This window comes from Stenotrophomonas hibiscicola ATCC 19867, from assembly GCF_000382065.1.
Lineage (GTDB): Bacteria > Pseudomonadota > Gammaproteobacteria > Xanthomonadales > Xanthomonadaceae > Stenotrophomonas > Stenotrophomonas hibiscicola.
This window is the reverse complement of sequence record NZ_KB907507.1, coordinates 1-56091: the sequence shown is the minus strand read 5'-3', so window position 1 is coordinate 56091 and position 56091 is coordinate 1. Positions and strand designations below refer to the sequence as shown.

The 56091-nt window shown below is 67.0% G+C and carries 54 protein-coding genes (1 of these 54 only partly in view); 30 read left to right on the top strand and 24 right to left on the bottom strand.

The genetic code is table 11. From position 1 onward, the window contains the following. Positions 1-199: the 3' portion of a nicotinamide riboside transporter PnuC gene (gene pnuC / locus G370_RS0120330; RefSeq protein ID WP_019662228.1), read on the top strand. It extends 401 nt beyond the left edge of the window; 199 of the gene's 600 nt are visible here — the last part of the coding sequence; its start codon lies off the left edge, out of view; its stop codon occupies positions 197-199. Between the two features lie 118 nt (positions 200-317). On the opposite strand, the gene putA is transcribed toward pnuC, so the two are convergent. Further along, entirely contained in the window at positions 318-3536 is a 3219-nt protein-coding gene (gene putA / locus G370_RS0120325) for a bifunctional proline dehydrogenase/L-glutamate gamma-semialdehyde dehydrogenase PutA (protein WP_019662227.1), read from the bottom strand. Between the two features lie 274 nt (positions 3537-3810). Between putA and G370_RS0120320 the strand changes: the two genes are divergently transcribed. Genes G370_RS0120320 through G370_RS0120295 form a run of 6 tightly spaced genes read left to right on the top strand, consistent with a single transcriptional unit; the run spans position 3811 to position 8625 of the window. Next, positions 3811-4287: a DUF2244 domain-containing protein gene (locus tag G370_RS0120320; protein ID WP_019662226.1), complete on the top strand. Its 477-nt coding sequence runs from the start codon at positions 3811-3813 to the stop codon at positions 4285-4287. Between the two features lie 11 nt (positions 4288-4298). Next, complete coding sequence (gene coxB / locus G370_RS0120315) at positions 4299-5255, top strand: cytochrome c oxidase subunit II (protein WP_019662225.1); 957 nt, start codon at positions 4299-4301, stop codon at positions 5253-5255. 59 nt (positions 5256-5314) lie between these two features. Next, on the top strand, positions 5315-6922 hold the full coding sequence (ctaD, locus tag G370_RS0120310) for a cytochrome c oxidase subunit I (RefSeq protein WP_005407790.1): 1608 nt from the start codon (positions 5315-5317) through the stop codon (positions 6920-6922). An 8-nt stretch (positions 6923-6930) separates the two neighbouring features. Next, positions 6931-7149, top strand: a complete 219-nt coding sequence (locus tag G370_RS0120305; protein ID WP_019662224.1) for a hypothetical protein — start codon at positions 6931-6933, stop codon at positions 7147-7149. Next, positions 7146-7736: a cytochrome c oxidase assembly protein gene (locus G370_RS0120300; RefSeq protein ID WP_019662223.1), complete on the top strand. Its 591-nt coding sequence runs from the start codon at positions 7146-7148 to the stop codon at positions 7734-7736. Before G370_RS0120305 ends, G370_RS0120300 begins: the two co-directional genes overlap by 4 nt. Positions 7737-7749: 13 nt before the next feature. After that, positions 7750-8625, top strand: coding sequence for a cytochrome c oxidase subunit 3 (locus tag G370_RS0120295; protein WP_005412024.1), 876 nt, complete (start codon positions 7750-7752; stop codon positions 8623-8625). Between the two features lie 20 nt (positions 8626-8645). Here G370_RS0120295 and G370_RS0120290 read toward each other — a convergent pair whose 3' ends face one another. Then, a complete protein-coding gene (locus G370_RS0120290) occupies positions 8646-8864 on the bottom strand; it encodes a twin transmembrane helix small protein (RefSeq protein ID WP_010484233.1) in 219 nt (72 codons plus the stop codon). 57 nt (positions 8865-8921) lie between these two features. Between G370_RS0120290 and G370_RS0120285 the strand changes: the two genes are divergently transcribed. From G370_RS0120285 to G370_RS0120265, 5 genes are all read left to right on the top strand, one after another. Beyond that, positions 8922-9635 carry an SURF1 family protein gene (locus G370_RS0120285; RefSeq protein WP_019662222.1) on the top strand — a complete coding sequence of 238 codons (714 nt, stop codon included), beginning with the start codon at positions 8922-8924 and terminating at the stop codon, positions 9633-9635. 108 nt (positions 9636-9743) lie between these two features. After that, on the top strand, positions 9744-10313 hold the full coding sequence (locus G370_RS0120280; RefSeq protein WP_026347289.1) for a hypothetical protein: 570 nt from the start codon (positions 9744-9746) through the stop codon (positions 10311-10313). Positions 10314-10323: 10 nt separating this feature from the next. Then, positions 10324-11487 carry a COX15/CtaA family protein gene (locus tag G370_RS0120275; protein WP_019662221.1) on the top strand — a complete coding sequence of 388 codons (1164 nt, stop codon included), beginning with the start codon at positions 10324-10326 and terminating at the stop codon, positions 11485-11487. Between the two features lie 4 nt (positions 11488-11491). Further along, positions 11492-12385 carry a heme o synthase gene (gene cyoE, locus G370_RS0120270; protein WP_019662220.1) on the top strand — a complete coding sequence of 298 codons (894 nt, stop codon included), beginning with the start codon at positions 11492-11494 and terminating at the stop codon, positions 12383-12385. 140 nt (positions 12386-12525) lie between these two features. Then, entirely contained in the window at positions 12526-13332 is an 807-nt protein-coding gene (locus tag G370_RS0120265) for a hypothetical protein (protein WP_019662219.1), read from the top strand. Between the two features lie 115 nt (positions 13333-13447). Here the strand turns inward: G370_RS0120265 and G370_RS0120260 are convergent, their stop codons facing one another. The 6 genes from G370_RS0120260 to rpsU all read right to left on the bottom strand — a co-directional run bounded on the left by G370_RS0120260 (position 13448) and on the right by rpsU (position 18596). Beyond that, complete coding sequence (locus G370_RS0120260; protein WP_019662218.1) at positions 13448-14419, bottom strand: bile acid:sodium symporter family protein; 972 nt, start codon at positions 14417-14419, stop codon at positions 13448-13450. Between the two features lie 28 nt (positions 14420-14447). Next, the gene (locus tag G370_RS0120255; RefSeq protein WP_019662217.1) at positions 14448-14948 is read right to left on the bottom strand and encodes a protein tyrosine phosphatase family protein; all 501 of its coding nucleotides are present in this window, start codon (positions 14946-14948) and stop codon (positions 14448-14450) included. Positions 14949-14977: 29 nt separating this feature from the next. Continuing rightward, entirely contained in the window at positions 14978-16717 is a 1740-nt protein-coding gene (dnaG, locus tag G370_RS0120250) for a DNA primase (protein ID WP_019662216.1), read from the bottom strand. A 61-nt stretch (positions 16718-16778) separates the two neighbouring features. Next, a complete protein-coding gene (locus G370_RS0120245) occupies positions 16779-17699 on the bottom strand; it encodes a YihY/virulence factor BrkB family protein (protein ID WP_019662215.1) in 921 nt (306 codons plus the stop codon). Positions 17700-17803: 104 nt separating this feature from the next. Then, the gene (locus G370_RS0120240; RefSeq protein WP_005415013.1) at positions 17804-18247 is read right to left on the bottom strand and encodes a GatB/YqeY domain-containing protein; all 444 of its coding nucleotides are present in this window, start codon (positions 18245-18247) and stop codon (positions 17804-17806) included. 133 nt (positions 18248-18380) lie between these two features. Further along, the gene (rpsU, locus tag G370_RS0120235) at positions 18381-18596 is read right to left on the bottom strand and encodes a 30S ribosomal protein S21 (protein WP_002808376.1); all 216 of its coding nucleotides are present in this window, start codon (positions 18594-18596) and stop codon (positions 18381-18383) included. 166 nt (positions 18597-18762) lie between these two features. Here rpsU and tsaD point away from each other — a divergent pair, with 166 nt between their 5' ends. Beyond that, on the top strand, positions 18763-19788 hold the full coding sequence (gene tsaD / locus G370_RS0120230) for a tRNA (adenosine(37)-N6)-threonylcarbamoyltransferase complex transferase subunit TsaD (protein ID WP_019662214.1): 1026 nt from the start codon (positions 18763-18765) through the stop codon (positions 19786-19788). A 33-nt stretch (positions 19789-19821) separates the two neighbouring features. On the opposite strand, the gene G370_RS0120225 is transcribed toward tsaD, so the two are convergent. After that, the gene (locus tag G370_RS0120225; RefSeq protein ID WP_019662213.1) at positions 19822-20487 is read right to left on the bottom strand and encodes a hypothetical protein; all 666 of its coding nucleotides are present in this window, start codon (positions 20485-20487) and stop codon (positions 19822-19824) included. A 357-nt stretch (positions 20488-20844) separates the two neighbouring features. On the opposite strand from G370_RS0120225, the gene folB reads away from it, so the two are divergent. The 4 genes from folB (at position 20845) to G370_RS0120205 (ending at position 25552) form a co-directional block, all read left to right on the top strand. Continuing rightward, on the top strand, positions 20845-21198 hold the full coding sequence (gene folB, locus G370_RS0120220; protein WP_019662212.1) for a dihydroneopterin aldolase: 354 nt from the start codon (positions 20845-20847) through the stop codon (positions 21196-21198). Positions 21199-21289: 91 nt separating this feature from the next. After that, positions 21290-22561, top strand: coding sequence for a mechanosensitive ion channel family protein (locus G370_RS0120215; protein ID WP_019662211.1), 1272 nt, complete (start codon positions 21290-21292; stop codon positions 22559-22561). Positions 22562-22689: 128 nt separating this feature from the next. Continuing rightward, complete coding sequence (locus tag G370_RS0120210; protein WP_019662210.1) at positions 22690-24864, top strand: glycoside hydrolase family 3 N-terminal domain-containing protein; 2175 nt, start codon at positions 22690-22692, stop codon at positions 24862-24864. A gap of 130 nt (positions 24865-24994) precedes the next feature. After that, complete coding sequence (locus tag G370_RS0120205; RefSeq protein WP_019662209.1) at positions 24995-25552, top strand: hypothetical protein; 558 nt, start codon at positions 24995-24997, stop codon at positions 25550-25552. 115 nt (positions 25553-25667) lie between these two features. On the opposite strand, the gene G370_RS0120200 is transcribed toward G370_RS0120205, so the two are convergent. After that, positions 25668-26837, bottom strand: a complete 1170-nt coding sequence (locus G370_RS0120200; RefSeq protein WP_019662208.1) for a PQQ-dependent sugar dehydrogenase — start codon at positions 26835-26837, stop codon at positions 25668-25670. A gap of 168 nt (positions 26838-27005) precedes the next feature. On the opposite strand from G370_RS0120200, the gene yiaA reads away from it, so the two are divergent. Beyond that, positions 27006-27458 (top strand): inner membrane protein YiaA, encoded by a 453-nt coding sequence (gene yiaA / locus G370_RS0120195; protein WP_019662207.1) that lies wholly within the window; start codon positions 27006-27008, stop codon positions 27456-27458. A 107-nt stretch (positions 27459-27565) separates the two neighbouring features. Here the strand turns inward: yiaA and G370_RS0120190 are convergent, their stop codons facing one another. From G370_RS0120190 to G370_RS0120165, 6 genes are all read right to left on the bottom strand, one after another. Further along, a complete protein-coding gene (locus G370_RS0120190; RefSeq protein WP_019662206.1) occupies positions 27566-27889 on the bottom strand; it encodes a hypothetical protein in 324 nt (107 codons plus the stop codon). A 110-nt stretch (positions 27890-27999) separates the two neighbouring features. Beyond that, the gene (locus tag G370_RS0120185; protein WP_005407814.1) at positions 28000-29301 is read right to left on the bottom strand and encodes an APC family permease; all 1302 of its coding nucleotides are present in this window, start codon (positions 29299-29301) and stop codon (positions 28000-28002) included. Continuing rightward, positions 29298-30059 (bottom strand): L,D-transpeptidase family protein, encoded by a 762-nt coding sequence (locus G370_RS0120180; protein WP_019662205.1) that lies wholly within the window; start codon positions 30057-30059, stop codon positions 29298-29300. The genes G370_RS0120185 and G370_RS0120180 overlap by 4 nt, the downstream gene beginning before the upstream one ends. 15 nt (positions 30060-30074) lie before the next feature. After that, complete coding sequence (locus G370_RS0120175; protein ID WP_019662204.1) at positions 30075-30923, bottom strand: MurR/RpiR family transcriptional regulator; 849 nt, start codon at positions 30921-30923, stop codon at positions 30075-30077. Positions 30924-31281: 358 nt separating this feature from the next. Continuing rightward, on the bottom strand, positions 31282-32376 hold the full coding sequence (locus G370_RS0120170) for a dipeptide epimerase (protein ID WP_005415027.1): 1095 nt from the start codon (positions 32374-32376) through the stop codon (positions 31282-31284). Then, on the bottom strand, positions 32373-33812 hold the full coding sequence (locus G370_RS0120165; RefSeq protein ID WP_019662203.1) for a C40 family peptidase: 1440 nt from the start codon (positions 33810-33812) through the stop codon (positions 32373-32375). The genes G370_RS0120170 and G370_RS0120165 overlap by 4 nt, the downstream gene beginning before the upstream one ends. A gap of 132 nt (positions 33813-33944) precedes the next feature. On the opposite strand from G370_RS0120165, the gene G370_RS0120160 reads away from it, so the two are divergent. The 9 genes from G370_RS0120160 (at position 33945) to hglS (ending at position 44859) form a co-directional block, all read left to right on the top strand. After that, complete coding sequence (locus tag G370_RS0120160) at positions 33945-35417, top strand: transglutaminase-like domain-containing protein (RefSeq protein WP_019662202.1); 1473 nt, start codon at positions 33945-33947, stop codon at positions 35415-35417. A 51-nt stretch (positions 35418-35468) separates the two neighbouring features. After that, positions 35469-38492, top strand: coding sequence for a TonB-dependent receptor (locus G370_RS0120155; protein WP_019662201.1), 3024 nt, complete (start codon positions 35469-35471; stop codon positions 38490-38492). Between the two features lie 55 nt (positions 38493-38547). Beyond that, positions 38548-40101 (top strand): serine hydrolase domain-containing protein, encoded by a 1554-nt coding sequence (locus G370_RS0120150; RefSeq protein WP_019662200.1) that lies wholly within the window; start codon positions 38548-38550, stop codon positions 40099-40101. Next, positions 40034-40747 carry a M15 family metallopeptidase gene (locus G370_RS0120145; protein WP_019662199.1) on the top strand — a complete coding sequence of 238 codons (714 nt, stop codon included), beginning with the start codon at positions 40034-40036 and terminating at the stop codon, positions 40745-40747. The genes G370_RS0120150 and G370_RS0120145 overlap by 68 nt, the downstream gene beginning before the upstream one ends. Positions 40748-40958: 211 nt before the next feature. Further along, a complete protein-coding gene (locus G370_RS0120140; protein ID WP_019662198.1) occupies positions 40959-41330 on the top strand; it encodes a hypothetical protein in 372 nt (123 codons plus the stop codon). 232 nt (positions 41331-41562) lie between these two features. After that, entirely contained in the window at positions 41563-41979 is a 417-nt protein-coding gene (locus tag G370_RS0120135) for an EF-hand domain-containing protein (RefSeq protein WP_019662197.1), read from the top strand. 84 nt (positions 41980-42063) lie between these two features. Next, positions 42064-42813 carry an HAD family hydrolase gene (locus G370_RS0120130; protein WP_019662196.1) on the top strand — a complete coding sequence of 250 codons (750 nt, stop codon included), beginning with the start codon at positions 42064-42066 and terminating at the stop codon, positions 42811-42813. 31 nt (positions 42814-42844) lie between these two features. Continuing rightward, the gene (locus G370_RS0120125) at positions 42845-43333 is read left to right on the top strand and encodes a hypothetical protein (RefSeq protein ID WP_019662195.1); all 489 of its coding nucleotides are present in this window, start codon (positions 42845-42847) and stop codon (positions 43331-43333) included. Positions 43334-43497: 164 nt separating this feature from the next. After that, a complete protein-coding gene (gene hglS, locus G370_RS0120120; RefSeq protein WP_019662194.1) occupies positions 43498-44859 on the top strand; it encodes a 2-oxoadipate dioxygenase/decarboxylase HglS in 1362 nt (453 codons plus the stop codon). Between the two features lie 134 nt (positions 44860-44993). Here hglS and scpC read toward each other — a convergent pair whose 3' ends face one another. Further along, the gene (gene scpC, locus G370_RS0120115) at positions 44994-46508 is read right to left on the bottom strand and encodes a succinyl-CoA:acetate CoA-transferase ScpC (RefSeq protein ID WP_019662193.1); all 1515 of its coding nucleotides are present in this window, start codon (positions 46506-46508) and stop codon (positions 44994-44996) included. 385 nt (positions 46509-46893) lie between these two features. Here scpC and glnE point away from each other — a divergent pair, with 385 nt between their 5' ends. Further along, the gene (gene glnE / locus G370_RS0120110; RefSeq protein ID WP_019662192.1) at positions 46894-49689 is read left to right on the top strand and encodes a bifunctional [glutamate--ammonia ligase]-adenylyl-L-tyrosine phosphorylase/[glutamate--ammonia-ligase] adenylyltransferase; all 2796 of its coding nucleotides are present in this window, start codon (positions 46894-46896) and stop codon (positions 49687-49689) included. A gap of 175 nt (positions 49690-49864) precedes the next feature. Here glnE and G370_RS0120105 read toward each other — a convergent pair whose 3' ends face one another. From G370_RS0120105 to G370_RS0120080, 6 genes are all read right to left on the bottom strand, one after another. Beyond that, positions 49865-50425 (bottom strand): queuosine precursor transporter, encoded by a 561-nt coding sequence (locus tag G370_RS0120105; RefSeq protein WP_019662191.1) that lies wholly within the window; start codon positions 50423-50425, stop codon positions 49865-49867. Positions 50426-50500: 75 nt separating this feature from the next. Further along, a complete protein-coding gene (locus G370_RS0120100; RefSeq protein ID WP_019662190.1) occupies positions 50501-51013 on the bottom strand; it encodes a hypothetical protein in 513 nt (170 codons plus the stop codon). A gap of 32 nt (positions 51014-51045) precedes the next feature. Continuing rightward, positions 51046-51549, bottom strand: a complete 504-nt coding sequence (locus G370_RS0120095; RefSeq protein WP_019662189.1) for a hypothetical protein — start codon at positions 51547-51549, stop codon at positions 51046-51048. Positions 51550-51568: 19 nt separating this feature from the next. Next, positions 51569-52420: a DUF2145 domain-containing protein gene (locus tag G370_RS0120090; protein ID WP_019662188.1), complete on the bottom strand. Its 852-nt coding sequence runs from the start codon at positions 52418-52420 to the stop codon at positions 51569-51571. A gap of 48 nt (positions 52421-52468) precedes the next feature. Further along, entirely contained in the window at positions 52469-52699 is a 231-nt protein-coding gene (locus G370_RS0120085) for a hypothetical protein (RefSeq protein ID WP_005415044.1), read from the bottom strand. A 152-nt stretch (positions 52700-52851) separates the two neighbouring features. After that, positions 52852-53811 carry a mitochondrial fission ELM1 family protein gene (locus G370_RS0120080; protein WP_019662187.1) on the bottom strand — a complete coding sequence of 320 codons (960 nt, stop codon included), beginning with the start codon at positions 53809-53811 and terminating at the stop codon, positions 52852-52854. Positions 53812-53937: 126 nt separating this feature from the next. Here G370_RS0120080 and G370_RS0120075 point away from each other — a divergent pair, with 126 nt between their 5' ends. After that, positions 53938-54528 (top strand): malonic semialdehyde reductase, encoded by a 591-nt coding sequence (locus G370_RS0120075; protein ID WP_005415046.1) that lies wholly within the window; start codon positions 53938-53940, stop codon positions 54526-54528. An 86-nt stretch (positions 54529-54614) separates the two neighbouring features. Further along, a complete protein-coding gene (locus G370_RS01000000120980; protein WP_019662186.1) occupies positions 54615-55322 on the top strand; it encodes a YceI family protein in 708 nt (235 codons plus the stop codon). A 175-nt stretch (positions 55323-55497) separates the two neighbouring features. On the opposite strand, the gene G370_RS0120065 is transcribed toward G370_RS01000000120980, so the two are convergent. Next, positions 55498-55899 (bottom strand): hypothetical protein, encoded by a 402-nt coding sequence (locus G370_RS0120065; RefSeq protein ID WP_019662185.1) that lies wholly within the window; start codon positions 55897-55899, stop codon positions 55498-55500. Positions 55900-56091: the final 192 nt, after the last annotated feature.

Genomic DNA, 56091 nt, shown 5'->3' with positions numbered 1-56091 from the left:
CCTGATGATGCGGCGCAAGCTGGAGTCGTGGTGGGTCTGGCTGCTGGTAAACACCGTTGCAGTGCCGCTGTACTACAGCCGTGGCCTGCACCTGACCTCGATCCTGTACATCGGTTTCTGGGTCAATGCACTTGTTGCTCTCGGGCACTGGCGCAATCTGATGCGGGCCGAGGCCACGACGGCACCTGAATTCCTGTAGAGCCGAGCCCACGCTCGGCTGCGCCGGAAAAGCCGAGCATGGGCCCGGCGCTACAGGAAGCAAAACACAAGAAACCCCGCATTCGCGGGGTTTCTTGTTTACCGCACCAAGCAGGCGATCAGTCGCCCAGGGTCAGCAGCGAGGCGTTGCCGCCGGCGGCGGTGGTGTTCACCGTCACCGTCTTTTCGGTGGCAAAGCGCAGCAGGTAGTGCGGGCCGCCGGCCTTCGGGCCGGTGCCGGACAGGCCCTGGCCGCCGAACGGCTGCACGCCGACCACTGCACCGATCTGGTTGCGGTTGACGTACACGTTGCCGACGTGGACGCCGTTGCTGATGCGGTCAACGGTTTCGTCGATGCGCGAATGCACGCCCAGGGTCAGGCCGTAGCCGGTAGCGTTGATCTGGTCGATCACCGCGTCGAGCTGGTCGCCCTTCCAGCGGATCACGTGCAGGACCGGCCCGAACACTTCCTTCTGCAGCTGGCCCAGATCCTTCAGTTCGTATGCGCGCGGCGCGAAGAAGGTGCCGTGCGCCGTTTCGGCGGACAGCTCGGCGGCGGCGATCAGGCGTGCTTCGCGGTCCATGCGCTCAGCGTGGTCCTGCAGGATCTTCAGCGCATCTGCGTCGATCACCGGGCCGACGTCGGTGGACAGCAGGCCCGGGTTGCCGACCTTCAGCTCCTTCATCGCACCGGCCAGCATGGTCATCACCTTGTCAGCGATGTCGTCCTGCACGAACAGCACGCGCGCGGCCGAGCAGCGCTGGCCGGCGGAGGTGAAGGCCGAACCGATCGCGTCCTTGACCAGCTGTTCCGGCAGCGCCGACGAATCGGCGATGAAGGCGTTCTGGCCGCCGGTCTCGGCAATCAGCACACCGATGGCGGCGTCACGCGCGGCCATCGCGCGGTTGATCGCACGGGCGGTGTCGGTGGAGCCGGTGAAGGCCACGCCGGCCACGCGCGGGTCGGCGGTCAGCGCGGCACCGACGGTAGCACCGTCGCCCGGCAGGAACTGCACCACCTCGGCCGGCACGCCGGCGTCGTGCAGCAGCTTCACCGCGTAGTAGCCGATCAGGTTGGTCTGCTCGGCCGGCTTGGCGATGACGCTGTTGCCGGCGGCCAGGGCGGCAGCGACCTGGCCCAGGAAGATCGCCAGCGGGAAGTTCCACGGGCTGATGCAGACGAACACGCCCCGGCCGTGCAACTGCAGCTCGTTGGTTTCACCAGTTGGGCTCGGCAGCTTCTCGGCGTGGCTGAACTGCTCGCGCGCCTGCTTGGCGTAGTAGCGCAGGAAATCCACGGCTTCGCGCACTTCGGCGATGCTGTCGGGCAGGCTCTTGCCGGCTTCCTTCACGCACAGCGCCATGAACTCCGGCATGCGCGCTTCCAGCTGGTCGGCGGCGTGTTCGAGGATGGCGGCGCGGCTGGCGGCCGGGGTGCGGTTCCAGGCCGGCTGTGCGGCCACGGCGTTGGCCAGGGCCTTCTGCACGGTGGCGGCATCGGCGGCCAGCCACTGGCCGACCACTTCGCGGGTGTCGGCCGGGTTGGTCACCGGCAGCGTGGCGCCGGCCGGGTTGGCACCCGGTACCAGCGGCGAGGCCTGCCACGGCTTCACGGCGGCGTTGAGCTGCTCGGCCAGGGCGCGCAGTTCGTTGTCGTTGGCGAGGTTGGCGCCCATGGAGTTCTTCCTGTCGTGGTTCTGGCTGCGCAGCAGGTCAACCGGCAGCGGGATCTTGGGATGCGGAATCGATTCGAACGAGGCGACCATCTCGACCGGATCGCGGATCAGGTCGGCGATCGGCACGCGCTCGTCGGTGATGCGGTTGACGAAGCTGGAGTTGGCGCCGTTTTCCAGCAGGCGGCGCACCAGGTACGGCAGCAGGTCTTCATGCGAACCGACCGGGGCGTACACGCGGCAGGGCAGGCCCAGGCGGTCGGCCGGCACCACTTCGGCGTACAGGTCGTCGCCCATGCCATGCAGCTTCTGGTGCTCGTACACGCCGCCGTTGGCGATGCTGCGCACCGCCGCGATGGTGTGCGCGTTGTGCGTGGCGAACATCGGGTAGATCGCATCGGCATGGGTGAACAGCCGCTTGGCGCAGGCCAGGTAGGACACGTCGGTGTTCTGCTTGCGGGTGAACACCGGGTAGCCCGGATAGCCTTCGATCTGCGCGCGCTTGATCTCGGCGTCCCAGTAGGCGCCCTTGACCAGGCGCACCTGCAGGCGGCGACCGGCGCGGCGTGCCATGTCGGCCAGGTGTTCGATCGTGTACGGCGTGCGCTTCTGGTAGGCCTGCACGACCACGCCGAAGCCATCCCAGCCGGCCAGCGAGGCGTCGGAGAACACCTGCTCGATGATGTCCAGCGACAGTTCCAGGCGATCGGACTCTTCGGCGTCGACGGTGCAGCCGATGCCGTAGCTCTTGGCCAGCTGCGCCAGTTCCAGCACGCCCGGCACCAGGTCCTTCAGCACGCGCTCGCGCTTGGCGTGCTCGTAGCGCGGGTACAGCGCCGACAGCTTGATCGAGATGCCCGGCGCGTTGTTGACGTCGCCATCCGGACGGCCGCCGCGTGCCTTGTGATCGCCCCCAATGGCGTGGATCGCACGACGGTAGTCTTCCAGGTAGCGCAGCGCGTCCTTCATGGTCAGCGCGCCTTCGCCCAGCATGTCGAACGAGTAGCGGTAGCTGGCGTTGTCGCCCTTGTGCGAGCGCGCCAGCGCTTCGCTGATGGTGCGGCCCATGACGAACTGGTGGCCCATGATCTTCATGGCCTGGCGCACGGCCAGGCGCACCACCGGCTCACCGACGCGGCCGACCAGGCGCTTGAACGCGCTGGGGGCATCGGCGCGGGTGGCGTCGTTCATCTGCACCAGCTTGCCGGTCAGCATCAGGCCCCAGGTGGAGGCGTTGACCAGCACCGAGTCGCTGCCGCCCAGGTGCTTTTCCCAGTCGGCATCGGCCAGCTTGTCGCGGATCAGCTTGTCGGCGGTGTCCTGGTCCGGAATACGCAGCAGTGCCTCGGCCACGCACATCAGCAGCACGCCTTCCTCGCTGCCCAGGTCGTACTGGCGCATGAAGGCTTCGATCGCGCCCTGGTCCTTGGCGCGCACGCGCACGCGGCCGACCAGGTCGGCGGCCAGTGCCTGCACCCGGGCCTGCTCGTCGGCGGGCAGGCGGGCCTGCGCCAGCAGTTCACGCACGTGGCTCGCCTCGTCCTTCAACCAGGCATCGGTGATGGCCTGGCGGAACGGGTTGGGGGGCGCCGGCAGTTCCGGCGACAGCAGCGCGCCGGGACGCGGAGCGTCGTGGGCGGCAGGGGAGGAGGAAGGTGCGTTCATGCCGGTCCGGCCAGTGGAAAACTTGGCGATTTTAATCATTTTTGAGCCCATCGGAAGTGCCGCGGAGACACCTTCATGACGCGCTGATAGTCCCTAGCTGCGGTGCATTCAGCGTGTTCAGCAAGCTCGGCAATATTTGTGCTGAATTCGTCATCCGTGCCGCCGACCTCATGCTGTGTTGCAGCATCGGAAAATGTGTGAATGCACCCTTGCTACCGGCGAGAGGGCGGGGCTACCATCGAGACGTTTCCCGCGGCAGGAACGCGGTTGCGACATGATCGAGGTGCTTCCAGCTCCGGATGGGTCAGGTACGCAGCTGCGGCTGCGTCCCCCACGGGCGCTCGATGCCCGGCAGTTCGTCCTGTTGTTCACCGTGTTGTCGGGTGCGATGTGGCTGGTGTCCGCCCTCGGGTGGTTGGCCGGCAATGCGTTCGCCCCCCTGTTCGCGCTGCTGTACAGCCTGGTGCTGGCGGCGGCGCTGTGTGCCTTGTGGCGCAGCGGTGAACGGCAGGAGGAGATCCGGGTAGTGCCGGCGTACGTGGAGGTCATCCCCGTACCCGGTGGATCGCCGGTGTTCCGGGCCCACCCCCATTGGGTGCGCCTGCTCACCGACGATGAGAGGGTCCGGCTGGCGTCCAGCGGCCGGCAGGTGGAGGTGGGGAGTTTCCTCGCGCCGGCCGAACGTCAGACGCTTGCAGAGACACTTGAAAGCTTGCTCGCCGCCAGCGATGGCGGCAACCGACGACGCTAAGGGTCTAGGCAATGAAGCAAAGCAGCAGGTGGGGCACGAAGTGCGTGAACGCGGTTGCCGCAGTGCTGGCGACCGGGGGACTGATGCCGGCGTTGGCCTGGGCCCAGGCGGCCGATCCGAAGCCGTGGCAGCTGAACATGGGCAAGGGGGTGACCCAGACCTCGCGCCTGGCCTGGGAATCGAACAATCTCTCGTTGATCATCTGCACGGTGATCGGCGTCATCGTGTTCGGCGCGATGGCCTATGCCATCTTCAAGTTCCGCAAATCCAAGGGCGCGGTCGCCGCCACCTTCAGCCACAACACCAAGGCCGAAGTAATCTGGACGGTGATCCCGGTGATCATCCTGATCGTGATGGCCTGGCCGGCCACCGCCAACCTGATCAAGATGTACGACACCCGCGATGCCGAGATGACGGTGAAGGTCACCGGCTACCAGTGGATGTGGAAATACGAATACCTCGGCGAGAACGTCACCTTCACCAGCCGCCTGGACCGCGAGTCCGACCGCGTGCGGCAGAGTGGCATCGTGCCGACCCGCGAAAGCCATCCGCACTACCTGCTGGATGTCGACAACCGCCTGGTGCTGCCGGTCGATACCAAGGTGCGTTTCGTCATCACCTCCGACGACGTGATCCACGCCTGGTGGGTGCCGGCGCTGGGCTGGAAGCAGGACGCCATCCCCGGCTTCATCAACGAAGCCTGGACCCGCATCGAGCAGCCCGGTGTCTACCGCGGCCAGTGCGCCGAGCTGTGCGGCAAGGACCACGGCTTCATGCCGATCGTGGTCGAGGCGGTGTCCAAGGAGGACTTCAGGAAGTGGCTGGCGCAGCGCAAGCCGGCGCCGCCCGCCGAGCCCGCCACGCCTGCGGCACCTGCCGAACCGGCTGCACCGGCGGGCGAGGCACCGGCTGCGCCTGCTGCTGCCGAAGCGGGCAGCGCGCCTGCCAGCGCGGCCAGCGGAGCGTGATGTAAAGCCCGCGGCCGCTCGCGGCCGTGGTGACAACCGATTCTGAGAGGTGTTTTGCAATGGCGCACTCGGCAGTTGGGCACGACGATCACCATCACCACCAGAGCTTCTTCGAGCGTTGGTTCTTCTCGACCAACCACAAGGACATCGGCACGCTGTACCTCGGTTTCAGCTTCATCATGTTCATCATCGGCGCGGCGATGAGCGTGGTGATCCGCGCCGAGCTGGCGCAGCCGGGCCTGCAGTTCGTCAAGCCCGAGTTCTTCAACCAGATGACCACCGTGCATGCGCTGGTGATGATCTTCGGTGGCGTGATGCCGGCCTTCGTCGGCCTGGCCAACTGGATGATCCCGCTGCAGATCGGCGCGCCGGACATGGCGCTGCCGCGCATGAACAACTGGTCGTTCTGGTTGCTGCCGGTGGCTTTCAGCCTGCTGCTGCTGACCCTGTTCCTACCCGGTGGTGCGCCGGCGGGTGGCTGGACGCTGTATCCGCCGCTGTCGCTGCAGGGCGGCTACAACGTGGCCTTCAGCGTGTTCGCCATCCACGTGGCCGGCATCAGTTCGATCATGGGTGCGATCAACATCATCGCCACTGTGCTGAACATGCGCGCGCCGGGCATCGACCTGCTGAAGATGCCGATCTTCTGCTGGGCCTGGCTGATCACCGCCTTCCTGCTGATCGCGGTGATGCCGGTGCTGGCCGGTGCGGTGACCATGCTGCTGACCGACAAGTTCTTCGGCACCAGCTTCTTCAACGCCGCCGGTGGCGGTGACCCGGTGATGTACCAGCACATCTTCTGGTTCTTCGGGCACCCCGAGGTCTACATCATGATCCTGCCCGCCTTCGGCGTGGTCAGCGAGATCATCCCGACCTTCAGCCGCAAGCCGCTGTTCGGCTACCAGGCGATGGTGTACGCCACCGCCGCGATCGCGTTCCTGTCGTTCATCGTCTGGGCCCACCACATGTTCACCGTGGGCATGCCGCTGGGCGGCGAGATCTACTTCATGTTCGCCACCATGCTGATCTCGATCCCGACCGGCGTGAAGGTGTTCAACTGGGTCAGCACCATGTGGCGTGGCTCGCTGACGTTCGAGGCACCGATGCTGTGGTCGGTGGCCTTCGTCATCCTGTTCACCATCGGTGGCTTCTCCGGCCTGATGCTGGCGATCGTCGCCGCCGACTTCCAGTACCACGACACCTACTTCGTGGTCGCCCACTTCCACTACGTGCTGGTGACCGGTGCGGTGTTCGCGCTGATCGCCGCGGTGTACTACTGGTGGCCGAAGTGGACCGGGCGGATGTACAGCGAGAAGTGGGCCAAGGTGCACTTCTGGTGGTCGATCGTATTCGTCAACCTGTTGTTCTTCCCGCAGCATTTCCTCGGCCTGGCCGGCATGCCGCGGCGCATTCCCGACTACAGCGTGGCGTTTGCCGACTGGAACCTGATCAGCTCGATCGGTGCGTTCGGCATGTTCGTCACCCCGTTCATGATGGCCGCGATCCTGCTGTCGTCGCTGCGCAACGGCGAGAAGGCCGAGGCCCGTTCCTGGGAGGGTGCGCGCGGCCTGGAGTGGACGCTGCCGTCGCCGGCACCGGCGCACACCTTCACCACGCCGCCGACCATCCGCCCGGGGGATCTGGCGCATGACGACATCACGCATTGAGGTGGGGTATGCATAGCGAGAGCCCACTGCAGACCTGTAGAGCCGAGCCATGCTCGGCTGACGTGGAGCAGCCGAGCATGGCTCGGCTCTACAACAGCCCGGGCGACGCCCCGGAAAACGGCATCGAACAGCAGCGCCAGCGCGCCAGGCGCACGGCGATGTGGGTCGGCGCCATCGCGGTGCTGGTCTACGTCGGCTTCATCCTCAGCGGGGTGATCGGCCGATGAGCGAGGCGCCAGCCAGCACACCGTCTCGCAGTGCCGGGCTGCCGCGCCTGATCGGCGTGGCGGTGGCGGTGTTCCTGCTGACCTTCTCGCTGGTGCCGCTGTACCGCATTGCCTGCGAAAAGGTATTCGGCGTGCGCCTGGAACGCGGCCCGGGTGGTGAAGCCAGTACGGGTGCTGCAGCTGGCAAGCGCACCGTGCGGGTGGAGTTCGATGGCGGCGTCAATTCGCGCCTGCCGTGGTCGTTCCATCCCGAACAGCTGACCATGGACGTGGTGCCGGGCGAACTCAACGAAGCGCTGTACTTCGCCCGCAACGACAGCCAGCAGGCGGTGGTCGGCAGTGCGGTGCCTTCGGTGGCGCCGGCGCGTGCCTCGGGCTTCTTCAGCAAGACCGAATGTTTCTGTTTCACCGCGCAGACGCTGCAGGCCGGCGAGAAGCGCGACATGCCGGTGCGTTTCATCGTCGATCCGGACCTGCCGCCGGAGATCAAGACGATCACCTTGTCCTACACCTTCTACCGCAACGACGCGTTGTCCGATCGGCTGGCCCCGGCCGCCACCTCGGACGGCGCGCACGCCGCACCCTGACCCGGATACCGACATGGCCCAGACACCGACCGACGCCAACGTGTACTTCGTCCCGGCCCAGAGCAAATGGCCGTTCGTGGGCTCCATCGCGATGATGGTGACCATGGTGGGCGTGGCCAGCTGGCTCAACGATGCCAGCTGGGGGCGCTGGACGTTCTACATCGGTATCGCGATGCTGGTGCTGACGTTGTTCTGGTGGTTCAGCGACGTGGTGCGCGAATCGCAGGCGGGCAACTACAACCACCAGGTCGATGGCTCGTTCCGGATGGGGATGATCTGGTTCATCTTCTCCGAAGTGATGTTCTTCGGCGCCTTCTTTGGCGCGCTGTTCTACACCCGCAACCTGGGCCTGTCGTGGCTGAGCGGCGAAGGCCGCGGGGTGATGACCAACGAGCTGCTCTGGCAGGGTTATTCCGCCGGCTGGCCGACCAACGGGCCGGCGGCGATCGGCGGTGCGTTCCAGACCATCCCGGCCTGGGGCCTGCCGCTGATCAACACGCTGATCCTGCTCACCTCCGGCGTGACCCTGACCATCGCCCACCATGCACTGAAGGCCGGCAACCGCCGCCAGCTGCTGATCTGGCTGGGCCTGACCGTGGTGCTCGGCCTCGGCTTCCTGACCCTGCAGGCGGAAGAGTACATCCACGCCTACAAGGAACTGAACCTGACGCTCGGCTCGGGTATCTATGGTTCGACGTTCTTCATGCTGACCGGCTTCCACGGCGCGCACGTGCTGCTGGGCACGATCATGCTGATCGTGATGTGGCTGCGTTCGGCCAAGGGACACTTCACCCGCGACAACCATTTCGGTTTCGAAGCCGCCGCATGGTACTGGCACTTCGTCGACGTGGTGTGGCTGATGCTCTTCATGTTCGTCTACGTGCTTTGACCGCGCACGCATCGGTGGCCTCAGCCGCCGATGCCGTGCGGCTTGATCCAGCCCATGTAGATGCTCACGATCACCAGTACGATCAAGGCCACCGACACCCCGATGCGGCGTGTCAGTGCGTTGACCGTGCGCTTGGTCTGGCCGCGGTCGACCAGCAGGTAATACAGGCCGGCGCCCAGATTCCAGACGATGACGATCAGAAACGCGATTACCAGCAGGGTCTTCAGCGAATCACTCATGCGCGGCTCGAGGGCAGGGTGGATGTGCCTATCTGACCGCGTTTGCGCGGACTTGTCATGATGCGCCAGCACACGCGCGTGCTCGGATGGCTGCTGGCCGTGCTGGCAATGGCCGGTTTCACCGCATTGGGGCTGTGGCAGCTGCAGCGCATGCATGCCAAACAGGCAATGTTGGATGCACAGGGTCCAGCCGCAGCGCAGGTACTGTCGTTGGCGCAGGCGCTGGCAGCGCCCGGTGCGTTGCATGGCGTGGCCGACCACGGCCGCTTCCTGCCCGGCGTGGTGCTGCTGGACAACCAGACCCGGCACGGCCGTGCCGGCGTGAAGATCTACCGCCCGTTCCGCAGTGACGAGGGCAGTGTGTTGCTGGTCGATCTGGGATGGCGCGCGCTGCCGCCTGATCGCACCCTGCCGGATGTGCCGTCGCCACCTTCGCCGGTGGCCGTGCGCGGGCTGCTCGCGCCGCCACCGTCGGCGGGACTGGCCTTGGGCCCGGCGTTCTCCGCTACCGATGAGGCCGGGCGCTGGCTGGCCAGCCGCTTGCCCGCCGAGGGCCTGGCGGCGGCGCTTGGCCTGTCGGCATTGCCCGATCGCGTCCTGCGGCTGGACCCGGCGCTGCCCTTCGGCGACGAACGCGACCTGGACCTGCTGCCGAACACGCTGCCGCCGCAACGCCACCTGGGCTACGCCGTGCAGTGGTTCGGCCTGGCCCTGACCGTGCTGGTGGTGGCGCTGGTGCTGGAGTGGCGCAGGCGACGTGCTGCCCGGTAGTGCCGGCCGCTGGCCGGCAACCCCCGCATTCCTGGATGCCGGCCAGCGGCCGGCACTACCGCGGCGTCACACCCGCATCCCTCACCCAACCATGAGAAAATGCCCCGCATGAACACTGCTACGTCCCCGCAGGCGCGCGGCTCCGGCCGCCGGACCCTGGTGCTGCTGTTTGCCGTGTTCTTCGGGGCGATGGCGCTGGCCGCCGTGCTGCGCTTCTCTGGCTGGCAGCCCACCGGGCACCGCAATGCCGGCCAGCTGCTGAAGCCGCCGGTGGACCTGCGCCAGCAGGCGCCGACCCTGGCCAGCGGCCAGCCTTATCCGTGGAATCCCGAGGCCCGTACCTGGCGCCTGCTGGTGGCGCCGGCCGGAGTCTGCGACGCGCAGTGCGTCACTTTGTCGCAGGGACTGGGCAAGGTGTGGCAGCTGTTCGGCCATAACGCCGATAATGTCGAGATCCTGTGGCTGGGAACGCCACCGGCGTCGATCGCCTCGCTGCCCGCGCTGCGGCCGCTGGCTCCGTCGCCAGCCCTGCGCGCGGCGCTGCCCGGCGTCGATGATCCGGCTGGACTGCCGGTCTACGTGATCGATCCGAACGGCTTCGTGATCATGCGCCATGCCCCCGGTAGTGATCTGGGCGGCCTGCGCAAGGACATGGCCACGTTGCTGAAACTGAAGTGAGTCCCGTTTGATGAGCCTTTCCGCGCGTCCGGCGCTGCACCGCAATTTCCACCGCCTGGCGTGGTTCGCCATGATCATGACGGCGAGCACGATCATGTTCGGCGCCTTCGTGCGCCTGTCCGATGCCGGCCTGAGCTGCCCGGACTGGCCGACCTGCTATGGCCAGGCCACCTGGCCGCAGCACGTGGAAGAGACCATCGGCCACCCGGCGGCGGAGATCCGCCCGCTGGAGACCCACAAGGCCTGGCGTGAACAGGTGCACCGGTTCCTGGCCGGCGCACTGGGCATCGAGATCCTGACCCTGGCGCTGCTGGCCACGCGCAAGCGGCGATTCGGAAGCACGGCGGTGGTGACCGCCTGCGTGCTGGTGGCCGCCGGCATACCGCTGTACATGATGGGCTGGCATGGCACCGCCAGTACCTTGGCTCTGATCGGCGAGGCGATCCTGCTGATCGCCGCGCTGCGCTGGAGCAACATCGACCTGGCGCGCGCTGCACTGCTGACCCTGGCCGTGGTGATCTTCCAGGCCCTGCTGGGCATGTGGACGGTGACCCTGCTGCTCAAGCCCATCGTGGTGATGGGGCACCTGCTGGGCGGCATGCTGATGTTCGCGCTGCTGGCCTGGATGGCGTGGCGTGCCACGCACATGCCGATCACCCTGGCCGAGGCGCCGAAGCTGAAGTGGCTGCTGCGCATCGGCCTGGCCGTGCTGGTCACCCAGATCGCCCTGGGCGGCTGGGTCAGCGCCAACTACGCGGCGCTGGCCTGCGGCGGTGGCAGCGCCTCGCTGGACAACTTCCCGCGCTGCGCCAACCAGTGGTGGCCGCAGCACAACTTCGTCGAAGGCTTCACGCTGTGGCGTGGCATCGGCGTGGATTACGAAGGCGGCGTGCTCGATGGCGCCTCGCGTATCGCCATCCAGATGGCCCATCGCCTGTTCGCCGTGGTGGTGGCCGTCTACCTGCTGTGGCTGGGCGTGCGCCTGTTCCGTTTGCCGAGCATGCGCGGCTGGGCCAGCGCGCTGATCGCGCTGCTGGTGCTGCAGGTCACCCTCGGCATCCTCAATGTGAAGCTGGCGCTGCCGCTGGAAGTGGCGGTGGCCCACAACGGCGTGGCCGTTGCCCTGTTGTTCGTGCTGGTCAGCCTGCTGGCCCGCCTGCGCGCCCCGGACTGACTCCATGTTTTCCAATTACCGCCAGTACTGGGACCTGACCAAGCCCAAGGTCGTCGCGCTGATCGTCTTCACTGCCCTGGTCGGCATGGTCCTGGCCATCCCCGGCGTGCCCAGCTGGGAGCAGGTACGCGCCGGCGTGCTCGGTTTCCTCGGCATCTGGCTGGCCGCTTCGGCCGCCGCCGCGATCAACCAGCTGCTGGATGCGCACATCGATGCGCAGATGGCGCGCACTTCGTGGCGTCCGCTGGTGGTGGGCAAGGTCAAGCCGTGGCAGGTGCTGGTGTTCGCCGGCGTACTGATCGTGCTGTCGATGACCCTCCTGGTGCTGTGGGTGAACCTGATCACTGCGGTGCTGACCTTCGCCTCGCTGATCGGTTATGCGGTGATCTACACCGTGTACCTCAAGCGCGCGACCTCGCAGAACATCGTCATCGGCGGCCTGGCCGGCGCGATGCCACCGATGCTGGGCTGGGCCGCGGTGACCGGCATGCAGGGTTCGTCGGACTGGGCGTACTCGTCGCTACTGGTGCTGATCATCTTCATCTGGACCCCGCCGCACTTCTGGGCGCTGGCGATCTTCCGCCGCGAGGACTACGCCAAGGCGGAGATCCCGATGCTGCCAGTGACCCACGGCGTGGTGCACACCCGCAAGCAGATCATGGTGTATTCGGTGGTGCTGGCGCTGGTCTGCCTGTTGCCATACCTGGTGGGCATGAGCGGTGCGTTCTACCTGGGCGGCGCGATCGTGCTCAACGCCGTGTTCCTCTGGTACGCCTGGCGCATGCTCAACCCGCCGGATGAGCTGTTCTCGATGAAGATGTTCTATTACTCCATCGTCTACCTGATGGCGCTGTTCGCCTTCCTGCTGGTCGACCACTGGATCCTGCCCTGGTTGTGAAGCACCACCTGTAGAGCCGAGCCCATGCTCCGCTGAGGGGGATTGGAAGAGCAGCCGAGCGTGGGCTCGGCTCTGCACTTGATCTCTTCCAGCGGCGTCGCCATTGCTGTTCCTGACCCCAAGGAAAGGAGTGAGCAGGGATGCATACGATCGTCCGTTGGACCACCGCGCTGATTCTGGCGCTGGGCATGGCCGTGACCGCGCATGCCGACGACACCGCCGCGCAGATCCACCAGCACGCCGGTGATCACCGCCTGCTGGTGCTGGGCGAATTCCATGGAACCCGCGAGACGCCGCTGCTGGTGCGGCAGCTGGTGGACGGCTACAGCCGCACCGGGCCGGTCCTGCTGGCGCTGGAACTGCCACGCGGGGAAACCCCCACGCTGCGCGATTACCTGGCTTCCGATGGCGGGGAGAAGGCACGCCAGCATCTGCGCGGGCGTGCGTTCTGGACCCTGCGCGATGACCAGCATGACGGCCGTCGCAGCCGCGACATGCTGGCAATGATCGAAAGCCTGCGCGTGCTGAAGTCGCAGGGACGTGTGATCGACGTCGTTGGCTATGACGTCAACGCCAGCAAAGGCGGCAACCAGGTACGCGATGACCTCATGGCAGCCGAGTTGCGGCGGCTCTATCGAGGCCTACCGGCCAATGCGCGCATGCTGGTGCTGACTGGTAACGTGCACGCGATGCTGCAAAGGCCGCAAGGTATGCCGCCAGAAATGCAGATGCATCCGATGGCGTCGCAGCTGCGGGACCTGGATATCTACAGCGTACGGTTGGGCGCGCAACGTGGTCAGACGTGGGGATGCGCGGGCGGTTGCATGGCGCGGCCACTTCGAGAGCAGGTTGCCACGGGGCCGCGGGTCGCTGCCGGTGCGGAACGGCCGTACGACCTATGGGTATGGATGCCGGAACTGAGCGTCGGGACGCTGGTGGATCCGTAGCGTCAGGCAAACCATCCACGCATGGCGTGGATCTACTCCGGATCACAGGTGTTAGCCGAGCGCGGGCTCGGCTCTACAGCAGATCCACGCCATGCGTGGATGTCCTCCCGTCGGGTCAGGGCGCGCGCTTCGCGTACCGCTGCGCGATCACGCCGCAGACGATGAGCTGGATCTGGTGGTAGATCATCACCGGTAGCACGATCGCGCCGAGGCTGCCGCCGGCGAACAGCACCTTGGCGATTGGCACGCCGGTGGCCAGGCTCTTCTTCGAGCCGCAGAACACGATGGCGATCTCGTCCTCGCGGTTGAAACGCAGGCGACGCGCGATGAAGGTGATCAGCGGCATGGCGATGCCGAGCAGCACGGCAGCCACCACGGCCACGGCCAGCAACGAAAGCAGCGGCGTCTTGCTCCACAACCCTTCGGTCACCGCTTCGCCGAAGGCCGAGTACACCACCAGCAGGATCGTGCCCTGGTCGGTGTAACGCAGCAGCGCGCGCTGCTTTTCCACCCAGCCGGCAATCCACGGCCGCAGCAGGTGGCCGGCCACGAACGGCACCAGCAGCTGCAGCATGATGCCGCCGATCGCATGCAGCGGGTCGTGCACGCCACCGGAGGTGCCCGCCAGCGCGGTCAGCAGCAGTGGAGTCAGGAATACGCCGAGGATGCTCGACAGTGAGGCACTGCACACCGCTGCCGGTACATTGCCGCGCGCCATCGAGGTGAACGCGATGGACGACTGCACGGTGGAGGGCAGGGTGCACAGGAACAGCACGCCCAGGTATAGCTCCGGCGTCAGCAGCCAGCCCGACAGTGGCTTGAACATCAGCCCCAGCAGCGGGAACAGGAGGAAGGTGCAGGCGAGGATGGTCAGGTGCAGCCGCCAGTGCAGCATGCCGCCGATGATCGACTCGCGCGGCAGGCGTGCGCCATGCAGGAAGAACAACGCCGCGATGGCGACCGTGGTGACATCGTCGAGGACGATGGCGGCGGCGCCCTTCATCGGCAGCAGGGAGGCCAGGCCGACGGTGCACAGCAGGGCGAGGGTGAAGTTGTCCGGTCGCAGGCGCGACCACCAGCGGGTCATGGTGGGCAGAGTCCTTGGTGCGGTGGAGTCAGGGCGAAATGGATGGCGTGGCCAGGCGCTGGCGGGTGGCGGCTTCCAGCGACTTCAGGCCGGCACGCTGGCCGAGCTGCAGGGCCTGTTCCGGGCTGGCGTGTTCGTAACGTGCATTGACCAGGCCGAGCACGGCACCGGCACGGTTGCCGGAGGCGCAGTGCAGCAGCACCGGTCCCTGGCTTTGCCGCAGGGCCTGATGCACGGCGCGCACATTGGCCGCATCCAGCCCCTCTGCGCCGGCCACCGGAATGCGCACATAGCGCAGGCCCAGCGATTCGGCCACGTGGGTTTCATCGAAACCGCGGTCTTCGTCGGGCTGACGCAGGTCGATCACCGTGCGCACACCCTGTGCAGCCAGTTCGCGCAGTTGTGCGGCACTGGGCTGGCCGGCGGCATACAGGCCGGGGCGGACTTCATTGAGCGGGCCATCTGCGGCCAGGGCCGCCAGTGGCAGGCAGAGCGACAGCAACAGCAGGCAGGTCAGGCGCAGCAGCATGGTCCTCTCCGTGAAAGCGTCCTGCCCCTCTACAGGCGCAGCCCGGCGCGGGCCTTCAACAGCTCGCGCAGTTCGTATTTGTCAGTATCGTCCAGGCCCTGCTGGCGCTGCTTTGCCAACAACTCCTCCAGGCGTTGCACCAGCAGCTGTTTCTCCAACTGGGCCACAGCATCGTGCAGTTCCTGGGTCCAGCTGGCCTCGGTGCCGGGCAGCGTCTGAGCGGCCAGCGTATGCAGCGACGCCTGTTCCTCGCGGCCGTCGAAGTGTTCCAGCAGGGCGCCGGTGCTGATGTCCGGGCGCTGTTCGACCAGCCCCAGCAGTTCCAGCAGCAGTTCCACACCGGGCAGGCGAAGGCCCTGGAAGTGGTGCTGGCCGCCCAGGGTCAGCGCCAGTGAGGGCTGCTGCAGCAGCACAGCGATCGCGCCTCGCACCAGGCTGCGCCTGGCCACCGGCTGGATCGCCCGCTGTGGCTGGCGTTGCGGCATCGGTGCGCGCACAGACGGGGCGTTGCCGCCGAGCCCGGTCAGCTGCGCCAGCTGCTGCTTCATCAGGTCGCCGAAGGCACCGTCGGGAATCTGCGCCAGCATCGGCTTTGCGCGTTCGGCCAGGCGCGCCTTGCCGTCCAGCGTGCCCAGGTTGATCTCGCGGGTCAGTTCATCGAAGAAGAACTGCGACAGCGGCGTGGCCTGCTTCAGGCGCTCGTTGAAGGCCCCGGCGCCTTCCTTGCGCACGATGGTGTCGGGGTCTTCGCCATCGGGCAGGAACAGGAAGAAGGCCTGGCGGCCATCCTTCATGCGCGGCAGCACCGACTCCAGCGCCTTCCAGCCGGCGCGGCGGCCGGCGGCATCGCCGTCGAAGCAGAAGAACACGTCCGGTGCGTTGCGGAACAGCAGCTCGGCGTGGTCCGGCGTGGTCGCCGTACCCAGCGTGGCCACCGCCTGGGTGACCCCGAACTGGAACAGCGAGACCACGTCCATGTAGCCCTCGACCACGATCAACCGCTCGATCTTCTGGTTGGCCTGGCGCACCTGCCACAGGCCGTACAGTTCGCGGCCCTTGTGGAAGAGCGCGGTTTCGGGCGAGTTGAGGTACTTGGGGCCGTCGTCCTTCTCGAACACGCGCCCGCCGAAGGCGATCACCCGGCCACGACGGTCGAAGATCGGGAACATCACCCGGTCGCGGAACTTGTCGTAGACGTGGCCGCGATCATTCTTGGAGAACAGGCCTGCGCGGTCGAGCAGCTTCATGCGGCGCTCGTCCTTGCCCAGCGCATCGCGCAGGCCGCTGTAGCCATCCGGTGCGTAGCCGATCTGGAAGCGCGCGCGGTTCGCTTCGTCCACGCCACGGCTTTCCAGATACGCGCGTGCCTTCTCGCTGCCTTCCAGATTCTTCTGGAAGAACTTGGTGGCGGCGTCCAGCGCCGAGTACAGCTCGCGGCTGTCGTCCTGCTGCTGGGGGCTGCGCGGGTTTTCGTTGCGCGGTACTTCCATGCCGGCACGCTTGGCCAGCTCATCCACCGCGTCGAGGAACTCGAGGCGGTCGTAGTTCATCAGGAAGCTGATCGCGGTGCCGTGCGCGCCGCAGCCGAAGCAGTGATAGAACTGCTTGGTGGGCGAGACCGTGAACGAGGCCGAGCGCTCGTCATGGAACGGGCAGCGCGCGGCGTACTCCTTGCCCTGGCGCTTCAACGGCACGCGGCTGCCCACCACCTCGACGATGTCGGTGCGGGCGAGCAGGTCGTCGATGAAAGCGTCGGGGATACGGGCCATGGGCAACAGGGCAGGGCGCGGTGCAGGACCACGCGACGGAACCGGGGGCGGTCGGCCTAGTTTACCCCCTGTCGGGCACCTGGCTGGCGGTTGCCGGATCGATGCCGGCTGCGGCCAGGTGATGGCGCGCGCGCAGGCGCTCATCGATCACCGCCGTCATCAGGGCGCCAACGAAGAACACGACGGTGGCGTAGTAGATCCAGACCAGCGAGATCACCAGCGCACCCATCGAGCCGTAGGCACTGCCGGGGGCCACGGTGGCGATGTAGACGCCGATGCCGTAGCGGCCCAGTGCGAACAACGCCGAGGTGATGGCACCGCCGATGAAGGCCTGGCGCCAAGCCACGCGGCGGTCGGGCAGGTAGTGGTACATGAAAGCGAACCCCACCGCGTACAGCAGCAGGCTGGTGACGTAACCCAGCGCGGGGAGGATCGAGGGCAGTTGCGCGAAGGCCACCTGCAGTACCGTGGTGGCAGTCATCGACAGGATCAGCAGGAAGCCCAGGGCCAGCACCACGCCGAACGAGAACACGCGCTTGCGCAGCCAGGCCTTGAGGCCCTCCAGGCGCTCGCCGCTGGTGCGGAAGATGAGGTTCAGTGCGTTCTGCAGCTGCGCGAACACGGCGGTGGCGCCCACGAACAGCAGCAGCGTGCTCCACAGCCCTGCCAACGAGCCGACGTCGGGCTGGTTGTCGGCGTTCTTCAGGACGGTCTCGGCCACGATCGCAGCACTGCTGCCGGCCACCGAGCTGATCTGGTCGACCAGCGCCTGCTGTGCCGGCGGGTACAGCGAAGCGGTCAACCACAGCAGCAGCACCAGCAGCGGTGCCATCGACAGCAGGGCGTAGAACGAGACGGAGGCGGCCTGGGTCAGCACGTCGACGTCGATGAAGCGCTTGGCCACCGCCATCGGAAAGCTGTCCTGCAGGCGCTTGAGATACTTGTGCAGGGACACGGGAACGTTGAGCTCGGGTTCAACCATGTGTGCGGTTGTAGCAGGCGACCGACGAAGGTGCGGTGAAACGGGTACATCAATGGGGTCAGAGCCCTTTCGCGTTGCGAAAGGGATCCGACCCCGTTGCCGGATTACGCCAGCTGCTGCTTGACCAGCTTGGACACCAGGCCCATGTCGGCCTGGCCAGCGAGCTTGGGCTTCAGGGCGCCCATCAGCTTGCCCATGTCGGCCGGGCCGGAGGCGCCGGTCTCGGCGATGGCGGCCTGGATGGCGGCCACGATCTCGGCTTCGCCCATCTTGGCCGGCAGGTAGGCTTCGATGACCACGATCTCGGCGCGCTCGATCTCGGCGAGGTCTTCGCGGTTGGCGGCTTCGTACTGGCTGACCGAGTCCTTGCGCTGCTTGACCATCTTGTCGAGCACGGCGATCACGGCGGTGTCGTCCAGCTCGATGCGCTCGTCCACTTCGCGCTGCTTGATGGCGGCATTGATCAGGCGGATCACGCCCAGCTTGTGCTTCTCGCCCGCCTTCATGGCGGCCTTCATGTCTTCGGTGAGCTGCTGCTTCATGCTCATGAGGAACCTCGTGGTGGTAGGTGGGGCGGGGCGGATGCCCGAACCCGGAAACGCAAAAAGCCGGCGACGCTCGCGCGTGCCGGCTTCGGCTCCATCGCAACGGGCAGGCCCGCCGCAATGAAGATGCGTCCGATCAGTACAGGCGCTGACGCTTGGTGACGTCGCGCGACGAGCGGCGCAGCTGACGCTTCACAGCAGCGGCGGCCTTGCGCTTGCGCTCCTGGGTCGGCTTTTCGTAGAACTCGCGCTTGCGGGTTTCGGCCAGCACACCGGCCTTTTCGCAAGTGCGCTTGAAGCGGCGAAGAGCAAACTCGAAGGGCTCGTTCTCGCGGACTTTGACGCTGGGCATGGAATCTCCGGGACACAGTAGAACCGGGTCACGCCCGGCGAGCCGCACATTATAGCGGCGAATCGACAAACTGCAAGCGGCCAACCCTGAATACGGGCCGGCGGTTCGAAAGCAGTGAGATCTGCACGCTCCCCGAGGGGACGGCAGGGGCGTCATAATAGCAGGCATGCGAGTCCTTGGCATCGAATCTTCCTGTGATGAGACCGGCGTGGCGGTGTATGACACCGACCTGGCCGGCAGCGCAGCCCTGCGCGCCCATGCGGTCTACAGCCAGATCGCCCTGCACGCCGAATACGGTGGCGTGGTGCCCGAGCTGGCCAGCCGCGACCACGTCCGCAAGCTGCTGCCGCTGGTGCGCCAGACCTTGGCCGACGCCGGTCTGGGTGTAGGCGATATCGATGGCGTCGCCTATACGGCCGGTCCCGGCCTGGTCGGCGCGCTGCTGGTGGGTGCGGGCGTGGCCCGATCACTGGCTTGGGCGCTGGAGGTCCCGGCCGTCGGCGTACACCATATGGAGGGGCACCTGCTGGCACCGCTGATGGAAGACGACCCGCCGCAGGCCCCGTTCGTTGCGCTGCTGGTGTCCGGTGGCCATACCCAGCTGGTGGCGGTGGATGCGATCGGCCAGTACCGGCTGCTGGGCGAAACCCTGGACGATGCGGCTGGCGAGGCCTTCGACAAGACCGCCAAGCTGATGGGCCTGCCGTACCCGGGCGGCCCGCAGCTGGCCAGGCTGGCCGAGCAGGGCACGCCGGGCGCGTACCGCTTCGCGCGGCCGATGACCGACCGCCCGGGGCTGGATTTCAGCTTCTCCGGCCTGAAGACCCAGGTCCTGATGGCCTGGCGCGACAGCGACCAGAGCGACCAGACCCGCGCCGATATTGCCCGGGGCTTTGAGGACGCGGTGGTCGAGACCCTGTCGATCAAGTGCGAGCGCGCGCTGGAAGCGGCCGGGACGAACGTGATCGTGGTTGCCGGCGGTGTAGGTGCCAACAAGCGCCTGCGCGCCCGCCTGCAGCAGATGGCCGAGCGCCTCGGCGGCCGCGCCTGCTTCCCGCGGCCTGCACTGTGCACCGACAACGGCGCGATGATCGCCTTCGCTGGCGCGCTGCGGCTGCAGGCTGGCCAGCACAGCCCGCCGAAGGTGGATGTGACCCCGCGCTGGGACATGGCGACCCTGCCGGCGGTGTGAACCGATAGCGTCGGGCCATGCCCGGCGGACGCATTACCGATGCACTGCCAACGGCGACGCCGCCAGCACGGTTGTCGCCCGCTCATGGCGCTGCAGCCAGCCCAGGGTGTGTGGGCAGCGGGCATGGATCAGCCGCCCGATCGCGGCCAGGTCGGCGCCGATGTCGCGCTCGAGGATGGGCTCGTGATGGGCGATGCGGTTGCGCAGGTGGCGGATGCGGCCAATATCCGCGTGGATGACTTTCCGGATGACACTGGGGTGGGCGCAAGGCGCATGGCGCAGGACTCCGCTGAGTGCCGGTATCCACAGCGTGGAATCGAAGCGACATGTGAATAGCTGCTGCCAGAACACCATAGGCAGGTTGGCGACGATTTCAGGTGTATCGCTTGCGCGACTGGCAAGTTGTTCCAGTGCCGTGCGTGGAGAAGTACTGGACGAAGTTGGCAGCCTGCGTCTGAAGGCATCATTCCAGGGCCAACGTGGACCGTGCTGCCGAACAAGAACCATTGCCGCGGCGTTGCGGGTGACCACCTCGCACAGATGGACCGGCATCATCAGTGCACTGCACAGCCGCATGTTCCAGAGGTAGAGGGATTCGGCTGTGACGTCGGGGCCGCAGGTCGATGCGATTCTCTCGTAAGTAGACAGACGCTCCGCTGACAACGCGCGCCGCAGTACATCGTATGGAGCCATCGTCATGTGCGGTGGTGAAGGAGGGATCGATGTTCGCGAGAGTGGGCGGCGGCGACCATCAGGGAACGTCCTTGTCCGCGCGGCTGATTTTCTGCGTTTTGCCTCGGACGAATACCTGACCTGTCCTGTCGGATTTGGCCTTGACCGGCGATCTGGTCCTTGCCTAATCTGCGTGCCTGCGCCACCGGGACTCGCGGCTGGATTCCAGCTCCCCCTGGGGACAAACGGTAGTACCAAAGGGCCCCGCTAGCAGGGCCCTTTGTTTTTTCCGGGCCGCCCCACGCCGGTGGCCCACCGCCCGTTCCGGGCAGGCTCACCGCCGTGCCGTTACCATGGCCGCCTGTATTCGTGCCGGTAAGCGCAATGGACAAGGTTTTCATCGAAGGGCTGACGATCGACGCCCTGATCGGTATCTACGATTGGGAACGACGGATCCGCCAGGACCTGGTGTTCGACCTGGAAATGGGTTTCGACAACCGTCGCCCCGCAGCCACCGATGACATCGCCCACACCCTGAACTACAAGGCGGTGAGCAAGCGCCTGGAACAGTTCGTGCGCGAGTCGGAGTTCGGCCTGGTCGAGACGCTGGCCGAGCGCTGCGCGCAGATCGTGCTGGACGAATTCGACGTGAAGTGGCTGCGCCTGAAGCTGAGCAAGCCGGGCGCAGTGCGCGGCGCGCGTGCGGTGGGCGTGATCATCGAACGCATGCGGGACTGACCCGGTCGTGCCGGCCGTTGGCCGACGACCCCGGTAGTGCCGGCCGCTGGCCGGCAACCTTGGCAACAACGAAACAGACAGGAGACAACCGATGGTGGACGCGGTGGTGGCGGTACAGTGGCTGGAACGGCTGCAGAACACACTGGAACCCTATCCCGGCGCCTACCTGGCGTTGATGATCTCGGCGCTGCTGATCGCCGCTGGCCTGGCCAACTGGGTGACCAAACGCATCCTGTTACGTGGCCTGCGGCGCCTGCTCAGCCGCCTCCCCGGCGCTGACACCGGCCGCGGCAGCCACCTGATGCGGGTGATCTCGCGCCTGTCCAACGTGGTGCCCAGCCAGGTGATCGCCTCGGGCATCCGCATCGTGCCGGACCTGCCGCCGGGCCTGGTCAGCTTCATCATCGGCGCCTGCCAGGCGTGGGCGATCCTGACCGTGGTGCTGGCCATCTCGCATGCGCTGGATGCGGCCAACGATTTGTACGAGCGCCGCCCCGAGGCACGCAACAAGCCGATCAAGGGCTACCTGCAGGTCGCCAAGATCGTCCTCTTCGTGATCGCCGGCCTGTCGATCGTTGCCACCCTGGCGGGCGTCGACCTGCGCTATCTGGTCACCGGCCTGGGCGCAGCCACGGCGGTGCTGATGCTGATCTTCCAGGACACCATCCTGTCGCTGGTGGCCAGCGTGCAGATCAGTGGCGATGGCCGCGTGCGCATTGGCGACTGGATCGAGATGCCCAGCCAGAACGCCGACGGCGACGTCATCGACATCGCGCTGCACACCATCACCGTACAGAACTTCGACAAGACCATCACCACCATCCCGACCAAGAAGCTGGTGACCGAGTCGTTCAAGAACTGGCGCGGCATGCAGGAAGCCGGTGGCCGCCGGATCAAGCGCGCGCTGTACCTGGACCAGCACAGCGTCGGTTTCCTGGACCAGGGCGACCTGGCCTTCCTCGGCCAGTTCGCGCTGCTGCGCGACTACCTGCAGGAGAAGGAACAGGAACTGGGGCAGTGGAACGGGCGCCTGCGCGAGCAGGGCATGGCCGAGGTCAACAGCCGCCGGGTGACCAACCTGGGCACGTTCCGCGCGTATGTGGAGCGCTACCTGCGCAGCCATCCGGGCATCCATACCGACATGACCCTGCTGGTGCGGCAGCTGCAGCCGACCACCGAGGGCCTGCCGCTGGAGCTGTACTGCTTCACCCGCAGCACCGCCTGGGGCGAGTACGAGGCCGTGCAGTCGGACATCTTCGACCACCTGCTGGCGATCCTGCCAGCCTTCGGGCTGCGCGTGTTCCAGGCGTCCAGCGACGCCATGTTGATGGCCGGGCAGCGCCAGCTGGCCGGCTCGGAGTAAGCTGCGGTGGCCCCGACGGAGCCATACGGACCCCGCTGGTGGCTGAAACTGAATGAAGAAACCTCTCGCCAAATGGCTCGGGATCGCTAGAATGCCGGGCTTGTAAACGTTTTCATCAAGGACTGCCGGTGGCCTCCGAACGCATCGAATCCCTCATTGCCCAGATGACCGTCGAGGAAAAGGTCGGCCAGCTGGGTGTCTTCGCGGACATGGTCCGCCCGTTCGCCCCGGACGTGAACCCGGAAGCCAACGTGCGCAATGCCGACCAGGTGCTGCAGCAGGTGCGCGAGGGCAAGGTCGGCTCGCTGTTCAATGGCGTGGGCGCCGAGCTGGGCCGTCGCATCCAGCAGGTCGCCACCGAGGAGAGCCGCCTGGGCATCCCGGTGATCCTGGCCGCCGACGTCATCCACGGCATGCGCACCGTGTTCCCGATTCCGCTGGGCGAGGCCGCCAGCTTCGAGCCGGACCTGGCCGAGCGCACCGCGCGCGCCACCGCCATCGAGGCCACGGCCGCTGGCCTGCACTGGACCTACGCCCCGGCCGTGGATATCGCCCGCGACCAGCGCTGGGGCCGTGGCGCCGAAGGGGCCGGTGAGGACGTGGTGCTGGGCTGTGCGTTCGCCGCCGCCCGCGTGCGCGGCTTCCAGGGCAGCGACCTGCGCGCCGCCGATTCGCTGCTGGCCACGCCGAAGCACTTCGCCGCCTACGGCGCGGTGATGGCCGGCATGGAATACAACATGGTGGACATCTCGCCGCAGACCCTGCGCGACGTGCACCTGCCACCGTTCAAGGCCGCCTTCGATGCCGGCGCGATCACCGTGATGTCCTCGTTCAATGACATCAATGGTGTGCCGGCCAGTGCCAACGCTGAACTGCTGACCGACATCCTGCGCGGCGAATGGAAGTTCCCGGGCGTGGTGATCTCCGACTACACCGCCGACATGGAGCTGGTCGCCCACGGCTATGCCGCCGACGACCGCGATGCCACCGCCAAGGCGTTCACCGCCGGCCTGGACCTGAGCATGCAGAGCGGCTTCTATGCTGAGCACCTGCCGGGCCTGGTCGAGAGCGGCGAGGTGCCGATGGCGGTGCTGGATGAGGGCGTGCGGCGCATCCTGTGGCTGAAGGAAACCATCGGCTTGTTCGACGACCCGTACCGTTCGCTTGACCCGGCACGCGAAGCCGATACCTCGTACCTCGACGCGCATGACCAACTGTCGCGCGACGCCGCGCGGCGTTCGATCGTGCTGCTGAACAACCGCGACAACGTGCTGCCGTTGCAGAAGACCGGGCAGAAGATCGCGCTGATCGGCCCGTTCGTGCAGGACCGCGAGAACATCGAAGGCTGCTGGACGCTGTTCGGCGACAAGCAGCGTTACGTGGACCTGGAGACGGGCGTGCGTGCCGCCATCGGCGACGAAGCGCTGCTGGAAATCGTGCCGGGCTGCGAACTGGAAGCGGCCATTCCAGGCGGTACCGAAGCGGCGGTGGCTGCCGCGCTGCGAGCCGATGTGGTGGTGTTGGCGCTGGGCGAACCGCAGCGTTACAGCGGTGAAGCACAGTCGCGCGTGGAGATTACCCTGCCGCCGGCACAGCAGGCGCTGGCCGAGGCCGTGGCGATGACCGGCAAGCCGCTGGTGGTGCTGCTGCGCAATGGCCGCGCGCTGGCGCTGCAGGGCGCGGTGCGCAATGCACAGGCTGTGGCGGTGACCTGGTACCTGGGCACGCAGACCGGCCATGCCGTGGCCGATGTGCTGTTCGGCGACTACAGCCCGTCCGGCCGCCTGCCGGTCAGCTTCCCGCAGGTGTCCGGCCAGCAGCCGTACTTCTACAACCACCCGCGCACCGGTCGCCCGGAACTGCCGACGATGTCGGAGTTCAAGGCCCGCTGGCGCGAGATTCCGAACGAACCGCTGTACCCGTTCGGCCATGGCATCGGCTACACCACCTTCGCCTACGGCGTGCCGCAGCTGAGCACTGCACAGCTCGGCTGGGACGACACCCTGACCATCACCACCACGCTGACCAACACCGGCAGCGTTGCTGGCGAGGAAGTCGTGCAGCTGTACATCCACGACCGTGTGGCCAGCCGCGTGCGTCCGGTGCGCGAACTGAAGGACTTCCGCAAGGTGGCACTGCAGCCGGGCGAGTCGACCGACGTGGTGTTCACCCTGACCCGCGAGCAGCTGGCGTTTACCGGCCGCGACGGCGTGCTGCGTGCCGAGCCGGGCCTGTTCGACCTGTGGGTGTGCGCGTCCTCGGCGGCTGGCGAAGCGGTGCAGTTCGAACTGCTGAAGGCCTGATTGAAGAAAAAGGGGACGGAGGGGATTAAGTCGTTAGTGGCACAAACGACTTAATCCCCTCCGTCCCCTTTTTGTTGCCGTCACTGTGGCGGCGCTACCATCGGGCTTCCTGTTTCGATGGAGTGCGCGCATGCGCCGGATGGCCTACCTGATTCCCGCCCTGATGCTGGCCGCCTGTTCGCAGCCGGCGGCACCGCCGGCCGAGCCTGCGGCGGATGCGCCGCCGCCGATGGAGGCCAGCGCGGCAGCGACGCGTTCCGCTGAACCGACAGCGCCGGCTGCTGGACCCGCCGACTTAGCACCGCCCGCACCAGCAGCCGAGGCGCCCGCCGAGGATGCGCGTGCGCGCATCGAGTCGCTGCTTGGCGATGCCGCGCAGTTCGAGAAGGTCTTCAATGCGTTCAAGACCGCCGTAGTTGGCGGTGATCGCGCTGCGGTGGTCGAAGAAGTGCGATTCCCCTTGAACATCAGCGGCGGAAAGAAGATCTCCGGCCCCGGAGAGTTCCAGCGCAACTACGAGAAGATCATCACGCCGGAGGTGGTCAAGGCAGTGTCCGAGCAGGACTTCGGCAAGGTGTTCGTCAACCAGCAGGGCGTGATGATCGGCAGCGGCCAGGTGTGGTTGAGCGGCCAGTGCCTGGACCAGGCCTGCACGAAGACCGAGGTGAAGGTCATCACCATCCAGTAAACGCAGACGGCCCCGCGTGCGGGGCCGTTTGGCAGGGTAGTGCCGGCCGCTGGCCGGCAACCGCCGGGTGCCGGAAGGATCCAGGTGCCGGCCAGCGGCCGGCACTACCGGGGCATCAGGTCTTCGGGGTGAGCTTCAGCAGGCGCGCCTTGCTGCCGTCTTCCAGCAGCCACAGGGCGCCATCCGGACCCTGTTCCACTTCGCGGATGCGCTCGCCCATGCTGAAGCGCTCAGCTTCGCGCGCGCCGTCGCCATCAAAGGCCACACGCACCAGCGAGGTCGACGACAGGCCACCGATGAAGCCGCTGCCCTTCCACTGCGGGAACAGGTTGCCGCTGTAGATCACGAAGCCGGCCGGCGAGATCACCGGCGTCCAGGTCACCTTCGGCGCGGCGAATTCCGGGCGCGTGTCGTGGTCGGGAATCGGCCGGCCGTCGTAATGGTCACCATTGGAAACGATCGGGTAGCCGTAGTTGGCGCCGCGCACGATCAGGTTCAGTTCGTCGCCGCCGGCCGGGCCCATCTCGTGTGCCCACAGCTTGCCGTTCGCGTCGAAGGCCATGCCCAGAATGTTGCGGTGGCCCAGCGACCACACCTGCGCGGCAACGCCGCCCTGTGAGGCGAACGGGTTGTCGGCGGGCAGGCTGCCATCGTCGTTGAGGCGGATGATCTTGCCGAGGTTGCCGCCCATGTCCTGCGCCGGATCGAACTTCTGGCGCTCGCTGGAGCTGATCCACAGCTTGCCGTCCGGGCCGAAAGCAAGGCGATGGCCGTAGTGACCTTCACCACTCACCTTCGGGCTCTGTCGCCAGATCACCTTCAGGTCCTTCAGCTGGCCGGCACCGTTGGCGTCCAGCGCCAGCGTGGCACGGGCCACGGCAGCGCCGCGGGTGTCCAGCGTGCCTTCCTCGGCATAGCTGAGGTAGATCACGTGGTTGCTCGCGAATTGCGGGTGCAGGATCACGTCACCGAAGCCACCCTGGCCGCCGTAAGCGACCTTCGGAACGCCGGTGATCTCATGCTTCTGGCCGCTGGCCAGGTCCAGGTGCTGCAGCTTGCCGCGCTTTTCGGTGACCAGCAGGCCGCCGTCCGGCAGGAAGGTCATCGCCCACGGCTGGTCGAACCGGCTGATTTCGGTGGCGGTGAACGGGCGCTGGTCGGCAGTGGTGGAGGCAGCGGGCGCTGCGGTCTGGGCGCCGTTGGCGGCGGGGTCAGCGGCATTGCAGGCGGAGGTGGCAAGGATCGGCACAAGGCCGAGGGCGAGCAGCAGGGGCGTGCGGGTCATGGGTATCTCCAGTGCGGGGATGCGGATGGCCGGGCTGTCCCTTGTATACCACTGGCGCCGTGAGCGTCGTGGCCCGAAGGTCCTGCGACCCCTGTGCGAGCGCGGCGGGATCGTCTAGGGTGGGCACGCCCGGGCAAAGCGTGCCCGTCTGCCTGCCAAGGACCTGCAATGAACACTGCCATGCCCCACAAGCCCTCCACCGCCTTCATCGCCGCCTCATGGGTGGCGCTGCTGCTGGGTGCGGCGGCCTACCTGATCGGCCTGTTCAACGCCACGATGGCGCTCAACGAGAAGGGCTACTACCTGACCCTGCTGCTGTTCGGCCTGTTCGCGGCGGTGTCGCTGCAGAAGAGCGTGCGCGATCGCGTGGAAGGCATTCCGGTGAGTGGCCTGTACTACGCGCTGTGCTGGTTCGCGTTGCTGTCGGCGCTGATGCTGCTGCTGGTTGGCCTGTGGAATGCCACGCTGGCACCGAGCGAGAAGGGCTTCTACGGGATGGCGTATGCACTGTCGCTGTTCGGCGCGGTGGCCGTGCAGAAGAACACCCGCGACCTGATCGCCGCCGGTGGTGGCGGGAGCAAGCACAGCGCGATCGTGCCGCCGCTGCCGGAACAGGAGTGATCGATCCGGTGTAGAGCCGAGCCATGCTCGGCTCAGTCGAGCATGGCTCGACGTTACAGACGTGGTGCGAGAGCCGAGCGTAGGCTCGGCTCTACAGAAGCATGGCGCTATCGCTTCAACAGCGGGTCCGCCAGGTGCGCTTCGTCCCAGCCACGGCGCACGGCATTGCGTGCCTGCGCCCATTCCAGCCGGCTGCGGCCACGCTCGCTGGCCCAGCGCGACTCCAGTTCAGCTTCGACCTGTTCGTAGGCGCGGATCATGTCCTGCGCACGCGCGGCGTGGCCGATGCGGTAGGCCGGCTCGTAGTCCTCGAAGAACAGCTGGTCGTCGTAGTACGGCTCGGCCGTGTAGCGCTCGCGCCAGTAATTGCTGACCGCATCGCGCGGCGTGCTGTCGTCCGGTACGCGGCCGGGGATCTGGTACTCGGTCATGGAAGGCTCCGTTGTGGACGAAGCCTGATCCTGCCTGCGTGGCGGTTAACGGCCCGGTCCGGCAGCGTGATCACCAGATCAATCCGCCGGGCATGGCCCGGCGCTATCGGTCATCCGGCGTCGGCATCCTTGCGCGGCAGCTTGTAGATCACCGCGCCGATGGCGAACGCCACCAGCGCAGCAGCGATGTTCTGCCAGCTGGCACTGGCGAACAGGGCCAGGCACAGCAGCAGCGCCAGTACCGGAATCAGCGGGCCACCCGGCAGCTTCAACGCGCCCGGGCGGTCGGCGTAGCGCTTGGCCAGTACCAGGACTGCTGCTGCAGTGCCGATGTAGGCGAACAGGCGCGTGGTCATCGACAGCAGGGCCAGCTGCACGAACGAACCGGACAGGGCCAGGCCCAGCGCGATCAGGCCTTGGCACAGGATCGACGCGGCCGGCGTGTGGAAGCGCGGATGCACCTGCGCCAGGATCTTCGGCCCATAGCCATCGCGGGCCAGTGCGAACAGGAAGCGTGGGCCCATCATCATCGTGTTGCTGTTGGTGCCGAGGATGGAGATGGTGGCGCCGACCGTCAGGATCAGCGCCAGTGCTTCGCCGCCGAAGCCGGCAGCAGCATCGGCCAGCGGCGTGGCCGAGCTGGCCAGGCCGGCCAGCGTGCCCTGTGCCACCACCTGCACCGCGCCGTAGATGACGGTGACGGTGATGATCATGGTGATCAGCGCGAACGGAATATCGCGACGCGGATTGCGGTACTCGCCGGCGGCGGCCGGGATGTTCTCGAAGCCGGCATAGGCGTACAGCAGCAGCAAGGCGGCCTCGCCCATGCGCTGCAGGTCATGCGGGTCCGGACGCTGGCCGGAGAAGGCCAGCTGTGGGTCGATGTAGAACGCACCGATGGCCACGAACAGCAGCAGCGGCAGCATCTTGCCGATCACCAGCACCACGCCGGTACGCGCGGCCGAGCGCACGCCGATGATGTTGACGCCGGTCAGGAAGCCCAGTGACACCACGATCACCGCGATGCGCCCCATGCCGGCACCGGCCCACGGCCAGAAACGCGCGACGGCATCGGCCAGCGCGTTGCTGAGTGCGGCCGCCGAGCTGATGCGGGTCAGCCAGATCATCCAGCCGATCTCGAAACCGGCGAAGCGCCCGAACGCCTCGCGTGCATACAGGTAGCTGCCGCCGGGTTCATCGAAGTAGCTGGCGGCCTGCGCATAGCACAGCACCAGCAAGGCCACGACGATGCCGGCGGCGACCACGCCCCACAGGCTGAAGGGGCCGAGCAGGGCGACGGTGGCGGCCGGCAGCAGGTAGATGCCGCTGCCGATCACATCATTGATCGACAGGCCGACGATCTGCCAGCGGCTGACCGCGCGTTGCAGCTGCGGTTCGTCCTGTGCGCTCAATGGCCGTCTCCATTCAATGAAGGCAGCTCCCATTGCGCCTGCAGTCGCCTGTACTCGGCGCGCGGCAGCAGCACGAAACGCGGCGCGTCCTGCGGCCGCAGCCAGTCCAGCAGTGCCTGCATGCGTTCCTGCGGCATGGCCGTGCAGCCGGCGGTGGCCTCGCCGGGCTGGCGCCACAGATGGGCGAAGATGCAGCTGCCCTTGCCGGGCTGGTTGTCCGGGTTGTGGGTGATCACGAAGCCCTCCCGGTAGCGCACGTCGCCCTTGTTGTGCAGATCCAGCCGCATCGGCTCGGTGGAGCCCTTGACCGCTGCATTGCCGACCTTCTTTTCATCAACGATGCGGTTGTAGAACGGCGAACCGGGCACGTCCATGCAGTAGCTGCTGTCCAGCATCGGCTGGTAGGGCATGGCGGTGCCGCGGCGGGTGACGGCATAGCCGAACGCACTGCCGAGCGCGAATATGCCGGCCGGGCTGCGGCCATCGCCTTCCTGCTTCTGCGGGCCGTCGGCCTGCGCCGGGTGCAGGCCCAGGCCCCAGGCACTGCCGGTGCGGCCGAGCGCCACCGGGAACGCCTGTCCATGCGCGTGCCAGCCCTTGCCGTCGCGCACATAGGCCTGCAGTTGCCCCTGGGTGCTGTCCCAGCCTTCGCTGGTGACCACGATCAGCTGGCGCGCGCCATCCAGCGGCGCCGCGTGAACGGACACCGCCGTAGCAAGCAGCAGTGCAGCGGTAGCGAGACGGACCAGTGATTTCATCAACAGGTGCTCCGGTCAGGAATCCAGCAGGTGGTCGATCCGCTCCAGGTTCACCGCAAGCTGCTGCTGGCGGTCCGGATTGGTGTGGCAGAGCAGCACGAACAGGAAATCGAGCAGGGCGTGCATGGCGCTACGGTACAGCAGCTGCGCGACCTGCGGCGTGCGATCGTGCGCGCACACCACCAGCGCTGCGTCAGCATGCGCGCGCAGCGGGTTGGCGGTATGGCGGGTGATGGAAATCATCTTGCCACCCATGTCCTGGAACTGGCGCGACAGCTGCGATAGCTGCGGCAGGTTGCCGAATTCGGAGAACACCAGCAGCGCATCGCCCGGGCGCGCGGCCGAGAGGTTGGCCAGCATCAGGATCGGGTCGGTGTGGGGTACCACCAGCAGCCCGAGCAGCGACAGCCGCATGGCAAACTCGCGGGCGAACAGGCCGTCGTCTCCCAGGCCGTACACGAACAGCTTGGGCGCACCGTCGAGCAGCTGCACGATGCGCTCGATCTCCGCGCGTGGATTGGCCTGGCGTGTTTCCTCCTCGGCCTGCGCCTTGCTGCGGCGCAGCGCCTCGCCCAGGCGCAGGTAGTCATCGCCGCTGTCGGGTTCGTCGGGCGCCTGCTGCGGATCGGCACCGGCGCGGGCGACGTCCTGGCCGATGGAGTACTTCAGGTCCGGGTAGCCCTTGAAGCCGAGCTTCTGGCTGAACTTCACCACGCTGGACTGGCTGATGCCGAGCGCACTGGCCAGCTGCTGTGACGAGTAGTCGCGCAGCAGGTGGGCGTTGTCGAGGATGAAGTCGGCGATGCGGCGCTCGATGGCCGACATCTGCCCGCGCTCGGTGCGGATCTTCAGCAGGGGCGGCATGCGGGGTGTCCGGGCATGTGTGGGCGCGTTGCGGCTGGCAGCGTAGAGCGTGTCATGGAATGGGTCGAGCGGGTTCCAGCCTCGAAGAGGTTACGGAGCGCAGTTGTTGCTTTTGACGTTGAGTCCGCCTTCAAGCGAGCCGGGCACCGCAGGTCCGGCGAGGGCGAAGAGGCGCGGGTGTCTGAGCGTAGCGAGTTCCCGCGCCGTCCCTCGACGGGCCGAGGAGCGCAGGGAACCGGTGCGTAGCACCGGCTAGCGGCCGGCGGAGCGTTTCTCTTGGTTACTTTTCTTTTCGCGAAAAGAAAAGTAACGCGCGACCCAGCGCCAGTGGCACGCAACGTCAGCCGCAAGGCAGAAATCAACCCAGCATCTCCAGCCCACGCACTTCGGTGATGCCCAACCCCGGCACGTCGCTGATGCTGATCTCCGATTCGTTGAAATGCACGCCGCCGCTGACCGGGTCGAACTGGCCCAGCGAGGGACCGTCGAGGTCAACCTTGGTGATCACATCACTCTTGGCCACGGCCAGGTGCACGGCTGCGGCCACGCTGATGCTCGACTCGATCATGCAGCCGATCATGCACGGCACGCCGTAGATGCCGGCGATGTCGGCGATGCGGATCGCGTTGGACAGGCCGCCGGTCTTCATCAGCTTGATGTTGATGATGTCGGCCGCGCGCTGCTGGATCAGGTCCATCACCTGGCTGGGGCTGAACACGCTTTCGTCGGCCATCACCGGCGTGTTGACGCGGTCGGTGACGTACTTCAGGCCACTGATGTCCGCGGCCTTCACCGGCTGCTCCAGCAGCTCCAGCACCACGCCGGCTTCCTCCAGCGTGCGCATCGCATGCACCGCCTGCTTGGCGGTCCAGCCCTGGTTGGCATCCAGGCGCAGCAGGGCGCGGCCTTCCACGGCGGCATGGATCGCCTTGACCCGTTCGATGTCCAGCCCGATGTCCTTGCCGACCTTGATCTTCAACGACTCGAAGCCGCGTTCGATCGCCGACAACGAGTCGGCCACCATCTTGTCGATGTAGTCCACGCTGATGGTGATGTCGGTGGTGATCACCGGGTCACCGCCACCGAGCATCTGGTACAGCGGCGCACCGTGCAGCTGCGCCCACAGGTCGTACAGCGCGATCTCCACCGCCGCCTTGGCGCTGGTGTTGCGCTCCATGGCGGTCTGCACCAGCGTGCACAGATGGTTGAGGTTGACCACGTCCTGGCCGATCAGGCGCGGGGCGATGAAGTGGCGGATCGCTTCGATGATCGAGCCGTGCGTATCGCCGGTGATCACGGCGGTGGCCGGGGCTTCACCGTAACCGGTGTTACCGCTGTCGGTGCGGATCAGTACGACCACGTCTTCCACGGTTTCCACCGTGCGCAGCGCGGTCTTGAACGGTGTCTTCAACGGCACGCGCAGCATGCCCAGTTCGATGGCGGTGATCTTCATTCGGGAGTCTTGGCCCGCAGGCGCTGGATGTTGGTGATGCGGTCGATGTAGCGGACGGTGTCGCTGGCCATCATCGGCTCCAGCGGCGTGACCGAAACACCATTGAGATGGGCCTGCACGCGCGTGCCGTCGGCACCGAACCAGCTGCCGCCCGCCGTATCGTGGATCACCCAGGTGCGGCCGTCGACGTGGCCGATGGCCATCATCACGTGGCCGGGGATGTAGACCAGATCGCCGACCTTCAGGTCGGTGACGGCACGGTCGCGCAGTGCCTTGCCGACCTTGTCGGTGAACGGCAGGCGATCCAGTGCCGGGCTGACCGCCTGTGCACTGGTATTGCGCGGCAGCAGCACGCCGAAGCTGCGGTAGATCTCGGAAACGAAACCGCTGCAGTCGCGCGTGTCGTAGTCGTGGCCCCAACCGTAGCGCTCGCCGAGGAACTTGAAGGCCTGCTGCAGCAGCAGGCGCGGGGTCAGTGGCAGGTAGTCGGCGGCGGTGTCCTGCGAGCGCGGCAGCAGCGCTGGTACCAGCTTCAGGCGGCCATCGGCTTCGCGCACCGGCAACTGCACCACCCACGAGGCGTGCGCCTGCTGGCCGTTCACCGGTTCTGAAGCGGGCCAGTCGGCCAGCACCGGCAGGCGCACGCCCATGTCCAGCTGCAGGCGCGATACGCGCGGTTCCTCCGGGGTGTAGGCGGTTTGCGCGGTCGCGCCGGTGACGATGCGGTAAGGGCCCTTCGTGCCATAACCGAGCACCGTGGCCTTGTCGCCGCCGGCGATGGTGTCGGCTTCGATCCACGCGCTGTAGCGCTCGCTGTGCACGAACAGCCAACGGCCGTCGGCGCTGCGGTGGACCACGGCGACCTTGTCGCCGGGGAACAGTGCCGATTCCTGGAAGCGGTCGATGTCGGTGTCACCGGCAGTGCTGAAGACCCGCTCGCGGGTGGGGAAGGTACGCAGTGCCGCGCGCTTCACCACCAGCCCGTAGGCCGGTGCCACCTTGGCAGGGATCGCATCGAGACCGAGGGTGGCTTCGATCGCGCTGCGCAGCGCGGGTGCGATCGCCTGGCCCTTGTCGTTGTAGAGGGCGCGGGTGGGCCAGCTCGACAGCGCGGTGATGCTGGCGCGAACCGTCGCCGCATCAAGCTGGGCGGGCAGTGCGGCGATGTCCTGGATGTGGCTGTCCTGCGCCCGCATCCGCGCGTTCTGTGCTTCGATCTGCGCGCGATCCAGAATCGGCGCATCGGCGTTGTCCAGGCGCGCGGCCCAGTACTGCGGGGTCAGATAGGCCTCGTGCAGGCCGATCACATAGGGCAGCGGCGCACCCGGGTCGGGCGGTGGGGCCGCCTGTGCAAAGGCCGGAGCGGCCAGCAGGCACAGGGCCAGGGTCAAGCGGCGCGGCCAATGCCGGTGCCGTTCGCGGAAAGCCAGGCTCATGCGGTGCACACCCTCCTCGAATGCCTGTTGGAATATTTATTCCTTTTGGCCCCGAAAGCAAGAATAAATTATTGACCAACATCCCGGCCCGTGTTACACAGCCGTTACCACCCGCGCTGGGGAAGTGTCGCTGTGGATCCTGCCGTTCGCAAACCGCGTCTGACTGCCGCCGCCGGCCTGGGTGCCGTGTTGCTGCTGTGGGTGTCGGCCACGCAGGCGACCGATGGGCATAGCAGCCAGCAGCGGGCGCGCCAGACGCAGGTGATCGACCTGATCGACAGCGGTCGCTTCAGCGATGCCGAAGCGCTGCTGGCAACGGCAGGCGATACCACCGAGGGGACCTTCCAGCGCGAGCGCATGCGCCGCATCCGCCTGGATTTTTCCCTCGACGAGGCCGCGGCCAAGGCGGCCGTGCGCCGCTGGATTCCCGATCTGACCGACGAGGAATTCGCGCGCTGGGACCAACTCGGCCTGATCGAGCATCTCGATATCGATGGCGAGCGTTGGTACTTCAAGCGCGCACCGTCGAACCTGTTCCTGCTCAGCGACGAAGCACGCGCGCGCCGCCGCACGGATGCACCGATGCCGCCTCCGGGCCCCAACGAAGTGCTCAACGCCCACCACGCAGGCGTGGTTGCCGCGGCCGAACAGGGTGGCCAGGCGTCGGTACTGCCGCAGCGCTACGAATTCACCCAGTCGCTCACGGTGAAATCCGATGTGGTGCCCGCCGGTGAAACGATCCGCGCGTGGATTCCGTACCCGCGCGAGATCCCCGGGCAGCAGGAACAGGTGCAGTGGCTGGGCAGCACCCCGGGCAAGGCGCGGGTGGCACCGGCCAGTACCCTGCAGCGCACCGTGTACCTGGAAGCCAAGGCAGTGGCTGGGCAGCCGACGCGCTTCGAGATCCGCTACGCGGTCACGATCCTCGCCCGGCATACCGCGATCGACCCGGCCAAGGTACAGCCAACCCCGGCTGATCCGGCCTTGAAGCCCTATCTGGCCGAGCAGCTGCCGCATGTGCGCTTCACCCCGGCGCTGAAGCTGTTCTCCGACCAGGTACTGCAGGGCGAGACACGTCCGTATGAAGTGCTGCGCAAGCTGTTTGCTGCCGTGGATCGCATTCCCTGGGCCGGTGCGCGCGAATACTCCACGCTCAGCAACATCAGCGATTACGCGCTGCATGCCGGCCATGCCGACTGCGGCCAACAGACCCTGCTGCTGATCGCGCTGCTGCGCATGAACGGCATTCCCGCGCGCTGGCAGTCGGGCATGGTGTTCTCCGGCGATGGCAGCGGCTACAACAACCTGCATGACTGGGGGCAGGTCTACCTGGCGCCGTATGGCTGGCTGCCGATGGACGTGACCACCGGCGCGCTTGCCAGCGATGTGCCTGCACTGCGCGATTTCTACCTGGGTGGCCTCGACGGCTACCGCATCGCCTTCAACGACGATTTCGGCCAGCCCTTCGTGCCGGCCAAGCAGCACTTCCGCTCGGAAACGGTCGACTCGCAGCGCGGCGAGGCCGAGTGGGCAGGCGGCAACCTGTACTTCGACCAATGGAGCTACGACTTCCAGTGGCGGGTACTGCCAGCCAGGCAACGCTAGCGCGACACACCGCATTCCACACCATTCAATTCTTGCAGGAGAGAGCAGGGGATGAAGGCTTACAGCATCAAGCGGGCGGCGTTGTGCGTCGCCCTTGGGGCGTGTCTGGGCGTAGTGCTGCCCGGCATCGCGATGGCACAGAACGTGAGCGGCGCAGTTGCCGGCCGTGCAACCGCGGGCGACCAGGTGACCGTGGTCAGCAACAGTACGGGTCTGACCCGTACCGTCACCGTCGGCGCCGACGGCAGCTACCGCCTCGGCCAGCTGCCGGTAGGTGACTACCAGCTGCAGCTCAGCCGCGATGGCCAGAAGCTGGGCGATCAGATTGCTGTCAGTGTGGCAGTAGGCGGAACCACCACAGTCAACCTGGCCAGTGGCGGCGGCGTCACCAATCTCGATGCGCTGCAGGTGGTCGGCACCCGCGTGGTCAACCGCGTGGATGTCTACTCCACCGAGACATCCTTCAACATCAACCGCCAGGAGATCTCGCGGCTGCCGGTGGCGCAGGACCTGTCTGCGGTCGCGCTGATGGCGCCGGGCGTGGTCGGCGGCAACTCGTCATTCGGCGGCCTGTCATTCGCTGGTTCATCGGTGGCCGAGAATGCGGTCTTCATCAATGGCCTGAATGTCACCGACATGTATACCCGTCGCGGCTTCAGCACCGCGCCGTTCGCCTTCTTCAAGGAGTTCCAGGTCAAGACCGGTGGCTACTCGGTCGAGTTCGGCCGCTCCACCGGTGGCGTGATCAATGCGGTGACCCGTTCGGGCAGCAACGAATTCGAGGGCGGTGTTGAAGTCACCGCCGAGCCCAGTGCGTGGCGCGCCAGTGGCGGCGATCATTTCCACCGCGACGGCACCCCGCATTCCTATGGCAGCCGCGACAACAACTCCTTCCTGAAGACCAACGTGTGGGGCTCCGGCCCGATCGTCAAGGACAAGCTGTTCCTGTTCGCGATGTACGAAGACCGCAGCGACAAGGGACACAACACCTCGTCTGATGGCAGTACCTGGTTCAAGAACGACTCCGGCAACGGCTTCTGGGGCACCAAGCTGGACTGGAACATCAACGACAACCACAGCCTGGCGCTGCTGGCGTTCTCGGATGAGGGCGATGTCACCAATGCGTCGTACGGTTACAACTGGAACGCCGACCAGCTCGGCGCCTGGGGCGGCGATTCGGTCACCGAGACCGGCGGCCGCAACTGGTCGGCCACCTACACCGGCCACTTCGGACAGAACTTCACCGCGCGCGCCATGGTCGGCCAGAACAACCAGCGTGCGTTCACCAATTCATCGCTGGATCAGGCCTGCAGCCCCGTGTTCACCGACAGTACCTACGGCCCGCGCCTGGGCAAGCTGCGGGGCCTGCGCGCAGGCTGCCACCCCACGGGCACGGCAGTGGCCGAGCGTGACGATACCCGTGACGTGGCGCGACTGGATTTCGAATGGCAGCTGGGTGACCACCTGCTGCGCTTCGGTGTCGACCGTGAGCTGATGACCACAAAGCAGTCCACCCGCTACCCCGGCCCGACCGAACTGAGCTACACCGCCTACGTGGCGCGCCCCGGCGATGAAGTCTGGGACGGTGCCAATGCCTACGTACCGGCTGGCGTTACCGAAATGCTGCGTGCGCGCAACCGCAAGTCGGGCGGCACGTTCGAGACCGAAGCCAATGCGCTGTACGTGGAAGACATCTGGAACATCACCCCGAACCTGATGCTGAACCTGGGCGTGCGCTGGGACCGTTTCGAGAACCGTACCGCCGCCGGCAAGGCGTTCATCAAGATGGATGACCTGATCGCACCTCGCGTCGGCTTCTCGTGGGACATGCGCGGTGATGGCAGCACCAAGCTGTTCGGCAACGCCGGCCGCTACTACCTGCCTGTCACCAACAACATCAACGTGAATTTCGCAGGTGGCCTGACCGACGAGTACAGCTACTACGTGCTCAATGGCTGGGAGCGGAAAACCTCGCCGACCGGCTCACCGTACATGGCACCGGTCGTCGGCCAGCAGATCGGGCCGACCGACACCCGCATGAACACCGGCGGTGCCGACCTGCGCCAGAGTGTGGATCGCGACCTCAAGGCGGTCTACCAGGACGAGTACATCCTGGGCTTCCAGAACATGATCAACCAGGCATGGTCGTGGGGCGTCAACGCCACCTATCGACGCATGACCCGTGCGCTGGACGACATCCGCATCAATTACACCCCATGCGGCCCGACCCCCAGCACGCTGTGGCCGATCGCCAACCCGGGCGAGAGCCTGACGATCTGGGGCGACAAGAGCATCGGCTGCGCCAACGAAGGCTGGATCACCATTGATACCGCCAACAGCGGCTATCGGAAGGGCGGCAGCGGCGAGGTGATCGGTTACTCCAAGCCCAAGCGCACCTACAAGGCACTGGAGTTCCAGATCGACCGTGCCTGGGACGAGAAGTGGATGTTCAACGCGTCCTACCTGTGGTCGAAGAGCGAGGGCAATTTCGAAGGCCCGGTGAATTCCGATACCAACTACGGCGACACCGGCATGGTCCAGTTCTGGGACCATCCGGCCACCAACGAGCGCTATGGCGTGCTGTTCAACGACTTCCGCCACCAGTTCAAGCTGCGTGCCGCTTACGCGCTGAACAAGCAATGGTCGTTCGGTACCACGCTGCAGGTGCAGTCCGGTGGCCCGATCACTGCCTACGGCGTGATGTGGCCAAACGATTCCATCGCCGGTGGCAGTACTTCCAGCGAGGGAAGCGGCGGTGGTACCGGCTGGCTGTGCGTGGCCAACTGTTCCGGCCCGTACAACCAGCGGCAGTTCGAGTACAGCCCACGCGGTGCGTTCGGTCGCCTGCCGTGGACCTGGACCATGGGCGCCAACGTGACCTGGCGTTTGCCGGTGGAGGGCATCGATCTCAGTGCACGGCTGTCGGTGTACAACCTGTTCAACAACCAGAAGACCATCAACGTGCACCAGCGCTATGAAGCGCAGCCCGGCCAGTACCGCGAGGCGACGTTCGGCACCGGGACGCGCTGGCAGGCCCCTCGCTATACACAGCTGGTGGTGACCTGGAACTTCTGAGGCCACGATCCGCGCCGCCCACCGTGACGGCGCGGGCAATGGAGGGGCTGCTCGCATGTACCACCTGTTGATCGTCGCGGCGGCACTGGCCGCACCGTCCGCTTCGCCGACCGATATCGCCTCCCTCGATGCCGACGTCGCCGCCGTGGTCCAGCACGAGCACCTGCCCGGGCTGGCCATGGCGGTGGTCGACAACGGGCAGGTGGTCTATCGCCACGCCGAAGGCGCGCGTGGCGACGGCGGCCGCATCGACCAGGACACGCTGTTCAAGATCGCCTCCAACAGCAAGGCGATGACCGCCGCGCTGCTGGCGCGGCTGGTGCAGCAGGGCAAGCTGCGCTGGGAGGATCCGGTGCAGCAATATCTGCCGGGCTTCCGCATGCACGATGCGTGGGTGGGCGAGCAGATGCAGGTGCGCGACCTGCTGATCCACAACAGCGGCCTGGGCCTGGGCGCCGGTGACCTGATGCTGTGGCCGGAACCGAACGCGTTCACCCGTGCGGACATCATCGCGGGGCTGGCGCACCTGAAACCGGTCAGCAGCTTCCGCAGCCGCTACGCCTACGACAACCTGATGTACGTGGTGGCCGGGGAAGTGGCGGCGGCAGCGGGTGGCAAGCCGTACGACCAGCTGATGCGCGAGCAGGTGTTCGAACCACTGGGCATGACGCGCTGCCAGGTGGGGGCGTGGTCGGTGAAGCGCGTGGGCAACGTGGCGCAGCCGCATGCCTGGCGCGGTGATCGCAACGCGGTAGTGAACGCGGATGGAGCGATCAGCCCGGACCTGCCGTCGATGGCGGCCGGCGGCATCCGTTGTTCGCTGCGCGACATGACGCGCTGGATGCAGGTGCTGCTCGATCCCGCCCTGGCACCTGGCTGGTTGGACGCTGAGCAGCGCCGTACGCTGTGGACCCTGCACATGCCGATGGCGCTGGGTGAACGCCAGCGGCGTTGGGACAACGCGCATTTCTATGGCTACGGCTATGGCTGGCGGGTGTCGGACATGGATGGGCAGTGGAAGGTGGCGCACACCGGCACCCTGTCGGGCATGTACTCGTCGCTGGCGCTGTTGCCTGACCGCAAGGTGGGCGTGGTGATGCTGATCAACGGTGAAGGCGAGGATGCGCGCACCGCATTGATGCAGGCCGCACTGAAACGCTTCACCGCCCCCAATGATGCGCGCCCGGCGATGGAATACCTGGCCGAACTGAAGGCGGACCAGGCCGCTCGTGCGGCAACCGGGCACCAGCGGCCGCCGACGTCGGATGCGCGGCAGGCGTCGGCTTCCGATCTGCCGCGTTGGCAGGGACGCTACAGCGATCCCTGGCTGGGGCCCGCATCGCTGTGCCCAGGCAAGGACGGCCTGCGCTTCAGCGTGGACAAGTCGCCCCGCCTGCAGGGAGCCGTGCTGCAGCTGCAGGGGCGCTGGCTGCTGCGCTGGGATACGCTGGGTGACGATGCACAGGCGTGGCTGCGGCCGGGCGAGGGCCCGGCACCGACACTGGACCTGCGCGCCATCGATCCGGACATCGACTTCAGCTATGACTTCCAGGACCTGCATTTCACTCGTACTGGCGATTGCCCTGGCGGCGACCACCGGCGCCGCTGAGCCACCGCGCGTTTCACCGGCCACCGACGCGGCCAGCGCCGGACTGGTGGAGATCCGCACTTTGTCGCCGCGCATCGAGCTCGATATCCGCTATGCGAGTGCCAACAACTTCACCGGTGCGCGCGTGCCCGGCTACGAGGCGCCATCGTGCTATCTGCTGGCGCCGGTGGCAAAGGCACTGGCACAGGTGGAACAGGACCTGCGCGCCGATGGCTTCGGCCTGCGCCTCTACGACTGCTACCGGCCGGTGCGTTCGGTGCAGGCGTTCATGGCCTGGGTGAACGATCCGCGCGAGCTCTCGCGCAAGGCGCAGCAGTACCCGGATCTGGACAAGCCACGCCTGCTGGCTGACGGCTACATCGCCGAGCGCTCCGGCCACAGCCGCGGTGCCACGGTGGATCTGGGCCTGCTGGATTGCCGCAGCGGTGCATGTGCGCCGTTGGACATGGGCACTGACTTCGACTTCTTCGGGCCACGTGCGCATACGCAGACGAGCGGGCTGAGCACTGTGCAGCAGGCGAACCGCCAGCAGCTGGTGCAGGCGATGGCGCGCCGTGGCTTCGTCAACTATCCGCAGGAGTGGTGGCATTACACCCTGCAGCCCGAACCGGATTCCGGCACCGCGTACGACGTGCCAGTGCTTTAGGCGGTATCGGCAGGGCACCGCCCCGCCTCTGACAGTTTCCCGCGTGGTCCGTTGTAGAGCCGAGCCCATGCTCGGCTGCTCCTTGTTCAATCGTCGAGATATTCGATTTGGATGGAGATTCATCCACGCATGGCGTGGATCTACTGTGGCTACCGGATCGGGTCCGGGGCAGATCCCTTACACTGGCCGCCTCTTCATCCCTGCCCACCCGATGAACCTTCCTCTGCACTTCGGCCTGCTCGGTACCCTGGAAGCTGGCGCCATCGCCATGCTGGTCGGGCTGCTGGTGTACTTCCTGTGGTCGCAGCTGTGCCGGCTCCTGCACTGGACAGCGGGGCATGCGATCGGCTGGTCCTGCGTCATCGCCGTGATCATCTCCGCCGGCATCGATGCATGGAAGCTGTTCTACATGGGCATCGTGCGGCTGGAATCGCCGCTGTACGCGCGCATCTTCCTGGCCACCATCCACGATCCCAACGAGCTCGGCAGCCGTGTGGTGCTGGAAATCGCCGGTGCGCTCGCCGGTGTTGCTCTTGCATGGGTGTTGTTCAGTTCGCGGTCATCGGAAAAAACCGTCGACTGACGCAGGTTTTTCGTTGCCTGCCGGTTAAATGCAGAGGCGCTGAATGCGCATCTTATGAGCCACTCACTTCACCCTAACCACCGCGCTAAAGCATGCGTGGAGGCCAGTGGTTAATCGCGCGTGTGGGCGCCGATCGCGGCGCAAAATCGATTCAGAAACGCGGTGGCAGGGTAGGTGCCGTGCGGAATCAACACGCCGCGCAACACCACCCAATCGGTAGGAGACACCCCTGATGACTATTCGCAACCGCAAGCCCCTGATCGCCCTGATCGTCGCCGCCGGCAGCGTGCTGGCCATCCCGGCGATGGCCCAGTCGGCCAAGCAGCAGGCCGCGCAGGCACAGAACGAGGCCGCCCAGGCGCAGCAGGCAGCGGCACAGGCGGGCCAGGCGGCTGACCAGGCAACCAATGCGGCCGCAGCGGCCTCGGCCCAGGCCAACGGCGGTGGCCAGACCTGGGCCAGCATCGATACCGATGGCAACGGCACCATCAGCAAGACCGAGGCGCAGGTGAACGCCGGCCTGGCCCAGGTGTTCGACCAGGCCGATACCAACAAGGACGGTGAGCTGAGCGCCGATGAGTACAAGGCCTATGTGGCCGCCCAGCAGGCCGGCGCCGGCGGCGCAGCGCAGGGTGCGCAGGGCAGGTAAGACCTGTATCGGGGCGTATGGGAACCCGGGCGGCTTCGGCCGCCCGGGTTTTTTTCGTCACCACGGCCCCTGTATCCTTGCACGATGAACACCTCCACGCCTGCGCCGTCGCGCGCCATCGGCCTGGTCGGTTTTGACGGTGACGATACGCTGTGGAAGAGCGAGGACTACTACCGCAAGGCCGAGCAGGATTATCTTGACCTGCTGTCGCGCTACGTCGACGTGCATGACACCCAGACCGCGCGCCACCTGCTGGAAGTGCAGCAGCGCCACCTGGGCACCTTCGGCTACGGCGTCAAGAGCATGACCCTGTCGATGATCGAAGCGGCCATCGACATCACCGGCCAGCGCATCGAGGCCAAGGACATCCAGCGCATCCTGGAGATTGGCCACGACACCCTGCGCCACCCGGTCGAGCTGATCGACGGTGTGCGCGAAGCGGTGGCGGCCATCGCCGAGCACTACCCGGTGGTGCTGATCACCAAGGGCGACCTGTTCCACCAGGAATCGAAGATCAAGGTCGCCAACCTGGCCGAGCTCTTCCCGCGCATCGAGATCGTTTCCGAGAAGGACCCGGAGACCTACGCCCGCGTGCTGGCCGAATTCGACCTGCCGATGCAGCGCTTCGTGATGGTCGGCAACTCGCTGCGCTCGGACATCGAGCCGGTGGTCACCCTGGGTGGCTGGGGCGTGCATACCCCGTACGCAGTGACCTGGGCCCACGAGACCCAGCATGGCGTGGCCGACGACGAACCGCGCATGGTCACTGCCGATACCGCCCACGACTGGCCGGCCGCACTGGCGGCGATCGAGGCCAAGGCCGCTGCGGCCTGACAGGGCCCGTCGGCTGCGGCAGAATCGGGGCATGAACCACCGACTGCGCGCGCTGATGTTGTCCCTGCTGTTGGCGCCGGCCACCGTGCTGGCCCAGCAGACCGCCGAGCGCTCAAGCGCCTACGAAGTGGACACCGGCGACAGCTGGGTCGATGCCCAGCTGCGGGACATCAACCATTACGCCGAACGCTACCCCGACGCTTTCCTCGACGAAGTGTCGCGCTATGCCGACGTGCCGCGCGGCTACATCAGCGCGCTGTTCACCACCCACGGCTGGCAGGCCGGAGACATCTATTTCGCCTGCTTCTGGGCCAAGGCCAGTGGCCAGACCTGCCGCGACAGCGTGCGTGCCTTCAGCCAGGACCCGGAGGGCGGCTGGGAGGCGTTGGTCAAGCGCATGCCCACCAAGCCGGACAATCTGCACTACCGGGCTGTGCGCCATGCCATCGTGGCCAGCTACCAGCACTGGGACCGGCCGATCACGCTGGATGCCACCCTGAAGCGCCAGCTCAAGCGGTAGTGCCGGCCGCTGGCCGGCGCCTGCACCATTCCAGGCATCCGGAGGTTGCCGGCCAGCGGCCGGCACTACCGGTTTCCTTATGTTGCTCTGCGTATCGCCGCCGCCGGGCGCTCCGGCGACAATACGGTTCCGAGCTGTTCCCCGTTTCCGTAATCGAGTGACTGATGAGCGCCTCTTTCGTTTCGCCTGATGTGATCCGCCGCCTGTTTGCGCAGGCCATGTCCCGCATGTACCGCACCGAAGTTCCGCTGTATGGCACGCTGGTGGAACTGGTGGAGCGGATCAACGCGCAGGTGCTTGCCAATGACCCGGCGCTGGCCGCGCAGCTGCAGCGCAACGACGAGCGTGCGCGGCTGGATGAAGAGCGTCATGGCGCGATCCGCGTCGGCACCGCGCAGGAGCTGGCGACGCTGCGCCGCCTGTTCGCGGTGATGGGCATGTACCCCGTCGGCTACTACGACCTGTCGGTGGCCGGCGTGCCGGTGCACTCCACCGCGTTCCGCCCACTCACCGGCGCGGCGCTGGCACAGAATCCGTTCCGCGTGTTCACCTCGCTGCTGCGCCTGGAACTGATCGAGGATGAAGCGCTGCGTGCCGAGTCGGCGAAGATCCTGTCACGCCGCCGCATCTTTACCGACGGCGCACTGGCACTGATCGAGCAGGCCGAGCGTGACGGCGGCCTGTCGCAGGCCGATGCCGAGCGCTTCGTCGATGAAGCACTGGAAACCTTCCGCTGGCATGGTGACGCCACGGTCGACCTGCCGACCTACCGCGCGCTGCACAACGCGCACCGGCTGGTGGCCGACGTGGTCAGCTTCCGTGGCCCGCACATCAACCACCTGACCCCGCGAACGCTGGACATCGACGCGGCGCAGGCGGCAATGATCGAGCACGGCATGGCGGCCAAGGCGGTCATCGAAGGTCCGCCGCGCCGTGCCTGCCCGATCCTGCTGCGCCAGACCAGCTTCAAGGCCCTGGAAGAAGCCGTTCATTTCCCGGATGCCGAAGGTGGTGACGCCGGCACGCATACTGCGCGCTTCGGCGAGATCGAACAACGCGGCCTGGCGCTGACCCCGAAGGGCCGCGCGCTGTACGACCAACTGTTGTCGCAGGCCCGCGACGCCGGTGGCGAAGGCAGCACCGGCGGCGACTACGGCCAGCGCCTGCAGGCGGTGTTCGCCAGCTTCCCGGATGACCATGACACGCTGCGCCAGGAAGGCCTGGGGTATTACCGCTACCAGCTGACCGACGCCGGCCGCGCCGCGCCGGAGCGCGTGGCCGATCTGCCCGCTGAAGTGCTGGTGGCCGCCGGCCTGGCGACGGCTGACCCGATCGTCTACGAGGATTTCCTGCCGGTCAGCGCCGCGGGCATCTTCCAGTCGAACCTGGGTGGCGAAGAACAGCGCGCCTATGCCGCGCATGCCAACCGCGAGGCCTTCGAGCAGGCATTGGGCGTGGCGGTGAACGACGAGTTCGAGATCTACGAGCGGCTGCAGGCCGAATCGCTGGCGGCGCTGCGCGGGTAAACCGCTTGCCGTGGAGCCGAGCGTGGGCTCGGCTCTACAGGGATTCTGCGGAGCGGCCCCTTTGTAGAGCCGAGCCATGCTCGGCTGCACTGGGCTGTAGAGTCGAGCATGGCTCGACTCTACAGCCGCGGGCGTCAGCCCTTCATCGTGCCGGTATCCAGCCAGCGCTGGTGCCACGACAGCGCTTCCGGCAGCAGGTGCGGGGTGTGCTTGCCGTAGCTCTCGCGGCTGGCACGGTCGAAGTAATCCTGCAACTGCGGCCGGAAATCCGGGTGCGCGCAGTTGTCGATCAGTACCTGCGCGCGCTTGCGCGGGGTCAGCCCGCGCAGGTCGGCCAGGCCCTGTTCGGTGACGATCACCGACACATCGTGCTCGGTGTGATCGACATGGCTGGCCATCGGCACGATCGCCGAGATGGTGCCGTTCTTGGCGGTGGACGGGCTCAGGAACGCTGACAGGAAACCATTGCGGGCAAAGTCACCCGAACCGCCGATGCCGTTCATGATGCGCGTGCCCATCACGTGCGTCGAATTGACGTTGCCGTAGATGTCCACCTCGATCATGCCGTTCATGCCGATGCAGCCCAGGCGGCGCACCAGTTCCGGATGGTTGGAGATTTCCTGCGTACGCATGATGATGCGCTCGCGGTAGAAATCGATGTTCTCCTTGAACGTCTCGTTGGCCTGCGGGCTCAGCGCGAAGCCGGTGCACGAGGCGTAGCTCAGCACGCCATCGCGCAGCAGGTCGAGCATGCCGTCCTGGATCACTTCGGTGAACGCGGCCAGGTCGCGGAAACCACTCTTGGCCAGGCCGGCCAGCACGGCATTGGGGATGTTGCCCACGCCCGACTGCAGCGGCAGCAGGTTCGGCGGCAGGCGGCCCTTCTTCACCTCGTGCTGCAGGAACTCGATCAGGTGCGAGGCGATCTGCTCGCTGGTCGCATCGATCGGGCTGAACGGGCTGTTGCGGTCCGGGCCGTTGGTGCGCACCACCGCCACGATCTTGTCCGGGTCGCAGCGCAGCGCGGTGTCGCCGATGCGGTCGTTGGCGTTCACCAGCGGAATCGGCTTGCGGTGCGGCGGCAGCGCGGTGCCGTAGTAGATGTCATGCATGCCGTCGACGCCGGCCGGCTGCCATTCGTTGACCTCGACGATCACCTTCTTGGCCAGGTCCAGCCAGGTCTTGTTGTTGCCGACCGAAGTGGAGGGCACCAGCGAACCGTCCTCGCGGATGGCCGAGACTTCGATCACGGCGGTGTCGATCTCGCCGTAGAAACCGAACCACACGTGCTGGGCAACGTGGCTGAGGTGGATGTCGATGTAATCCAGCTTGCCCTCGTTGATGCGGTTGCGCGCGTCCGGGTCGCTCTGGAACGGCATGCGCATGGCGATGCCATCGGCCTTGGCCAGCGCGCCATCGAGTTCCGGCGCGGTCGACGCGCCGGTCATCAGCTTGATCTGGAAGGGATTGCCCTGGGCGTGCACCGCTTCGATGCGGCGGGCCAGTTCCACGGGAACGGCCTTGGGATACCCGGAGCCGGTAAAGCCGCTCATGGCCACGGTTTCACCGGGCTGGATCAGCGCGGCTGCGGCCTCGGCGGAGACCACGCGGTCACGGAGACGCGCGTTGGCGATGCGATCAACAGACATGACGACAGTGTTTCTGGGGGGAATCCCGATTATCGGCCATCCTCATCCGTACGGGGGGTTCTACCTTCGTGGAATGGCTTTTCCCCCAGGGGGCTCACCCATACCCGCCGGTTCTGTTTTGCAGTGCAGCGTGCAAAGTGCTTTCGCAGCCCGCACGATGGCCCTGCATCCCGACGTGGGGGAGGGAGCAGAGCCCGCTGGCAGTTCGCTGCAAGCGGGCTTTTTTATTGCCTGTCGCCCAGTATGAATGCGCGGCCTCCATTATCGGTAGTGCCGGCCGCTGGCCGGCAACTGCAGCAACCTTCGGCAGGATCATGGGATCTGCCGGCCAGCGGCCGGCCCTACCGGGTCCGTCGCGTCCCGACCGGGTCGATACAATCCGCCCATGACCCTCGCCCCCGCTGACCTGCCCGCCTCCCTGCAGCCCCTTGTCGACCGCGCCCTGGCGCGCCTGGCCCAGGTCCTGCCCGAGCCCGTTCCTGCCGAACTGCTGCCGCTGCTGACCCGACTGGCGGTGGCCAGCGACTTCGCGCTGGACACCCTGGTGCGGCAACCGGCGCTGCTGGCGCAGCTGGCTACCCCCGGCTGCCCGCCGATCCCACCACCGGTGCTCGATCCGCTGCAGCCCAGCGACTGGCCGGCGCAGATCCGGCGCTGGCGTACTGCCATGTCGACGCGGCTGATCTGGCGCGACCTGGCTGGGCTGGACGACGTGGCGCAGACGCTGGCTGGCGCCACCACCCTGGCCGAGGACTGCCTGCGGCTGGCGCTGGACGCGCTGCAGCAGGAATTCGCCCAACGCCACGGTGTGGTCCGCGATGGCGAAGGCGCCGCGCAGCAGCTGGTGGTGTTCGGCCTCGGCAAGCTCGGCGGCGGCGAGCTCAACTTCAGTTCCGATATCGACCTGGTCTACGCCTACCCGCACGGCGGCGAATCTGATGGCGCGCGCGCGTTGGCCGCGGAGGAGTACTTCGCCCGCCTCGGCCAGCGCCTGGCCAAGCTGCTGGACGAAACCACCGTCGATGGCTTCAGCCACCGCGTTGACCTGCGCCTGCGGCCGTTCGGCAGCGCCGGCCGCGTCGCGCTGTCGTTCGCGGCGATGGACCAGTATTTCCAGCGCGAAGGCCGCGACTGGGAGCGCTACGCATGGCTGAAGGCGCGCGCGGTAGCCGGCGACATCGCCGCCGGTGAGGCGTGGCTGCAGACCCTGCGCCCGTTCGTGTACCGCCGCTACCTCGATTTCACCGCGCTCGACGGCCTGCGCGAGATGAAGGCGGCGATCACCGCCGAAGTCGCGCGCCGCGAGCTGCACGAAGACATCAAGCGCGGCGCCGGTGGCATCCGCGAGATCGAGTTCCTGTGCCAGGCGCTGCAGCTGATCCGCGGTGGCCGCGAACCTGCGCTGCGCGAGCGCCGCCTGCTGGTGGCGCTGGACGCGCTGGTGGCTGCGGGGCAGATCGCGCCCGAGGACGGCAGTGCGCTGCGCGAGGCCTACCTGTTCCTGCGCCGGCTTGAGAACCGCCTGCAGATGCTGCGCGATGCGCAGACCCACGTGCTGCCCAGCGATGCACTGGACCGCGAGCGCATCGCCGTCGGCCTCGGCTACCCGGACTGGGACGTGCTGCGCGCGGCATTGGCCGAACAGCAGCAGCGGGTCAGTACTGAATTCGCCGCGCTGCTGGCGCCGCGCAAGGGCCAGGCTGCGCCCGACGCGCTGGCCAACTACTGGCGCAGCCTGCCCGAGGGCAGCGACGCGCCGTTGCTGGCGGAAGCCGGTTTCCTCGATGCCAATGGCGCCGATCAGTCGCTGCGCGATTTCGCCCAGGGCACCGGCGTGAAGTCCCTGTCCGACGCCGCACGTGCACGGCTGGATCGCGTACTGCCGGCGCTGCTGCATGCGGCCACGCGCTCGCCGCAACCCGATGCCGCGCTCAAGCGCGTGCTTGGCCTGCTGCAGGCGGTGCTGCGCCGGACCAGCTATCTCGCGCTGCTGGACGAACAACCGAGCGCGTTGGCGCGGCTGGTGGATGTGCTGGCGCGCAGCGCGCTGCTGGCCGAGCGGCTGGCCGCGTACCCGCTGCTGCTGGACGAACTGCTGGACGTGCGCGTGTCCGGGCCGATGCCCGATGCGGCCGGCATGCTGGCCGAGTGCCAGCAGGTGCTGGCGGTGGAAGACCCCGAATTCGCACTGCGCTGGCTCAACGAGACGCGGCTGGCGCTCAGCTTCCGCATGGCGATGGCCACGCTGGACGGTCGCCAGGGCGCAGTGGACAGCACGCGGCAACTGGCCGAGCTGGCCCAGGCGGTGGTCACCACCGTGCTGGCGATGGCCGAAGCGGACATGCGCGCGGCACACGGCGTGATTCCTGGTGGGCGCTTCGCGATCATCGGCTACGGCAGCCTCGGAGGGCTTGAGCTGGGCTTCGGTTCCGACCTGGACCTGGTATTCCTGCACGACAATCCGGCCGGCGTGGAGGCCAGCGATGGCGCACGTCCGCTGGAACCGGGGCGCTGGTATGCGCGGCTGGCGCAGAAGGTGATGGCGCTGCTCGGTGCGGTCACCGCCGCCGGCCGTCTGTACGACATCGACGTGCGCCTGCGCCCGGATGGCGGCAAGGGTTCACTGGTGTCTTCGTTGGCCAGCTACACCGAATACCAGCGCGAACGCGCGTGGACATGGGAACACCAGGCCTTGGTACGTGCACGCGGCGTGGCCGGTGATGCCAGCCTGCTGGCCGATTTCGAACAGGTGCGTGCGCAGACGCTGGGCCGCGAACGCGATCCGGCCACGCTGTATGCCGATGTGTTGAAGATGCGTGGCCGCATGCGCACCGAACTGGACCGCAGCGATGCTGCGCGACTGGACCTGAAGCAGGGTGCCGGTGGCGTGGTGGACCTGGAGTTCCTGCTGCAGACCGGCGTGCTGGCGCGTAGTGCGCAGCATCCCGCGCTGCTGCAGCCGCGCGATACACCGTCGTTGATAGATGCGCTGGCGGTTGCGGGCTTCCTGCCCGGTGCCACCGCGCAGGCACTGCATACCGCGCATGCCACGCTGCTCGACGTAGGCCTGGCCTGCACGCTGGACCGGCGCCCGCGACTGGCACCGACCACGCCCGCGATTGAAGACGCGTGTGCGGCGATTACGGCGGCGTGCAGAGCGGCGGCATTGCCGTTCGGGTGAGTGGGTGCACCCATTAGAGCAATTGCCCGGGGATGATCCGCTGTTGGTAGGTGCCGACCGTTGGTCGGCACAATCTGTCAGCGGTGATGAACTCTGATGGAGCGTGCCGACCAACGGTCGGCACCTACCGTGCTCATGTGCCATCCAAGGTTGGCACCTACCAGGGCAATGGCGGTCAGCTGGTGGCGCGCAGCGGCGCCATCTTCCACAGCAGCGCGCGGAACGGGGCCAGCAGGCACACGCCGATCGCCAGCTTCACTGCCAGGTCGCCGGCGGCCCAGCTCACCCACGGTAGCGCGGAGCCGGCAAACGCGATCGACCAGAAAATGGTGGTATCCACCGTCGCACTGCAGGTCGTGGCCACCATCGGTGCGCGCCACCAGCTGCCGCGGCGCAGGCGGTCGAACACGGTGATGTCCAGCAGCTGGGCCACGATGAAGGCCGAGCAGGAGGCAATGGCGATGCGCGGGGTGGCCACCCAGATCGACAACAACACCGCCACCGCGAAGCCGATCCACGCCACGCGGCGCGCCGGGCCCGGGCCGAAGCGGCGGTTGATCAGGTTGCTGACCAGGAACGCGACCGGATAGCTGAAGGCACCCCAGGTCAGCCAATCGTTGATCGGGTACTGCACCAGCACGTTGGACAGCAGCACCACCGCGCCCATCGCCAGTACCGCCAGCACCAGGGCGCGCGGGGTCAGCGGGGCAAACAGAGGGGCAGGACGCACGGACATGGCGAGCCAGGGGGAGAAAGGGGATCACCCATTATCCGCCCGGGCCGTGGCAAAACCAAAAACGGTCGTTCAGCTTTACAGCGCTTCACTCATCACGTCACCGGCGGCGTAGGCGGTGGGGACGTAAGCCAGGGCCTGGCCCTGCGCGCTCTTCACGGTCCAGCCGGCACCGGCCTCGGTGGGCTCGAAATGCACCCGCTGGCCGACCACGAAGGCCGCCGTCTGGTCTTCATGTACGCGCGCCGGCCAGCGCAGGGTGGCGGTCTGATCGGCCTTGTCGGGCACCTGCAGCTGTACCTGGCGCTCGCCCTCCGGCGTGGTCTCCACCTTCTTCACCTCCATCGGCGGCAGCGGCACTGCCTTGGTGCGCGTGGCCCGGCCGTTGCGTTCGCTGGCCTTGAACGGCGCCTTGGACAGTTCGGACAGGCCCGCCGATGCAGCGAGCGGCACCGAGACCACGATCAGCGAGGTGATCAGCACGCTGGCCTCGCTGCTGTTCAACTGCGGCGCGGCGCCGGCATGGACGGTGGGCACCAGCAGCGCGGAGAGCAGCAATGCAGAAGCGGGAACGCGCAGGCAACGGAACATGGAGACCTCCTGGTCAGGGGGGAGACGGCGGCTCAGCGCCGGGTATCGAAGATATCGCGCGGGCCGGTGGCCTCGGGCAGGTACTCCAGCGGGCGGCCCTGGTTGTCCGTCAGCTGCCAGCCCTGGTCGTTGCCGGTTGGCTCGAAATTCACGGTCTGGCCCACGGTGAACTGCACGGCCGGGTCGCCGACGCCGCGCGGATACTGCATCGATGCGGTGTTCTGCGGATCGTTGGCATCACGCAGCAGCACTTCGCGGCGGCCATCCACGGTAGTGGAGATGGCACTCACCTCCATCTGCGGCAGCTTGATCTGCTGCGGGCGGGCCAGCGGCTGGCCGGCGTCGGCGGCATCCTGGGCTTCCTTGGCCGCTGCAGCGCGGGCCGAGGCCACCATCTGCGTGGACATTTCCAGGCTTGGTCCCTGCGGGCCCGGGTCGTGGATGATCACGATGCGGCGTTCGGCGTGGGCGGCCGTGGACCAGGCCAGGCCGGTGACGATCACCATCGACAACACAGAGGCAAGCAGCGGACGCATATCGTTCTCCTAGCGGAATTCAGGGGGCGGCGGCAGTGGCACCGGCCACCGGCACGTGGGGGATCACCAGTTCCTGCTGCAGCTGGCTGCGCTGGTGCAGGAAGTCGAACACCGATTCCACCGTCACCACCGAATAGTTGCCGGAGATGCGTTCGCCGGCTGGATGGTCGGTGGTGGTGGCGTTGGCTACGAACAGGCGCGCACCCACGCGCTTGCCGAGGCCGATATGCAGCACGCTGGGCTGGTACTTCTGCTGGCGCAGCCACTGCTGTGCCTGTTCGCGCTTGACGATGGCCGGCGCGCCTTCGGCCTGCGCCATCGCCGCCGCCAGCACTTCCAGCACCCACTGGTTGGAGTTCTGGTAGTCGGTGGCGAACGGGTAGGCGACCACGTTGTACCTGGTTTCGTGCAGCGCCTTGGGCTGGATCGAGGGCGGCACCAGCATCGCGCGCAGCGCTGCACGCAACGGTGCCGACGGCACGCCGATGCGCAGGTCGGTATGGCCGCCGCTCTCGCCGACGAAGTTGCCCAGCCCTTCGTGGTACAGCTGCGAGCGGTCGGTCTTGCAGCGGTTGAGCAGGTGCATCGCGCGCCAGCGGCCGTCGTCCTCGCGCAGCAGGAAGGCCAGGTGGCTGTGGCGCAGGCCGTAGCGGCTCAGATCCTGGCCACCGCGTGCGGCGACCACCACGTCCACATCGGGCAGCGCATCCAGGCGCTCGGCGGTGGTCCAGGCCACGTCCAGCATCGCCGCCTGCGACGCCACGCTCGGGTAGCGCTCGCGGCAGGCGGTGCTGTCGGCCCAGGCCGGTGCGGTCGCCAGCAGGCTGGCGATCAGCAGCGCGGCCCGGGGCAGGCGGGCAAAACGATCCATGTCGGTACCTTCAGCGGCGGGCAGGCCCGCGCGCCGATCATACGCTGCTCAGCGCAGCGGGCGATCCACGCCCTTGCGCTGGAGTTCCCTGTCGCAGGCATCGCTGATCGGGGCGATCGGCAGCGGCGGGCGCTCGCCCGTCTTCGGATCGCGCAGCGCCGGCTGCTCGCGGTACGCGTCCAGCTGCTGCTGGCACTGATAGGAGATCGGGTCCAGCTCGGTGGGCGCGGTCGAACACGCGGCGAGCAGGGCCAGGGGCAGCAGGAGCAGGGTGCGCATGAAGGCATTCGGTCCGGTGGGGGGCACCGGACTCTAACGGTATGGGCAGATTGAAATGTTCAGAAATCGCTGTGCATCCCGGTAGTGCCGGCCACTGGCCGGCATCGGCGGTGTTCGGTAATGCGCACAGCGTTGCCGGCCAGCGGCCGGCACTACCCCAATGCCAGGCGCTGCTTCACTTCCGCCGCTACCCGAGCGGTCTCGCGCAGTGGCTCGATGCGGTCGTACTGCCAGTCCAGCCAGTGCGGCTGCAGGCGCCCGCGCTCGCGCAGCTGCTGCTGGAAGCGGGCCAGCCGGCCCTGCGCGGTCTCGGCCAGCGCCACCATCACCGGCATGCGCGTGGCGCAGGCCTCAGAGAGCAGGTTCACCGAATCGGGCGAGACCACCACGCGGTTGGCCCAGCCGAGCAGGCCACCATAGGGATTGGTACCGTCGCCACCATCGCCCCAGATCACGTGCGGCAGGTCGGCGAACTTCGCGCGCAGGATCTCGGCCAATGCCGGCGGCGTGCGTCGCGAGGTGGTCGCCAGCAGGCTGCCGCCTTCGCTGCGGATCTGCTCGGCCAGCGCCTGGAATACGCCGACCATCGCCGTCTCGTCCCACGGCGCCAGCGGCGTCGGCCCGCCGACCAGCAGTGCGGTGCGCGGGCCGGGCAGGGTGCTGAAGCCGGCGAACGCGGCGCGGCCCCAGGCCAGCCAGTCGTCGTCCACCGGGTTGAGGCTGCCGAGCAGGGTGAGCACGTTGCTGCCACGCAGGGCATCGTGTTCGGGCACCACCACCACGTCCCAATGGCGGGCGCTGATGCGGGGGTCGAGGATCTGCACCACCTGGCTGCCGCGTGCGCGTAGCACGCGCAGCGCGCCTGCGGCCTGGCGCCCGCAGCCGATGGCCAGCGCCGGCGCCTCGTTGGCCAGTGACGCAAAGGCCTCGCCGTAGCCGTTGACATCGCCGGGCAGGCGCCGCGGCGCCAGCCAGCGCCAGGGCGCGCGCGGTTGCAGGAGCAGCGGTCGGTGGGTGCCCTGGCGCAGTGCCGAGGCCAGCGCGACCGCTTGGCGGACATTGCCCGCACGGCCGTCGGTGACCGTCCATGGCGCGCTCGATCGTTTCACCATTGGCATTAATTCGTTTCAGCCCTGCTGGGTGTTGCAACAGTCGCGACACTCTACACTGCGGCTCGTCGTTTCGCCCCGCGCCGCCCGCGGGCACTGACTTCCTTTCGCCGCCCTGGAGATCCACCGATGTCCCACGCGCTCGACGCTGCTGCCCTCGATCAGCTGTTCCGTACTGCCCGTACCCAGAACGCCTTCCTCGACAAGCCGGTTCCTGAGAGCCTGTTGAAGGAACTGTACGACTTGGTGAAGTGGGGCCCGACCGCCGCCAACACCACGCCGGCCCGCTTCGTCTTCGTCACCTCGAAGGAGGCCAAGGACAAGCTGGCCCCGGCGCTGTCCGAAGGCAACTTGGCCAAGACCATGGCTGCGCCGGTCACCGTCATCATCGGTTTCGACCTGGACTTCCACGAGAAGCTGCCGTACCTGTTCCCGCACACCGATGCCAAGGCCTGGTTCGATGGCCCGCAGGAAGGCCGCCACGAAGCCGCCATCCGCAACGGCAGCCTGCAGGGTGCCTACCTGATCCTGGCTGCGCGCGCGCTGGGCCTGGATGCCGGCCCGATGTCCGGCTTCGACCCGGCCAAGGTCGACGAAGCCTTCTTCGCCGGCACCTCCATCAAGTCGAATTTCCTGGTCAACCTGGGTTACGGTGATCCGGCGGGCCTGTTCCCGCGCCTGCCGCGCCTGTCGTTCGACGAAGCGGCGCGCATCGCGTAAGTCGCTGTATCGGTTTCGGGCCCGCTGTTCCGCGGCGGGCCATTGCTGCACCGTGTACCCACCCTACGATCCGGAGAGTTCCTCAGATGAGCGCCACCCGTAAACTGCTGCTGCCGCTGGCCCTGACCCTGGCCATCGTCGCCTGCTCCAAGCCGGCCGATACCGCTGCCCCGGCGGCCGATGCCGCCGCCCCGGCGACCACCGAGCAGGCTGCCACCCCGGCCGCCGATGCCGCTGCTGCCGCGCCGGCTGCCGAAGCGATCAAGATCGCCTCGGGCACCTACAAGCTGGACCCGAGCCACACCGATGTGCTGGCGCAGTGGAGCCACTTCGGCTTCTCCAACCCCAGCGCGCACTTCGGCAACGTCGAAGGCACCCTGGTGTACAACGCCGAAGACGTGACCAAGTCCACCGTGGAAGTGAAGCTGCCGCTGAGCGGCCTGAACAGCTTCACCGCCAAGTTCGACGAGCACCTGAAGAGCGCCGACTTCTTCGACGCCGCCAAGTTCGCCGATGCCACCTTCAAGAGCACCAAGGTGGAAGCGGCCGGCACCAACAAGCTGACCGTCACCGGCGACCTGACCATCAAGGGCATCACCAAGCCGGTCACCCTGGACGTCACCGTCAACGGCGGCGGCGAGCACCCGATGGCCAAGGTTCCGGCGGCTGGCTTCGATGCCACCACCACCCTGAAGCGCAGCGATTTCGGCGTCGGCGCCTACGCCCCGAACGTCAGCGATGAAGTGAAGATCCGCATCACCACCGAAGCCACCGGCGAAAAGCCGGCGGCCTGATGCACCCCACTCACTCGTCGTGAGAAGGCAGAAGGCCCGCTGAAAAGCGGGCCTTCTTTTTGGGCTCTGCATGCGAGGTGCCCGATGCCGATGGGGTTGCCGGCCAGCGGCCGGCACTACCCGGTAGGTGCCAACCGGCATCTGGTGGGTGCGGACCGTTGGTCCGCACGATCCCTCAGCGCAACGCGCCCAACCATGCCACGCACGCTTCGCTCGGGCTCTGCTTGGCCTTCACCGCCAGCCCGCTCACCCGCACGAACGTCTGCGCGGCCTGCGCCACCACCTGGCGGGCGATCAACGCCGCCTGCTTGGTGGCAGCCTGCTGCTTGCGCAGCTGCACGATGTGCACCGAAGGCCGGCCCACCGGTGCGTACTTCTGGTCGCGGCGCAGCACGTCGGCCACCTGCGCCACTTCGAATTCGGCCTGCAGGTAGCGGTGCTGTGCTTCCACCAGTTCGCGCAGCGGCGTGCGCAGTGCAGCGGTATCGGCGAAGGCGGCCAGGGCCGCATCGCAGGCAGCGTCATCAGCGAAGCGGGCACGCAGCGCATCCACGCTGGCCAGGGTCAGTTTGGCCATGTGGGCCTCGTTGCTGCAGGAAAGGAGCGCGATTGTCGCATTGCTTGGCGGCTGATGCGTTGAACCGGGCGGCGGATTACCTGTAGAGCCGAGCCCACGCTCGGCTCATCGCGCGCAGCTCGAGGGTTCGCCGATCGCGGAACGAAGAGCAGCCGAGCATGGGCTCGGCTCTACACAGTCAAAGGCGTGCGG

Coding starts and splice junctions, on each gene's coding strand:
- putA (WP_019662227.1), bottom strand. CDS start 3,536: ATGAACGCACCTTCCTCCTCCCCTGCCGCCCACGACGCTCCGCGTCCC.
- G370_RS0120320 (WP_019662226.1), top strand. CDS start 3,811: ATGATCGAGGTGCTTCCAGCTCCGGATGGGTCAGGTACGCAGCTGCGG.
- coxB (WP_019662225.1), top strand. CDS start 4,299: ATGAAGCAAAGCAGCAGGTGGGGCACGAAGTGCGTGAACGCGGTTGCC.
- ctaD (WP_005407790.1), top strand. CDS start 5,315: ATGGCGCACTCGGCAGTTGGGCACGACGATCACCATCACCACCAGAGC.
- G370_RS0120305 (WP_019662224.1), top strand. CDS start 6,931: ATGCATAGCGAGAGCCCACTGCAGACCTGTAGAGCCGAGCCATGCTCG.
- G370_RS0120300 (WP_019662223.1), top strand. CDS start 7,146: ATGAGCGAGGCGCCAGCCAGCACACCGTCTCGCAGTGCCGGGCTGCCG.
- G370_RS0120295 (WP_005412024.1), top strand. CDS start 7,750: ATGGCCCAGACACCGACCGACGCCAACGTGTACTTCGTCCCGGCCCAG.
- G370_RS0120290 (WP_010484233.1), bottom strand. CDS start 8,864: ATGAGTGATTCGCTGAAGACCCTGCTGGTAATCGCGTTTCTGATCGTC.
- G370_RS0120285 (WP_019662222.1), top strand. CDS start 8,922: ATGATGCGCCAGCACACGCGCGTGCTCGGATGGCTGCTGGCCGTGCTG.
- G370_RS0120280 (WP_026347289.1), top strand. CDS start 9,744: ATGAACACTGCTACGTCCCCGCAGGCGCGCGGCTCCGGCCGCCGGACC.
- G370_RS0120275 (WP_019662221.1), top strand. CDS start 10,324: ATGAGCCTTTCCGCGCGTCCGGCGCTGCACCGCAATTTCCACCGCCTG.
- cyoE (WP_019662220.1), top strand. CDS start 11,492: ATGTTTTCCAATTACCGCCAGTACTGGGACCTGACCAAGCCCAAGGTC.
- G370_RS0120265 (WP_019662219.1), top strand. CDS start 12,526: ATGCATACGATCGTCCGTTGGACCACCGCGCTGATTCTGGCGCTGGGC.
- G370_RS0120260 (WP_019662218.1), bottom strand. CDS start 14,419: ATGACCCGCTGGTGGTCGCGCCTGCGACCGGACAACTTCACCCTCGCC.
- G370_RS0120255 (WP_019662217.1), bottom strand. CDS start 14,948: ATGCTGCTGCGCCTGACCTGCCTGCTGTTGCTGTCGCTCTGCCTGCCA.
- dnaG (WP_019662216.1), bottom strand. CDS start 16,717: ATGGCCCGTATCCCCGACGCTTTCATCGACGACCTGCTCGCCCGCACC.
- G370_RS0120245 (WP_019662215.1), bottom strand. CDS start 17,699: ATGGTTGAACCCGAGCTCAACGTTCCCGTGTCCCTGCACAAGTATCTC.
- G370_RS0120240 (WP_005415013.1), bottom strand. CDS start 18,247: ATGAGCATGAAGCAGCAGCTCACCGAAGACATGAAGGCCGCCATGAAG.
- rpsU (WP_002808376.1), bottom strand. CDS start 18,596: ATGCCCAGCGTCAAAGTCCGCGAGAACGAGCCCTTCGAGTTTGCTCTT.
- tsaD (WP_019662214.1), top strand. CDS start 18,763: ATGCGAGTCCTTGGCATCGAATCTTCCTGTGATGAGACCGGCGTGGCG.
- G370_RS0120225 (WP_019662213.1), bottom strand. CDS start 20,487: ATGACGATGGCTCCATACGATGTACTGCGGCGCGCGTTGTCAGCGGAG.
- folB (WP_019662212.1), top strand. CDS start 20,845: ATGGACAAGGTTTTCATCGAAGGGCTGACGATCGACGCCCTGATCGGT.
- G370_RS0120215 (WP_019662211.1), top strand. CDS start 21,290: ATGGTGGACGCGGTGGTGGCGGTACAGTGGCTGGAACGGCTGCAGAAC.
- G370_RS0120205 (WP_019662209.1), top strand. CDS start 24,995: ATGCGCCGGATGGCCTACCTGATTCCCGCCCTGATGCTGGCCGCCTGT.
- G370_RS0120200 (WP_019662208.1), bottom strand. CDS start 26,837: ATGACCCGCACGCCCCTGCTGCTCGCCCTCGGCCTTGTGCCGATCCTT.
- yiaA (WP_019662207.1), top strand. CDS start 27,006: ATGAACACTGCCATGCCCCACAAGCCCTCCACCGCCTTCATCGCCGCC.
- G370_RS0120190 (WP_019662206.1), bottom strand. CDS start 27,889: ATGACCGAGTACCAGATCCCCGGCCGCGTACCGGACGACAGCACGCCG.
- G370_RS0120180 (WP_019662205.1), bottom strand. CDS start 30,059: ATGAAATCACTGGTCCGTCTCGCTACCGCTGCACTGCTGCTTGCTACG.
- G370_RS0120175 (WP_019662204.1), bottom strand. CDS start 30,923: ATGCCGCCCCTGCTGAAGATCCGCACCGAGCGCGGGCAGATGTCGGCC.
- G370_RS0120170 (WP_005415027.1), bottom strand. CDS start 32,376: ATGAAGATCACCGCCATCGAACTGGGCATGCTGCGCGTGCCGTTGAAG.
- G370_RS0120165 (WP_019662203.1), bottom strand. CDS start 33,812: ATGAGCCTGGCTTTCCGCGAACGGCACCGGCATTGGCCGCGCCGCTTG.
- G370_RS0120155 (WP_019662201.1), top strand. CDS start 35,469: ATGAAGGCTTACAGCATCAAGCGGGCGGCGTTGTGCGTCGCCCTTGGG.
- G370_RS0120150 (WP_019662200.1), top strand. CDS start 38,548: ATGTACCACCTGTTGATCGTCGCGGCGGCACTGGCCGCACCGTCCGCT.
- G370_RS0120145 (WP_019662199.1), top strand. CDS start 40,034: ATGACTTCCAGGACCTGCATTTCACTCGTACTGGCGATTGCCCTGGCG.
- G370_RS0120140 (WP_019662198.1), top strand. CDS start 40,959: ATGAACCTTCCTCTGCACTTCGGCCTGCTCGGTACCCTGGAAGCTGGC.
- G370_RS0120135 (WP_019662197.1), top strand. CDS start 41,563: ATGACTATTCGCAACCGCAAGCCCCTGATCGCCCTGATCGTCGCCGCC.
- G370_RS0120130 (WP_019662196.1), top strand. CDS start 42,064: ATGAACACCTCCACGCCTGCGCCGTCGCGCGCCATCGGCCTGGTCGGT.
- G370_RS0120125 (WP_019662195.1), top strand. CDS start 42,845: ATGAACCACCGACTGCGCGCGCTGATGTTGTCCCTGCTGTTGGCGCCG.
- hglS (WP_019662194.1), top strand. CDS start 43,498: ATGAGCGCCTCTTTCGTTTCGCCTGATGTGATCCGCCGCCTGTTTGCG.
- scpC (WP_019662193.1), bottom strand. CDS start 46,508: ATGTCTGTTGATCGCATCGCCAACGCGCGTCTCCGTGACCGCGTGGTC.
- glnE (WP_019662192.1), top strand. CDS start 46,894: ATGACCCTCGCCCCCGCTGACCTGCCCGCCTCCCTGCAGCCCCTTGTC.
- G370_RS0120105 (WP_019662191.1), bottom strand. CDS start 50,425: ATGTCCGTGCGTCCTGCCCCTCTGTTTGCCCCGCTGACCCCGCGCGCC.
- G370_RS0120100 (WP_019662190.1), bottom strand. CDS start 51,013: ATGTTCCGTTGCCTGCGCGTTCCCGCTTCTGCATTGCTGCTCTCCGCG.
- G370_RS0120095 (WP_019662189.1), bottom strand. CDS start 51,549: ATGCGTCCGCTGCTTGCCTCTGTGTTGTCGATGGTGATCGTCACCGGC.
- G370_RS0120090 (WP_019662188.1), bottom strand. CDS start 52,420: ATGGATCGTTTTGCCCGCCTGCCCCGGGCCGCGCTGCTGATCGCCAGC.
- G370_RS0120085 (WP_005415044.1), bottom strand. CDS start 52,699: ATGCGCACCCTGCTCCTGCTGCCCCTGGCCCTGCTCGCCGCGTGTTCG.
- G370_RS0120080 (WP_019662187.1), bottom strand. CDS start 53,811: ATGGTGAAACGATCGAGCGCGCCATGGACGGTCACCGACGGCCGTGCG.
- G370_RS0120075 (WP_005415046.1), top strand. CDS start 53,938: ATGTCCCACGCGCTCGACGCTGCTGCCCTCGATCAGCTGTTCCGTACT.
- G370_RS01000000120980 (WP_019662186.1), top strand. CDS start 54,615: ATGAGCGCCACCCGTAAACTGCTGCTGCCGCTGGCCCTGACCCTGGCC.
- G370_RS0120065 (WP_019662185.1), bottom strand. CDS start 55,899: ATGGCCAAACTGACCCTGGCCAGCGTGGATGCGCTGCGTGCCCGCTTC.